At 51.2% G+C, this 41904-nt stretch carries 33 protein-coding genes; 21 read left to right on the top strand and 12 right to left on the bottom strand.

Annotated elements, in window-relative coordinates:
* The first annotated feature begins 16 nt into the window (after positions 1 to 16).
* Positions 17 to 604, top strand: a complete 588-nt coding sequence (folE, locus tag QZ327_RS05690; protein ID WP_294617914.1) for a GTP cyclohydrolase I FolE — start codon at positions 17 to 19, stop codon at positions 602 to 604.
* 6 nt (positions 605 to 610) lie between these two features.
* On the opposite strand, the gene dnaG is transcribed toward folE, so the two are convergent.
* The 8 genes from dnaG to recJ all read right to left on the bottom strand — a co-directional run bounded on the left by dnaG (position 611) and on the right by recJ (position 11935).
* Complete coding sequence (dnaG, locus tag QZ327_RS05695) at positions 611 to 2704, bottom strand: DNA primase (protein ID WP_294617854.1); 2094 nt, start codon at positions 2702 to 2704, stop codon at positions 611 to 613.
* Positions 2705 to 2850: 146 nt separating this feature from the next.
* The gene (locus QZ327_RS05700; RefSeq protein WP_294617856.1) at positions 2851 to 3624 is read right to left on the bottom strand and encodes a prephenate dehydrogenase/arogenate dehydrogenase family protein; all 774 of its coding nucleotides are present in this window, start codon (positions 3622 to 3624) and stop codon (positions 2851 to 2853) included.
* A gap of 85 nt (positions 3625 to 3709) precedes the next feature.
* Entirely contained in the window at positions 3710 to 4777 is a 1068-nt protein-coding gene (locus QZ327_RS05705; RefSeq protein WP_294617858.1) for a bifunctional 3-deoxy-7-phosphoheptulonate synthase/chorismate mutase type II, read from the bottom strand.
* Positions 4778 to 4835: 58 nt separating this feature from the next.
* Complete coding sequence (locus QZ327_RS05710; RefSeq protein WP_294617860.1) at positions 4836 to 6011, bottom strand: aminotransferase class I/II-fold pyridoxal phosphate-dependent enzyme; 1176 nt, start codon at positions 6009 to 6011, stop codon at positions 4836 to 4838.
* On the bottom strand, positions 5992 to 6840 hold the full coding sequence (locus QZ327_RS05715; RefSeq protein WP_294617862.1) for a prephenate dehydratase: 849 nt from the start codon (positions 6838 to 6840) through the stop codon (positions 5992 to 5994). The genes QZ327_RS05710 and QZ327_RS05715 overlap by 20 nt, the downstream gene beginning before the upstream one ends.
* 353 nt (positions 6841 to 7193) lie before the next feature.
* The gene (locus QZ327_RS05720; RefSeq protein WP_294617864.1) at positions 7194 to 8153 is read right to left on the bottom strand and encodes a tetratricopeptide repeat protein; all 960 of its coding nucleotides are present in this window, start codon (positions 8151 to 8153) and stop codon (positions 7194 to 7196) included.
* 56 nt (positions 8154 to 8209) lie between these two features.
* Positions 8210 to 10114 carry an ATP-dependent DNA helicase RecQ gene (locus QZ327_RS05725; protein ID WP_294617866.1) on the bottom strand — a complete coding sequence of 635 codons (1905 nt, stop codon included), beginning with the start codon at positions 10112 to 10114 and terminating at the stop codon, positions 8210 to 8212.
* A 105-nt stretch (positions 10115 to 10219) separates the two neighbouring features.
* On the bottom strand, positions 10220 to 11935 hold the full coding sequence (gene recJ, locus QZ327_RS05730; protein ID WP_294617868.1) for a single-stranded-DNA-specific exonuclease RecJ: 1716 nt from the start codon (positions 11933 to 11935) through the stop codon (positions 10220 to 10222).
* Between the two features lie 401 nt (positions 11936 to 12336).
* Between recJ and QZ327_RS05735 the strand changes: the two genes are divergently transcribed.
* Positions 12337 to 12732, top strand: a complete 396-nt coding sequence (locus QZ327_RS05735) for a hypothetical protein (protein ID WP_294617871.1) — start codon at positions 12337 to 12339, stop codon at positions 12730 to 12732.
* On the opposite strand, the gene QZ327_RS05740 is transcribed toward QZ327_RS05735, so the two are convergent.
* Entirely contained in the window at positions 12729 to 13172 is a 444-nt protein-coding gene (locus QZ327_RS05740; protein ID WP_294617872.1) for a thioesterase family protein, read from the bottom strand. The genes QZ327_RS05735 and QZ327_RS05740 overlap by 4 nt on opposite strands.
* 80 nt (positions 13173 to 13252) lie before the next feature.
* Between QZ327_RS05740 and QZ327_RS05745 the strand changes: the two genes are divergently transcribed.
* From QZ327_RS05745 to glmM, 8 genes are all read left to right on the top strand, one after another.
* Positions 13253 to 13816, top strand: coding sequence for an L-threonylcarbamoyladenylate synthase (locus tag QZ327_RS05745; RefSeq protein WP_294617874.1), 564 nt, complete (start codon positions 13253 to 13255; stop codon positions 13814 to 13816).
* 5 nt (positions 13817 to 13821) lie between these two features.
* Positions 13822 to 15612: a chloride channel protein gene (locus QZ327_RS05750; protein WP_294617876.1), complete on the top strand. Its 1791-nt coding sequence runs from the start codon at positions 13822 to 13824 to the stop codon at positions 15610 to 15612.
* Positions 15613 to 15626: 14 nt separating this feature from the next.
* The gene (gene fmt / locus QZ327_RS05755) at positions 15627 to 16595 is read left to right on the top strand and encodes a methionyl-tRNA formyltransferase (protein WP_294617878.1); all 969 of its coding nucleotides are present in this window, start codon (positions 15627 to 15629) and stop codon (positions 16593 to 16595) included.
* Positions 16596 to 16679: 84 nt separating this feature from the next.
* Complete coding sequence (gene rpe / locus QZ327_RS05760; RefSeq protein ID WP_294617880.1) at positions 16680 to 17330, top strand: ribulose-phosphate 3-epimerase; 651 nt, start codon at positions 16680 to 16682, stop codon at positions 17328 to 17330.
* Positions 17331 to 17453: 123 nt separating this feature from the next.
* On the top strand, positions 17454 to 19508 hold the full coding sequence (locus QZ327_RS05765; protein ID WP_294617915.1) for a ComEC/Rec2 family competence protein: 2055 nt from the start codon (positions 17454 to 17456) through the stop codon (positions 19506 to 19508).
* 72 nt (positions 19509 to 19580) lie between these two features.
* A complete protein-coding gene (locus QZ327_RS05770; RefSeq protein WP_294617882.1) occupies positions 19581 to 20618 on the top strand; it encodes a DHH family phosphoesterase in 1038 nt (345 codons plus the stop codon).
* Between the two features lie 103 nt (positions 20619 to 20721).
* A complete protein-coding gene (locus tag QZ327_RS05775) occupies positions 20722 to 21342 on the top strand; it encodes a DUF4827 domain-containing protein (protein ID WP_294617884.1) in 621 nt (206 codons plus the stop codon).
* Positions 21343 to 21370: 28 nt separating this feature from the next.
* A complete protein-coding gene (gene glmM / locus QZ327_RS05780) occupies positions 21371 to 22759 on the top strand; it encodes a phosphoglucosamine mutase (RefSeq protein WP_294617886.1) in 1389 nt (462 codons plus the stop codon).
* 127 nt (positions 22760 to 22886) lie between these two features.
* On the opposite strand, the gene QZ327_RS05785 is transcribed toward glmM, so the two are convergent.
* Both QZ327_RS05785 and QZ327_RS05790 read right to left on the bottom strand, forming a co-directional pair.
* On the bottom strand, positions 22887 to 23390 hold the full coding sequence (locus QZ327_RS05785) for an NUDIX domain-containing protein (protein ID WP_294617888.1): 504 nt from the start codon (positions 23388 to 23390) through the stop codon (positions 22887 to 22889).
* A 57-nt stretch (positions 23391 to 23447) separates the two neighbouring features.
* On the bottom strand, positions 23448 to 24677 hold the full coding sequence (locus QZ327_RS05790) for an S-adenosylmethionine:tRNA ribosyltransferase-isomerase (RefSeq protein ID WP_294617890.1): 1230 nt from the start codon (positions 24675 to 24677) through the stop codon (positions 23448 to 23450).
* 299 nt (positions 24678 to 24976) lie between these two features.
* On the opposite strand from QZ327_RS05790, the gene QZ327_RS05795 reads away from it, so the two are divergent.
* Positions 24977 to 26107 carry a DUF2027 domain-containing protein gene (locus QZ327_RS05795; RefSeq protein WP_294617892.1) on the top strand — a complete coding sequence of 377 codons (1131 nt, stop codon included), beginning with the start codon at positions 24977 to 24979 and terminating at the stop codon, positions 26105 to 26107.
* A 12-nt stretch (positions 26108 to 26119) separates the two neighbouring features.
* On the opposite strand, the gene hemW is transcribed toward QZ327_RS05795, so the two are convergent.
* On the bottom strand, positions 26120 to 27253 hold the full coding sequence (hemW, locus tag QZ327_RS05800) for a radical SAM family heme chaperone HemW (protein WP_294617916.1): 1134 nt from the start codon (positions 27251 to 27253) through the stop codon (positions 26120 to 26122).
* A 332-nt stretch (positions 27254 to 27585) separates the two neighbouring features.
* On the opposite strand from hemW, the gene QZ327_RS05805 reads away from it, so the two are divergent.
* The 10 genes from QZ327_RS05805 to QZ327_RS05850 all read left to right on the top strand — a co-directional run bounded on the left by QZ327_RS05805 (position 27586) and on the right by QZ327_RS05850 (position 41460).
* Positions 27586 to 29532, top strand: a complete 1947-nt coding sequence (locus QZ327_RS05805) for a glycoside hydrolase family 97 protein (RefSeq protein ID WP_294617894.1) — start codon at positions 27586 to 27588, stop codon at positions 29530 to 29532.
* A 91-nt stretch (positions 29533 to 29623) separates the two neighbouring features.
* Positions 29624 to 32719: a glycoside hydrolase family 2 TIM barrel-domain containing protein gene (locus QZ327_RS05810; RefSeq protein ID WP_294617896.1), complete on the top strand. Its 3096-nt coding sequence runs from the start codon at positions 29624 to 29626 to the stop codon at positions 32717 to 32719.
* A gap of 259 nt (positions 32720 to 32978) precedes the next feature.
* Positions 32979 to 34541, top strand: a complete 1563-nt coding sequence (locus QZ327_RS05815; protein WP_294617898.1) for an ATP-binding protein — start codon at positions 32979 to 32981, stop codon at positions 34539 to 34541.
* A 161-nt stretch (positions 34542 to 34702) separates the two neighbouring features.
* Positions 34703 to 35803, top strand: a complete 1101-nt coding sequence (locus QZ327_RS05820) for a PDDEXK nuclease domain-containing protein (protein ID WP_294617900.1) — start codon at positions 34703 to 34705, stop codon at positions 35801 to 35803.
* Positions 35804 to 36078: 275 nt separating this feature from the next.
* A complete protein-coding gene (locus tag QZ327_RS05825; protein ID WP_294617901.1) occupies positions 36079 to 36594 on the top strand; it encodes a BRO family protein in 516 nt (171 codons plus the stop codon).
* 96 nt (positions 36595 to 36690) lie between these two features.
* Positions 36691 to 37002, top strand: a complete 312-nt coding sequence (locus QZ327_RS05830; protein WP_294617903.1) for a hypothetical protein — start codon at positions 36691 to 36693, stop codon at positions 37000 to 37002.
* Positions 37003 to 37726: 724 nt separating this feature from the next.
* Positions 37727 to 38737 carry a BF3164 family lipoprotein gene (locus QZ327_RS05835; protein WP_294617904.1) on the top strand — a complete coding sequence of 337 codons (1011 nt, stop codon included), beginning with the start codon at positions 37727 to 37729 and terminating at the stop codon, positions 38735 to 38737.
* Between the two features lie 91 nt (positions 38738 to 38828).
* Positions 38829 to 39830 (top strand): 6-bladed beta-propeller, encoded by a 1002-nt coding sequence (locus tag QZ327_RS05840; protein ID WP_294617906.1) that lies wholly within the window; start codon positions 38829 to 38831, stop codon positions 39828 to 39830.
* Between the two features lie 141 nt (positions 39831 to 39971).
* Complete coding sequence (locus QZ327_RS05845) at positions 39972 to 41036, top strand: hypothetical protein (protein ID WP_294617908.1); 1065 nt, start codon at positions 39972 to 39974, stop codon at positions 41034 to 41036.
* 184 nt (positions 41037 to 41220) lie between these two features.
* Entirely contained in the window at positions 41221 to 41460 is a 240-nt protein-coding gene (locus QZ327_RS05850; RefSeq protein ID WP_294617909.1) for an NVEALA domain-containing protein, read from the top strand.
* Positions 41461 to 41904: the final 444 nt, after the last annotated feature.

A 41904-nucleotide genomic window follows, 5' to 3' on the forward strand; every position in this document is an offset into this window, starting at 1 on the left:
ATTAAAATACCCCCCCATGTTAGGTAAAGAAGAAATCGTATCTCCTTCGTTGGACGAACTGAAAGAACATTATCACCGTATATTGACTCTGCTGGGCGAGGATCCCGGACGTGAAGGATTGTTGAAAACCCCGGAACGGGTGGCGAAAGCTATGTTGACACTGACCAAAGGTTATTCCATGGACCCGCATGAGGTGCTCCGCTCCGCCAAGTTCAAGGAAGACTATAACCAGATGGTGATTGTGAAAGACATTGATTTCTTCTCCCTCTGCGAACATCATATGCTGCCGTTCTACGGAAAAGCGCATGTGGCTTATATCCCCAACGGCTACATCACCGGACTGAGCAAGATTGCCCGCGTGGTAGACATCTTCTCCCATCGCCTGCAAGTGCAGGAACGCATGACGCTGCAGATAAAAGAGTGCATTCAGGAGACGCTGAATCCACTGGGCGTGATGGTGGTGGTGGAAGCGAAACACATGTGCATGCAGATGCGCGGTGTGGAGAAGCAGAATTCGGTGACTACCACTTCCGACTTTACGGGAGCCTTCAACCAGGCAAAGACGCGCGAGGAGTTCATGAACCTTATCCGCCACAATTCCTGATGACGGTCAGGGGAGCACCACGCGGTCTCCCAACCGTTTTGCCATCAGGCTCTGCACTTCGCGCATTTCGCTGTAGCGCTTCATGAGGGCGTTGCATTTCTCCTCGTCGTTGGCAACGGCGGGGTCTTGCAGCGCAGACATCATGTGCTTCAGCTCCTCGCAGACGATGGCATATTTGAAGTTGACCATCAGTGCCGGAACCAACTCGTACAGGCGTTCTTCATCGGTCACTATCTTCTGGCTTTTCGAATGATACTTGCTCAGCTGGTAGCGGTTGCTGATAAGCTCCACGCTCAGCTTGCTGATGGCGGAATCCGGGTGCGCCAGGAAGTAGCGCTCGGCTGTAAATCCCGCATTGTTTATGTGTGCGGCAGCCTCGGCAAGTATCTGCCGGTGCAGCGGGTTGTGGAAGGACAACTCGTCTTGTTTCAGGTCGTTGGTGACGTATTCAATCACGCTTACAGGGGTTTCCTTGCCCTCTTCATCGGTCACGTTGCACATCACCCGCTCGCCGTAGCGCACAATCATCTGCAGAATCAGCCGTTCGTATTTGTAGAACTCCTGTCCCTCTTTTCCTTCCTGCGGAATGAAAGAGACGTAGCTGTCTTCCGGCGGGAAAGGTGCGTCCGTAGGATAACCGGCAGCTTCTCCGGCGCCCGTTACGCCCTCGCCCGGCATTGTATACGGGGGGGATAGCGGACTTCCGGTATCCGTCGCGTTGGTCGCCCGCTCTGCCGGCCTTGCGGCATTCCTGCGTTCCCGTTCGGCTTGTTCGCTACGTTTCTCCGCCTGCATTTCACGCCGTTTCGCCACTTCCGAGACAAGCAGCTTGTCCTCTACCCGCAGCAGTTGGGCGCACTCTTTGATGTAGACATCGCGCACGATGGCTTCGGGGATGACGGAGATGCTTTGCACCAGGTTGCCGATAAGTTCGGCGCGCTTGATAGGGTCTTTTCCGGCATCCTCCAGCAGTAGGTTGGTCTTGAAGCGGATGAAGTCCGTCTCATGCTCCTGTATGAATTGCTGGAATTCGGCGGAGTTGTGCTTGCGGGCAAAGGAGTCCGGGTCGTCTCCGTCGGGCAGGAGGCACACCTTGATGTTCATGCCCTCTTCCAGCAGCATGTCGATGCCCCGGATGGACGCTTTGATGCCGGCGGCATCGCCATCGTAGAGTATGGTCATGTTATTGGTGAAACGGTGAATCAGCCGGATTTGCCCCGGTGTCAGTGCCGTTCCCGAAGAAGCCACCACGTTTTCTATGCCGGATTGGTGCATGGAGATTACGTCCGTATAGCCTTCCACCAGAAAGCAGCGGTCTTGCTTCACGATTGCCTGCTTGGCGAAATAGATGCCGTACAGTTCGTTGCTCTTATGGTAGATGGCAGACTCGGGCGAGTTGACGTACTTCACCTTGACACCTTTGGTGGCGCTGGCAAGCACGCGGCCGCCGAAAGCCACTACCTTGCCCGACAGGGTGTGTACGGGGAAGATGACACGTCCCCAAAAGCGGTCGCGCAGCTGGTTGTCGTCTGTTTCGTAGCACAGTCCGGTCTTGACGAGAAACTCTTTCCTGTATCCTTTCTTAAGCGCTTCCTGCGCCATGGCGTTGTGGCTTTCGGTGCAATAGCCCAGTTGGAACTTCTCGATGATGTCGTCCCGGAATCCTCGGTTGCGGAAGTACGCCATGCCGATGCTGCGCCCGTCCACGTGGTTGCGCAGGATGTCCTGGAAGTAGTCGCGGGCAAACTGGTTGACGATGAAAAGGCTTTCCCGTTCGTTCTGCACCAGTTTTTCTTCGTTGGACAGTTCACGTTCCTTAATCTCGATGCCGTATTTCTTTGCAAGGTGCTTCAGCGCCTCGGGATAGGACATCTGCTCGTGCTCCATGATGAAGTGCACCGCATTGCCCCCTTTGCCGCAGGCAAAGCATTTGCACAATCCCTTGGCGGGCGATACGTAGAACGAGGGGGTCTTGTCGTCGTGAAACGGGCAAAGCCCCACGTAGTTCACTCCGCGCTTGCGCAGGGTGACGAAGTCGGATACGACATCGACGATTTGCGCCGCATCCAGAATCCGGTCTATGGTGGGTTGGTCTATCATGATTCGCGTACAAATTTACATATAAAATCTGCCCCTGCAAAAAAAAGTTTTGCAGGGGCAGGCATACGGTTTCATTTAAAATAATGCCGAACAAAATTTAAACAGGCTCTAAGTTTTAAACGGCAGAGCCGTGGGGCAGGCACGGCTTACTTGATTTTCTCCCTGATTTTAGCCAGGTATTTCTTCATCCCTTCGGCATCTTTATTGGTGATGATTTCCAACAGCTGCTTCAGCTCCAGGCGGATGTTCTCCACCTGGCCGGGCGTACGGGGGTTGAACAAAATCTCCTGAAGCAGGTAGTCGTCTTCGTTCAGCAGCCCTTTGGCGATCGCCATGTGCTTCTTGAAGGTGGTTCCCGGCGCTTCCTGATGCTTCATCACCGCTGCGAACACGAAGGTGGAGACAAACGGGATGGACAATGAGTATGCCACCGTTTCGTCATGCTCGTCGAAGGTGTATTCGAAGATGTTGAGCTTCAGGGTCTGGTACAGGTCCTTGAAGAACACCTTTCCCAAGTGGTCGCCTTCGCTGATGATGATGGCGTTCTCCGTATTTAGGTTGTTCAGGCTGGCAAAGGTGGGTCCGAACATAGGGTGCGTGGACACATAGCGGAAGCCGCTTTCGTCGTAGAACTTCTTCAACCCCGTCTTCACCGAGGCGATGTCGCTGATGATGCAGTCCTTGGGCAACACGGGCAGCACCTGCCGGAAGGCTTCCAGCGTGTATTTCACTGTGACGGCGTTGATGACCAACTCCGGTTCGAAGTTCCTGATTTCTTCCAGCGTGGTGAAACGGTAAGTGTTGTAGACGAAGCGCAACTGATGCGGGTTGACGTCGAACACCGCCGTTTCGTGTTGGAAACTTAGGATATCCGTAAAGAAAGAGCCCATCTTGCCGGCTCCGAGTATTAATATTCGCATGGTTCTTTTTTTAATGCGTTGATGTGCCGATGGTTTGGCGAGGGACGGCGGTATCCCTCATGGCATCGGCACGTTGTGAAGTACGTTACTTGTTGATAATCTCCATTTGCTGGCGCACGCTCTCCTCGTGTATCGCCTCGAACACTTTCTTGATAAATTCCGAATCCATGCCGCAGAGCGCGCCTTGCGAGCCGCGTTTCTCGAGGATTTCGTTGTAGCGTCCTGTTTGCAGGATTGTCATGGCGTGCTCTTTCTTGTACGTACCGATTTCGCGGGCTATGCGCATCCGTTTGGCAAGTTCCTGGATGAGGTTGTTGTCGCACTCGTCAATCTGTTTGCGCAGTTCGCTGAGGTTTTCGGTGCTTTGCGTCTCTTGGCGGATGACGAGCAGGTTGAGGATGTAGTCCAGCACGTCGGGTGTGACCTGCTGTGAGGCATCGCTCCATGCGCAGTCGGGGTTGCAGTGGCTTTCCACAATCAGTCCGTTGAAGCCCAGGTCCATTGCCTGCTGGCACAGCGGGGCAACCAGTTCGCGCTTTCCGCCGATGTGGCTCGGGTCGCAGAGGATGGGCAGGTTCGGGATGCGGCGGCGCAGCTCGATGGGGATGTGCCACTGCGGCAGGTTGCGGTAGAGCTTCTTGTCGTAGCTGCTGAAACCGCGGTGAATGGCTCCCAGGCGTTTCAGACCGGCGTTGTTGATGCGTTCCAGCGCGCCGATCCATAACTCCAGGTCGGGGTTTACGGGGTTCTTCACCAATACCGGGATGTCCACGCCTTTCAGTGCGTCGGCTATCTCCTGCACGGCAAACGGGTTTGCCGTGGTGCGGGCGCCTACCCAAAGTATGTCGATGCCGGCTTTCAGGCATTCGTACACGTGCTTGGCGGTTGCCACTTCGGTGGCAACGTACATGCCCGTCTCTTTTCTCACCTCTTTGAGCCATGCCAGCCCCTCTACGCCTACGCCTTCGAAGCCGCCCGGTTTGGTGCGGGGTTTCCAGATGCCTGCGCGGAATATCTTCGTTCCTTTGGCTGCCAGTTGTCCGGCTGTGTCCATCACTTGTTCTTCTGTTTCGGCGCTGCAAGGGCCGGCTATTACCAAGGGGCGTTTCTCTTCGATGCCCGGCAGTAAGATTGATTCTAATTCAAGTCCCATATTCTTTAATTGTTTTTGATTATATTCGTCTGAAAAGCGAGAAGCAAACACACAAAAGTTATTCCATTGCCTTGATGCGCTCCAGCGCTTCCGCCAGTTTTTCGTCCTTGCAGCAAAGCGAGATACGGATATACCGTTTTCCGTTGCTGCCAAAGATGAATCCCGGAGTGATGAATACGCGTGCCCTGTGCAGCACCCGTTCGGTCAGCTCTTCCACGTCGGCGCAACTGTCGGGTATCTTTCCCCAAAGGAACATGCCCACCTGGTTCTCGTCGTAGGTGCATCCCAGCCGGCGCATGATTTCGCCTGCCAGCCGGCGCCGTCCGCGGTAGTTCCTGTTGTTGGCTTCGTACCACTCTTCGCCGGATTCCAAGGCATTGGCGGCGGCAAGTTGCATGGCGCGGAACATGCCGCTGTCGATGTTGCTCTTCACCTTCAGTATCCATTGCACGAAACCGGCATTGGAAGCGAGCATGCCGATGCGCCAGCCCGGCATGTTGTGGCTCTTGCTCATGGAGTTGAACTCGATGCAGCACTCCTTCGCTCCGGGGACGCTGAGAATGCTGGCGGGGCGGTCGTTCAGGATGAAGCTGTACGGATTGTCGTTGACGATGATGATGTCCTTGCGGCGCGCCAGATCCACCAGCTTTTGGTAAAGCTCCGGGGTGGCGTTCGCTCCCGTAGGCATGTTGGGATAGTTGGTCCACATCAGCTTGACGCGGCTCATGTCCATCTGCTCCAGCTCCTCGAAGTCGGGCATCCAACCGTTCTCTTCCTTCAGGTTGTAGTTCACCACTTCGGCGCCCAGTATCTTGCTGAGCGAAGTGTAGGTGGGATAGCCGGGATTGGGAACCAGCACCTGGTCGCCGGGGTTGACGAAAGCCAGCGTGACGTGCAGGATGCCTTCCTTGGAGCCGATGAGCGGCTGTATCTCCGTGTTGGGGTCCAGATCCACGCCATACCACCGCTTGTACCAGCCGGCAAAGCTGCGGCGCAGTTCGGGAATGCCTGTGTAGGGCATATAGCCGTGCCCGTCGGGGTTTTTCGCCTCCGTGCAGAGCGTCTGTATGGCGCTGTCCGAGGGAGGCATGTCCGGGCTGCCGATGCCCAGGCTGATTACATCCTTGCCTTCGGCATTCATCTGTGCCACCTCTTTCAGTTTCTTAGAGAAGTAGTATTCGCTCACGCTTGCCAGCCGGTCGGCGGGCTTTATCTTAGATTGTTGATTTTCCATCTTCGTATTCTCCTAATATTTTAAGTTCTTTGGTCAGCGGGGTGATGGCCACGATAGATTGTTTGTACTTCAGCACGTTGTCGAAAACCACGTCCACGTAGAATTGGTATTCCCACTCGCGCCCGATGATGGGCAGCGACTGTATCTTGGTGAGGTTGATGCGGTAGAAGGAGAGTATGGAGAGCACCTGCGAGAGGCTTCCCTCGGTGTGCGGCAGGGTGAATACCATGCTTGCCTTGTTCACCTCGTTGCGGCGGTGGCGGTTCAGTTCGTCCGCCTGCCAGGCGTCTGCCACTACGAGGAAGCGGGTGAAGTTGTGTTTGTTTGTCTCGATGCCTTCCTGCAGCACCTTCATGCCGTAGCGCCGGGCGGCGGCTTTGGAGCAGATGGCGGCGTGCCCCCTCAGGTTGTCCCGCTTGATGGTTTCCGCGCTGCGGGCGGTGTCTTCTCCTTCCACCACCTTGATGCGGGGATGCTGCCCGAGGAACTCGCGGCACTGCATCAGGGCGATGGGGTGGGAGTTTACTTCGGTGATGTCGTCCCAGTCTTCGTCGGGCAGGCACACGAAGCTGTGCGAGATGCGCAGTTTGTATTCGCCTACAATCTGTGTGCCGCTCTGGCGCAGCAGTTCGTTGTTATGCAGCAGGCTTCCTGCAATCGTATTCTCTATTGCCAGCATGCCTATGGTCCGGTTGTCTTCCTTGACGGCGGCAAACACGTCTTCGAAGCTGGCGCAGCAGATGAGCTCTATCTCTTCTCCCTCGAAGTACTTGTGTGCGGCGATGTCGTGATACGAACCTAAGGTTCCTTGAATGGCTACTTTTTTCATTCTACGGTTGTTTATATTCTTTGTTTATGACGAAAAAATCCCGCTTCCATACGATGGAGCGGGACTTTATATATTGTTTGGTTCTCTCTTCAGTTCTTAAGCGTCACTGTCACTTGACACATACAAACTCCCGCTCTACTTTCCGGCTAAAGTAAAAGTAAAAAAAGAAGTAATATGCGTAAGTAAATGATTTCATACTTGCTTTTCGTTGTTTATTATGCCGCAAATGTAACACTTTTCTTTTATATGCAAATAAAAAATAGCATTTTTTTTGGCAGCCGCGCTATTGCAGGTCGGGAAATCTTGGTCGCCGCATCGCCCGGATGGCGGATGCACCGGTTTTCATCGCCTGTCTACAAACCCAATATGTTCGTTGCGGAAGCGCCCGGGTGGTTGCCGTATTGTCCGTTGAAGCCTTCTATCTCCTTCGGGTCCAGTTCCAATCCGTGCTTCATGTCTTCCGTTGCCCCTTCCTTGTCGCCGTTCAGCAACTTGGCACGGCCGCGTTCGTGGTATGCCCGGGCGAAATCGGGATTCAGTTCGATGGCTTCGTCGAACAGGGCGATGGCTTCGGGCAACTTCTTTTGGGCGATGTACAGCTGTCCCAGGTAGAGGAACGCCTGTTCGTTGAAGGGGTTCAGTTCCGTGATGCGGAGATAGTCGGCTTCCGCTTCGGCTTCCTCGCCGGTAGCCTCTTTTATCTTTCCACGGAGCAGGACGGCGCTTTCATCGTCCGGGTCTTGGGCAAGGATGGCGTCGATGTCTTCCATCGCCTCTTTATATTGCCGCATCTTCGTCAGAGTTTCGGCACGCAGCAGGCGTGCTTCGGTGAAGTCGTCTTTCAGCACGATGGCTTTGGTGAGGTGGGCGATGCACATGATGCCGTTGTCCTGCCCGTTGTCTGCCTTGCCCAGCAGGTAGTGCGCCATGGCGTTGCTCTCGTCAATGGCGGCGGCGCTTCGTGCGGCTTCCGCCATGGCGGCGTAGTCCTCTTGCATGTAGCACACGTTGGCAAGGATGAGGTAGGTAGCGGCATGTTCCGGTTCGGTCCGCACCATCTTCTCCAGCAGTTGGCGTGCCTCGTCCAGGTTGTTGCGCTGGATGTACACTTGCGCCAGATAGCCCATCGTCTCGAAGTCCTCTTGCAGCGCAAGGGCTTCGGTGAAACATTTGACGGCGTAGTCGGCGCGTCCCATGCGCTGGGCACGCATGCCGTCATATTTGAATATCTCGAAGTTCTTCCGGTTGTTTTTTTGTTTCTCCTCTTCCGGGTCTGCCGGTTTGCCGGAGAAGAAAGATGTAAAGAATCCCATGGCTATGTTGTTGTTTTTAGTTATGTATCTTGGTGTGTCGTGGCAAAAGTAGTGATTTATTTTTTCATTTGCAGCATCCCGTCTGCGGCAATAATCTTTCCTTCGTCCAACATCCGGCGCAGGGTGTCGGCCAGCAGCTCCTTGTCCGTGGGGAGCAGTTCGAGCATCCCTTCGGGCGTGCGTGGAGCAGCGGACAGTATCCTGCAGATTTTCGTGCAAAGTTCCTGCCGTTCTGCCGCTTCGGCGGCTGCCGGGTTGTTGCGCAGGTCGATGCAGGTGTCGCATTGCCCGCAATTGTGCCCGTTCTTTTCTCCGAAGTAGTCCAGCAGCATGCGGCTGCGGCACACGGAGTTGCCGGTCACATATTCCAGCATGGCGTTGATGCGCGCTTCGTAACGTGCTTTCCGGATTTCGTAGACTTCGGGAGGGATATGGATGCGCTGCGCTTCCACGCGCTCGCGCGTGTATATTATATAAGGTGTCTTTTTGTGAGGGATGTAACTGACGATGCGCAGCTTGGCAAGGTGGACCAGCAACTCGTAGATTTGCCGGCGGGTAAGCCCTGTGCGTGTGGCAAGCGAGTCTTCGTTGATGTAGGCGTAGTCGGTAAACACCCCCGTGTAGGAACGGAGTATGGTCCGGATGAGTTTGTCCGTCTCTTCGCCCATTTCGCGTAACCGGTACAGCTCGTCCCTGCGCAGGGTGAAGAGAAGGCGCGAGGCGTTGTCCTGCTCGGCGGTGTACTCCAGATAACCTGCCCGGGTCAGTATTTTCAGGGCGCTGTCCACCGGAACGGGGAAGTACTTGAACTTGCGGCAGAAGTCTTCGATGTCGAACTCGCGCACGCACTCCAGCCCGTCGCCCATCGCCATTTGGTAGTAGTATTGGAGGTGTTCGTAAACGTTTCTGATGTATTCCTTTTCGGGAAAAGTGTCCGGTATGCGCCTTTGCAGTGCCGCCTTGTCCGTCTTGGCATGCAGGATGACGGCATACGCCTTCTGCCCGTCGCGCCCGGCTCTTCCGGCTTCCTGGAAGTATGCTTCGATGGAGTCGGGCAGGTCCATGTGGATGACGATGCGCACGTCCGGCTTGTCTATTCCCATGCCGAAGGCGTTGGTAGCCACTATGACGCGGCTCTCGCCGGATTGCCAGCGGCGCTGGCGGGTGTCTTTGGTGGCATCGTCCAGTCCGGCGTGGTAGAAGTCGGCGGTGATGTCTTCGTTGTTCAGCAGTTCGGCAATCTCTTTGGTGCGGCGGCGGTTGCGCACATACACGATGGCGCTGCCGGACATGCTGCGCAGTATATGCAGCAGTTCGGCATTCTTGTTCTCCGTCCGGCGGACGATGTAGGCGAGGTTGCTCCGCTCGAAACTCATGCGGAATACGTTTTCCCGGCGGAAGTGCAGGCGTTCCTGTATGTCTTTCACCACTTCGGGGGTTGCGGTGGCGGTCAGGGCAAGGACGGGAGCATGCGGCAACAGTTCGCGTATCTCTGCGATTTTCAGGTAGGCGGGGCGGAAGTCGTATCCCCACTGCGAGATGCAGTGGCTTTCGTCTACGGTAATCATGCTGATTTTCATTTTCCGCAGCTTGGTACGAAAAATCTCCGTGTCCAGCCGTTCGGGGGAGATGTAGAGGAACTTGTAGTTGCCGAAGATGCAGTTCTCAAGGGTGACGACAATCTCCTGCCGGCTCATGCCGGAGTAGATGGCAAGCGCCTTGATGCCCCGCTTCCTCAGGTTCTGCACCTGGTCTTTCATCAGGGCTATCAGCGGGGTGATGACCAGGCACATCCCTTCCCGGGCGAGTGCCGGGACTTGGAACGTGATGGACTTGCCGCCGCCCGTAGGCATCAGTCCCAGGGTGTCCTTGCCGGCGCTGATGCTGTCGATAATCTCTTGTTGGATGCCGCGGAAAGAGGAGTAGCCCCAGTATTGCTTTAGAATGTCTTGATGGCACATGGGATGAGGGAATTGTGAATTGAGAATTTTGAATTATGAATTTTGAATTACCTTGCGACGTGATAGCGCAGCCTCATTCAAAATTCATAATTCAAAATTCTCAATTCAATTCGGCTTTATGTCTTCAATCTGCAACTGCACCTCTCCGCGTTTGTGGGTGTTCTCTTCGATGGAGTAGCAGATGTCGAACGAACGCTTGGTCTTGATGTAGCGCACGTGCGAGCTTTGCCCGAAGGCGATGCCGTTCATCACGTTGTTCGATTTGTTGTCCACCAGTTCCAGTTTGATATGCTCCTGGTCCCTGCCTACCACTTTGCTGGTTCCGTAGTCATACACGTTGTGGGTGCAGAACACGGGTTTGGTGTTGTCGGGACCGAACGGGTTGAACTTCTTCAGGTCGTTACAGAATTTGGGGGTGATATCCCGGAAGTCTATTTCGGCATTGATGTCGATTACGGCGCTGGTCTGTTCCGGCAGGATGTGCCCGGAAACGAACTCCTCGAAACGTTCGGTAAAGGCGGAGACGTTTTCCACCTTCATGGACAGCCCGGCGGCATAGGTGTGCCCGCCGAAATTCTCCAGCAAATCCCGGCAATACTCGATGGCTTTGTACACGTCGAAACCTGAAACGGAGCGTGCCGAGCCGGTTGCCATGTCGTCCGTGCGTGTCAGCACCACGGCAGGGCGGTAATACACTTCCGTCAGGCGCGAGGCAACGATGCCGATGACGCCCTTGTGCCAGTCTTCGTTGTACAACACGATGGAGCGCCGGTCGGCAAGCCCTTCCAGTCCGGCGACAATCCGGTTTGCTTCTTCGGTCATGGTCTTGTCCAGATCTTTGCGCGTCTCGTTGTATTGGTTGATTTGCCCTGCCTTTTCCAGGGCGAGCGAGAAGTCTTTCTCCGTCAGCAGGTCCACCGCTTCCTTTCCGTTCTGGATACGTCCCGAAGCGTTGATGCGCGGACCTATCTTGAACACGATGTCGCTGACGGTAATCTCCTTGTCCGCCAGCCCGCATACGTCGATGATGGCTTTCATCCCCACGCTCGGATTGCTGTTGAGCTGCTTCAGCCCGTGATAGGCGAGGATACGGTTCTCTCCCATAATCGGCACGATGTCCGAAGCCACGCTGACCGCAACCAGGTCCAGCAGGGGAATCAGGTGGTGGAACTCGATGCCGTTGCTAATGGCGAACGCCTGCATGAACTTGAATCCCACTCCGCAACCCGACAGGTGCTCGTAGGGATAGGTGTTGTCCTCGCGCTTGGCGTTCAGGATGGCTGTGGCGGGCGGCAACACTTCGTCGGGCACGTGGTGGTCGCAGATAATGAAGTCGATGCCTTTCTCCTTGGCGTATGCTATCTCGTCCACTGCCTTGATGCCGCAATCCAGTACGATAATCAGTCCCACGCCCGTTTCGGCGGCGTAGTCCACGCCCCGGGTCGAGACCCCGTAGCCCTCGTTGTAGCGGTCGGGGATGTAATAATCTATGTTCGAATAGAACTGTTGGATAAACTTATAGACCAGAGCCACGGCGGTGGTCCCGTCTACGTCATAATCTCCGTAAATCAGAATGCGCTCTTTCTTTCCCATTGCCTTGTTCAGGCGTTCTACGGCAACGTCCATGTCCTTCATGAGGAACGGGTCGTGCAAATCCGGCAGTTGCGGACGGAAAAACTTCCTGGCGGCGGTTGCCGTCGTTATTCCCCGCTCCACCAGCAATCTCCCAAGTACGGGGCTAATCCCTAATTCCTGGGCGAGTCGTTGGCTTGCTTCTGCCTGATTGGATGTAATGGGTGAATAATTCCATTTGTGAGTCATTTTATATATTATTTTTTCTTTTTCTGTGGCAAGGCGCCGGAGATACAGCTGAGAGGGGGAGAGGCTTTGATGCAGCCCGCTTGCCGTGCGCTGTTTCTCCAACAAGCTGTAAAGGTAGGAAAAACTCTTGAAACCGATACGAAATTCGATGGAAAATATTCTTAACGGTCGATACTCTTGCGTATGTATTCGCAGGGGCGTCGGCATCAGACTCCTTTCACGCGTCCGCACCCCTCTCCGTGTATGCCCGAAAAGGAGCGGACCGGCTCCGGTTTGTGGCAAAAAGACGGCGAAAACGCCTTTCTGCTTACACCTGCTCCTGCGCCTTTCTTCCGAAACAGGGGCGTCTTGCATAAAACGCGGATGGATATGCTTCTTTTTCCGATAAAGATGCACTGTTTATGCGGAAAAAGGCTCTTGCTTCCGTCGGACACCTGCCTTTCGTCCGATGGATGGCAGTGTCTGACGTGACGGACACTGATGTTTGTCGCCACAGACACTGGTGTCTATCACGACAGACACTAATGCCTGTCACGCCAGGCATTGATGTTCATCGTCACAGCTGCCGCTATCCGGCAGACGGGATGCCCGTACGGGGCATTTCCGGCACTTTTCCGCGCCGGTTGGTTTGTAAGGATTTCGCTATCGTGCTGGGTATGTGGCGGATGAGCGTTTTCCGTTTCGTTTTTTCCCGCCGGCAGCACATCGGGACGGAAACAGGCGATTCTGCGGCGCCGGAAAATACAGATTGTCAGAAAGCACGGGCGGCATGGACAAAAAGGCAGGGCAATGTTTAGGCGGGTTGTTGCTTCTTGCGCAAGTCCCGTCCTTCGTATCGGCAGATGGCATCGATCCACTCCTCGGTCAGCGGTTTGGATTCGTGCTTGGCAAGGTCGTAAGCCACCATAACGGAAGTGCAGGTGCATTTCACTTCCTGCGTTTCGGTATCTATCACCCGTTGGGCAAGGTGGAAGCTCTTCGTCCCGATTTTGGTTACGGCGGTTTGTACGGCGATGTGGTCGGGACCGTAAATCTGCGCAAGGAAATCGGCTTCGATGTGGACAACGACGATGCCGTCCTTCTGCCAGTCGACGTGCGGGCATACGGAAGCGAAATATTCGGTCTTGCCTAAATCGTAAAAGGAAAAATAAACGGTGTTGTTGACGTGTCCGAATTTGTCAACATCATTGAAACGTAATTGTATCGGCAGTGTGTGGTTAAATTTGATATCTTCCATTGTTTTCTCTTAAACTTTGTTTGTAATCGGGGCGAATTTACTACTTTTGCGTATTAATCACAGTATTTATTCAGCAAGAAATGATAGAAGACATAAAAAAAGCCTGCCAGGTGATGAAGGAAGGCGGGGTAATCCTGTATCCCACCGATACCGTTTGGGGCATCGGATGCGACGCCACCAACGAAGATGCCGTGCGGCGGGTGTATGAGATAAAGCAGCGCCAGGACAGCAAGGCGATGCTGGTGCTGGTAGACTCTTCCGTGAAGGTGGATTTTTACGTCCGTGATGTTCCGGACGTGGCGTGGGACCTGATAGACCTGGCAGACAAGCCGCTGACCGTCATCTATTCCGGCGCGCGCAATCTGGCGGCGAACCTGCTGGCGGAAGATGGCAGTGTGGGCATCCGGGTGACGGGCGAGGAGTTTTCGAAGCGCCTGTGCCAGCAGTTCCGCAAGGCGGTGGTGTCCACTTCCGCCAACATTAGCGGGCAGCCTTCGCCGAAGAATTTCGGCGAGATAAGCGAGGAGATAAAGTCGGCTGTAGACTATATTGTAGGCTACCGTCAGGAAGAGACAAGCAATCCGAAACCGTCGAGCATCATCAAGCTGGGCAAAGGCGGTGTCATTAAAATAATCCGTGAATAAGGAAGATGGCTGGCAAAGGAAAAGATTGGTTGCAACGCTTTATCATCTGGCGTGAGAAGAATATCAAGGAGAAACGCTTCATCCTGCTTTTGAGTTTTCTGGTGGGCATCTTCACGGCATTTGCCGCGTTGATATTGAAGATGCTGATACATTGGATACAGAATTTCCTTACGGAGAATTTCGATACGACGGAAGCCAACTACCAGTATCTGATATATCCGGTAGTGGGCATTTTCCTGGCAGGGCTGTTCGTGCGCTATGTCGTAAAGGACGATATCAGCCACGGAGTGACGAAAATCCTGTATGCCATATCCCGCAGGCAGGGGCGTATCAAGCGGCATAACGCGTGGTCGTCCATCATCGCCAGTTCCATAACCATCGGGTTCGGCGGTTCGGTCGGGGCGGAGGCGCCGATTGTGCTTACGGGTTCGGCAATCGGCTCCAACCTGGGCAGCCTGTTCAAGATGGAGCACCGCACGCTGATGCTGCTGGTGGGCTGTGGCGCCGCCGGTGCCGTGGCGGGCATCTTCAAGGCACCCATTGCGGGACTTGTATTTACGCTGGAGGTGCTGATGATAGACCTTACGATGTCTTCGCTGCTTCCGTTGCTGATTTCGGCGGTGACGGCGGCAACCGTATCCTACATCGTGACGGGCACGGAAGCTATGTTCAAGTTCCACCTCGACCAGGCTTTCGAGCTGGAGCGCATCCCGTATGTGATAATGCTGGGCGTTTTCTGCGGGCTGGTTTCCCTCTACTTCACCCGTGCCATGAACTCGGTGGAAGGAATGTTCGGCAAGCTGAAGGTGCCTTACAAGAAACTGCTCGTGGGCGGCTCCATGCTGAGCATTCTGATATTCCTTTTCCCGCCGCTCTACGGCGAGGGGTATGACACGATAGAGCTGCTGCTCAACGGGACGAGCAATGTGGAGTGGGACACGGTGATGAACAACTCTTTCTTCTACGGACACGGGCGGCTGCTCCTGTTGTATCTGATATTGATAATCCTGTTCAAGGTTTTCGCTTCGAGCGCCACAAACGGCGGCGGCGGTTGCGGCGGTATCTTCGCGCCTTCGCTCTATCTGGGGTGTATCGCAGGGTTTGTGTTCTCCCACTTCAGCAATGAGTTCGAGGCGACCGTCTTCCTGCCCGAAAAGAACTTCGCCCTGATGGGCATGGCGGGAGTGATGAGCGGGGTGATGCACGCGCCGCTGACGGGTGTGTTCCTGATAGCCGAGCTGACGGGCGGATACGATTTGTTCCTGCCCCTGATGATAGTCTCCGTCAGTTCCTATCTGACGATTATCGTTTTCGAGCCGCACAGCATCTACTCCATGCGTCTGGCAAAGAAGGGCGAACTGCTGACACACCATAAGGACAAGGCGGTGCTGACATTGATGAAGATGGAGAATGTGGTGGAGAAAGACTTTATTACGGTACACCCCGAAATGGACCTTGGCGGGCTGGTGAAAGCCATTTCGGCTTCACGCCGCAACATATTCCCGGTGACGGACAACGAAGGAAAGCTGATTGGCGTCGTCCTGCTGGACGATATACGCAATATCATGTTCCGGCAGGAATTGTATCACCGCTTCATGGTGGGCAGGCTGATGAGTTCCGTCCCGGCACGCCTTTACGACACGGACAGCATGGAGCAGGTGATGCGTACTTTCGATGACACGCAGGCGTGGAATCTGCCGGTGGTGGACGAAGAAGGCAAGTATCTCGGTTTTGTTTCCAAGTCAAAGATATTCAACTCGTACCGTCAGGTATTGGTACATTTCTCGGAAGATTAAAAAAAGAGAGGATTATGAAGAAAGAAGATTTGCGGATTGTATACATGGGTACTCCCGAGTTTGCGGTGGAGCCTTTGCGCTGCCTTGTAGAAGGCGGGTACAACATAGTAGGAGTAATCACGATGCCCGACAAGCCGGCAGGACGGGGACATAAGGTGCAATTCTCGCCGGTGAAACAATATGCGTTGGATCACCACCTGCCGCTTCTCCAGCCGGAGAGGCTGAAGGATGAGGCGTTTGTCGGGGAGTTGCGTGCCTGGAATGCCGATTTGCAGATTGTGGTGGCTTTCAGGATGCTGCCGGAAGTGGTATGGAACATGCCGCGGCTGGGCACTTTCAACTTGCATGCCTCGCTGCTGCCGCAGTATCGCGGCGCCGCTCCTATCAACTGGGCGGTGATTAACGGCGACACGGAGACGGGCATCACCACTTTCTTCCTGAAACATGAGATAGATACGGGAGAGGTGATTCAGCAGGTACGCATACCGATTGCCGATACGGACAATGTAGGCGTGGTGCATGACAGGCTGATGATGCTGGGCGGTCGTCTGGTGACGGAGACCGTAGACGCCATCCTTGCCGATGCGGTGCGTCCCGTCCCGCAAGAGGAAATGGCGGTGGCAGGCGAACTGCGCCCGGCTCCCAAAATCTTCAAGGAGACTTGCCGTATCGACTGGACCCTGCCCGTGAAGCGGATTTACGACTTTATCCGCGGCTTGTCTCCCTATCCGGCGGCATGGACGGAACTGGTGCAGCCCGATGGCACGGTGGTGGTGCTGAAGATTTTCGAGACGGAGAAGCTGGAGCATCCGCAGCCGTCCGCTCCCGGAACGTTGCAGACCGACGGCAAGACCTACATCCGCATAGCCGGTGCAGACGGCTGGATAGGCGTGCGCGCCTTGCAGCTTCCCGGCAAGAAGCGTTTGCAGACGGCTGAGTTGCTGCGCGGATTTAGGCTGACCGAAGAATTCAGTGTGCGGTAAATGCCGGATTCTTGCATGCGAGGTCTCTGTCATTATACTTAATACTTATAATTCGTGTAACCTGATTAATAAAATGTAACTGTTATGAAACCTATTATATCTCCTTCCATACTCTCTGCCAACTTTGCATACTTGGCAAATGATATTGAAATGATTAACGGCAGCGAAGCCGATTGGGTGCATGTCGATATCATGGACGGTGTGTTTGTTCCCAATATCTCTTTCGGTTTTCCCGTGCTGAAGTACGTGGCGCAGATTGCCCGGAAGCCTTTGGATGTGCACCTGATGATTGTGCAGCCCGAGAAGTTCATTCTGGAAGTAAAGGCGTTGGGCGCGCGCATCATGAACGTGCACTATGAGGCATGTCCGCATCTGCACCGGGTGGTGCAACAAATCCGCGAGGCGGGAATGCTGCCTGCGGTTACCATCAACCCCGCTACTCCGGTGTCTGTGCTGAAGGACATTATCAACGATGTCTACATGGTGCTGGTGATGGGAGTAAACCCGGGCTTTGGCGGGCAGAAGTTCATAGAACATACGGTCGATAAGGTGCGCGAGCTGCGCGAGCTGATAACGGCGGCAGGTTCGGAAGCCCTGATAGAGGTCGATGGCGGCGTGAACCTGGATACGGGTGCCCGCCTGGTGGCTGCCGGTGCCGACGCTTTGGTGGCGGGCAATGCCGTCTTCTCCGCTCCCGACCCGGTGGAGGCAATCCGCGCCTTGCGAAATCTGTAAGAACGGGAGCGGACGAAGTGCGGACCCCTTTAACACCTGGGAGACAATAACTCCTGTCATGACCGTATGCCGGAACCGTTAATCACAGGCTGCTTGCAACGGCATCCTTTCCTGCGGCTGCTGCTGCCGCTGGTTGGTGGGATAGTATGTGGGGAGCGTTGTCCCTATGTGTTGCCTGCCGGTCTGTGGATAGCTCTCCTTTTACTGCCGGCAGGGGCATACATCCTTAGCCGCAAGTATCATGCGCTTTGCAGGCTATACGGGATTGCTGTTTACCTGTTCCTTTTCGCAGGGGGCGGGGCATTGGTAGGCTGGCAAATGGAGCGGACGGAATTTGTGTTTCCGGATGCGGAGACCTCTTCCGTCTATCGGGTGTCTCTTGCGGCAAAACCCGAAATCAAGAGAAGCAGCATCCTGTTTCGCGTATCCCTGAAAGGAGAGGTGCGGAAAGATACCTGCCTGCACGTCTCTCCTCCGAAGTCCTTCTTGTTCTATTTCCCTAAGGATTCTGCGGCGTCTTCCCTGAAGAGAGGGGATGAACTGCTGGTCTGCACCCGTCTGTCTCCGCCTGCCGGTAACGGAAATCCGGATGAGTTCGATTATGCCCGTTATCTTCGCCGGAAGGGGATTAGCGGAACGGCGTATGTGCGTGCCGGGCATTGGCGCACGATAGGCAGTGACGGTACGCTCTCTTTTCGCCAACGGGCGTTGGACTGTAGGGAGCGGCTGGTTGCCATGTATCGCAAGATGGGGTTTCGCGGAGAGGAACTGGCGGTGCTTTCTGCGCTTACGGTGGGCGATAAAGAGGAATTGAGCGAGAGCGTCATTGAGACATATTCGGTAGCCGGAGCCGGTCATGTATTGGCGCTTTCCGGGTTGCATATAGGTTTTATTTCCGCCTTGCTGCTGTTCGTGTTGTCTCCTTTGTGGAGCAGATGGCGGTTTTTGAAGCCTTTCCTGTTTCTGTCGGTTATCTTGTTTTTGTGGGGATTCGCTTTTCTTACGGGGCTGTCCTCGTCTGTGGTGCGTGCCGTCATTATGTGCTCGTTCGGACTGTTTTCCATGCTTCTTCCAGCCGGTGGAAGGCTGACTTTGAACACGTTGGCGGCTACGGCTTTCCTGATGCTGTTGTGCAATCCCGCATGGCTGTTCGATGTGGGTTTTCAGTTGTCCTTTTCGGCTGTTGCGGCCATCCTGCTGCTACAGCCCGGGTTGTACGGGTTGTTGCCGGTGAAGAACTGCCTTTTACGTAAAGTGTGGGGGCTGGCAACCGTTTCCGTCGCAGCCCAAATCGGGACGGTGCCTTTGACCGTGCTCTATTTCTCACGCTTTTCCACGCACTTCCTTTGGACTAACTTATGGGTTATTCCGTCGGTGTCGTTGATAGTGTATGCGGCTGTCCTGCTGCTTGCCCTGACTCCTTTTCCCGCTTGGCAACAACTCTTTGCAAACCTCGTGGACGCGTTGGTCCGGATGCAGAATGCGGTGCTCCGCCGGATTGAACAGCTTCCCCTGGCTTCGGTAGACCGGATTTGGGTGGATGTATGGGATGTCTTTCTTTTTTATCTTTGCCTGTTGTTGTTCTGCCGGGTCTGGGCAAGGCGCACGGCAACGAATGCCTATATCGCCCTGTGCGGTTTGCTGCTTGGCGTTTCTTATCATTCGTATTCGTTCATGGCGGATTTTCCGCAACGTGGCATTCTCTTTTATAATGTCCGCGGCTGTCCGGCGGTGCACTGCCTGGCGGACAACTCCTGTTCGTGGCTGGTCTGCGCCGACAGCCTGCCCGACACCGCCGTGCTGGAACGCTCGCTTGCTTCCCATTGGAACCGTTTGCGCCTGGAGTCTCCTGCCGTGATTACGGGCGATTGTTCGCATCCGGGTATTTCCGTCCGTAACCACATCGTTTTCTATGCAGGAAAACGTGTATGCCTGTTGCATGACGACCGCTGGCGGGGCAAGACGTCCGATGCTCCCCTTCCAATCGACTATTTGTACGTTTCCCGGGGATATAGAGGGGGTATCAAAGAACTCGCATCACTGTTCGAAGTGGGCACGGTAGTGCTGGACGCATCCCTTTCCGGCTATTATCGGGATAGGATTATTGACGATTGTGTCCGGTCGGGTATTCCTTATCTTTCCCTTTCAGAAAAAGGTTCTGTGCGTATATTATTATAAATCATAAACTTTTTCGTACTTTTGCCCTCTTGATTTGTTATAGATGTGAAATAGTAAACCTTCAAGAAATATATGCTGACTAAAGTAATAGAACAATCCAAGATAGACCACTTTGCCAAGTGGATGGAACGGGCGGATAAAATAGTAATTGTGGCTCATGTGGCTCCCGACGGGGATGCGATAGGTTCCTCTTTGGGGCTGTGGCATTTTCTCAACACCCAAGACAAGGACGTGACGGTCATTGTGCCCAATGCCTTTCCCGACTTCCTGCGGTGGATGCCCGGCAGTAAGGACATACTCCTGTACGACCGCTACAAAGAGTTTGCCGACAAGCTGATAGCGGAAGCGGATGTCATCTGTTGCCTCGACTTCAATGCCATCAGCCGCATCGATGCCATGGCGGATGCCGTATCGGCTTCTCCCGCACGGAAAATACTGGTGGACCACCACCTGAATCCGGAAGACTTTTGCAGGATTATCATTTCCCATCCCCAGATATCTTCCACCTCCGAACTTGTGTTCCGGCTGATTTGCCGCATGGGATATTTCGGCGACATCACCAAGGAAGGGGCGGAATGTATCTATACCGGCATGATGACCGACACAGGCGGATTTACCTATAACTCCAACAACCGTGAAATCTATTTTATCATCAGCGAGCTGCTCTCGAAGGGCATCGACAAGGATGAGATTTACCGGAAAGTGTACAATACCTACTCCGAGAGCCGCCTGCGCCTTATGGGACACGTGCTGTCGCAGATGAAGGTCTATCCGGAACATCGTGCCGCCTTGATTACGCTGACCGGAAAGGAGCAAAGCCGTTTCAACTATATCCGTGGAGACAGCGAAGGCTTTGTAAACATACCGCTGAGCATCAAGAACGTGGTTTTCTCTTGTTTCCTGCGCGAAGACACCGAGAAACCGATGATAAAGATATCCTTGCGTTCGGTGGGAAGCTTCCCCTGCAACCGTCTGGCTGCCGAGTTTTTCAACGGCGGAGGGCATTTGAACGCTTCCGGCGGAGAGTTTTACGGAACGTTGGAAGAAGCCCGCAAAGTCCTGGAGCAGGCTTTGGAGAAGTACAAGCCGTTGCTTAATGCCAAAGGATAAAAAAAGTGCGGCTGCAAAGGTTAAAAGATACGAACTTTCTACTTGCAACTTTTAACTTTCAAGGAAATCAGATAATTTTGTACGAAATTACTAAATAACAGAAATGAAGAAACTTACTTTATTCTTTTTGTCTTTATTGGCATTCGGTGTGGCTTTTCAAGCCTGTGACGATAACAAGACCTATGCAGAGATGCTGGAAGAGGAAAAAGACGGTATAAATGACTTTATCAAACAAGAGGGCTTTAAAATAATTTCACAGTCGGATTTCCATGCGCAGGACTCTACGACGAAGTCGAAGGCAATGGGTGATGATGTGGACGAGTTCGTGCAGCTTGCCAGCGGCGTATATATGCAGATTGTGAAGAAAGGTGTTGAAAACGTTGCCGATACGGTGAAAAATAACGATGAAGTGCTGGTACGTTTCATGGAATACAGCATTCTTGATAAAGATACCACCTTGTCCAATTTGAATGCGGTGGAAACCGTAGACGCGTTCCGCTATACGGTTACCTCGTCTTCCATAGCAGGAACTTTCCTGCAGGGATATATGATGAACTACTACTCTTCGACGGCAGTTCCGGCAGGCTGGCTCGTGCCGCTCACTTATGTTCGCAACGGGGCTCACGTAAGACTGATTGTGCCTTCCAAGATGGGACATCAGACAGCCATGCAATATGTCTATCCTTATTTTTACGATATCCGGAAATATCAAATCTGGAAATAACCAACCAATAAATTTTAATTATTAACCTATGACTCTAATCAAATCTATCTCTGGAATCCGCGGAACAATCGGCGGTGGTGCGGGCGAGGGATTGAACCCGCTCGACATCGTGAAGTTTACTTCGGCATACGCTACCCTTATCCGCAAAACGTGTACCGTAAAAAGTAACAAAATCGTAGTAGGCCGTGACGCGCGTATCTCGGGCGAAATGGTAAAGAACGTGGTGGTAGGCACGCTCATGGGTATGGGCTGGGATGTAGTGGACATCGACTTGGCTTCCACTCCCACTACCGAACTGGCTGTTACCATGGAAGGTGCCAGCGGCGGCATTATCCTTACTGCCTCCCACAACCCCAAACAATGGAACGCTTTGAAACTTCTGAACGAAAAAGGAGAATTTCTGAATAAGGAAGAAGGCAACGAAGTGCTCCGTATCGCCGAGGCGGAAGCTTTTGACTATGCGGAAGTGGACAAGCTCGGCTCTTATCGCAAAGACCTGACCTATAATCAAAAACATATCGACAGTGTGTTGGCACTCGATTTGGTGGATGTGGAAGCTATCCGGAAAGCCGGCTTCCGTGTGGCAATCGACTGTGTAAACTCCGTGGGCGGCATCATTCTTCCGCAATTGCTGGAACAGCTTGGCGTGCAGCATGTCGAAAAGCTTTATTGCGAACCTACCGGCGACTTCCAGCACAATCCCGAACCGTTGGAAAAGAACTTGGGCGACATCATGGAACTGATGAAAGGCGGCAAGGCGGATGTGGCTTTCGTTGTAGACCCGGACGTAGACCGGTTGGCGATGATATGCGAAGACGGCAAGATGTATGGTGAAGAATATACGTTGGTCACCGTAGCCGACTATGTGCTGAAGCATACGCCGGGCAATACGGTTTCCAATTTGAGTTCTACCCGTGCATTGCGTGATGTAACCCGCAAGTACGACCGGGAATATTACGCTTCTGCCGTGGGCGAGGTGAATGTGACGACCAAGATGAAAGAGGTAGGCGCCGTTATCGGCGGCGAGGGCAACGGCGGAGTCATTTATCCTGCCAGCCACTACGGACGTGATGCTTTGGTCGGTATCGCCCTGTTCCTTAGCCATCTGGCACACGAGGGCAAGAAAGTAAGCGAACTGCGTGCCACTTATCCGGCTTATTTCATGGCTAAGAACCGCGTAGACCTGACTCCCGATACGGATGTCGATGCCATCCTTGCCAAAGTAAAGGAAATATATAAGAACGAAGAAATCAATAATATCGACGGTGTGAAGATTGACTTCCCCGACAAGTGGGTGCACCTGCGCAAGAGTAACACCGAACCGATTATCCGTGTTTATAGCGAAGCCGCTACACCGGAAGCCGCCGAAGAAATCGGTCGGCAGATTATGAAAGTGATTGAGGACTTGGCGAAATAATCGTTGCCGTTCTTATTGGAATACAAAGACACGGAGACACAGAGGATATGAAACCCTGTGTCTCCGTGTCTTTGTGTTTATTGGTTATAGAACTGTTTCCCTTCCGTTCTCTGTATCTATTCCATGATTACAGCATGCCGGTCCTCTCAATCTCCTGCTCGAAGTTGGGCGTGAACACCTCTTTCCCTATATTCTCCCTGATTTCCTCCATGCTCCAGAAGCGTCCGCCGTCCAGTTCGTCGCTGGGGCGTATCTCTCCGTCGTATACGGTTTTGTGTACAAAGACAAGTTCCTTTTCGCGGGCAGACTCGAATACGTAATTGGTAACTGTTTCCGGTGTGAAGTCGGTTATCCCCAACTCCTCGCGCACTTCTCGTTTCAGCGCCATTTCTACGCTTTCGCCTAAGTCCACGTGCCCGCCCACCGAGGTATCCCATTTGCCGGGCTGTATGTCTTTCCATTCGGGACGCTTTTGCAGATATAACTCTCCTTTGGAGTTGAATACATGCAGATGGACTACAGGATGCAGAAGTTTGCTCCCGTTATGGCATTCGCCGCGTGTGGCGGCACCTGTGATGTTTCCTTGCTCATCGACAAGGGGAAACATTTCCCGGTTGTTGTCACTGTTCATTTTATAAATCTTGTTTTGCGTTGGTAAAGTGATTTATGAAGAAAAATCAGACAGGCTTTAAGGTATCAGCAACGACGAATCTCCGTAACTCAAGAACCGGAAATCATGTGCCAGCGCATAGTCGTAAATCCTCCGCCAGTCTCCGTGCAGGAGTGCCGAGACAAGCAGCAGCAAGGTGCTTTGCGGCTGGTGGAAGTTGGTTACCACGGCTTTTACAATCCGGTATTCATATCCCGGGGCAATGATGATTTGCGTGCTGCCATGCAGGGTTTCCATGTGGTGCCGGTCGAGGTAGGCTATGATGGCTTGCAACGCTTCGGCGGCAGGCGTAGCGGCGGTTCGGGGAGACGTTTCGTAGGGTTGCCACTGTTTCACGTGCAGCTCCTCTTCGGTGGCATCGGGATTGTTCAGGAGAGTGATGCCTATGTGGTAGAGGCTCTCCAAGGTACGTACGGATGTTGTTCCCACGGCAATGGCATGCCCCTTATGCGCTATCAGTTTCTCCAAAGTGCTGCGGCTGACGGATATGTATTCCGTGTGCATCTCATGCCCCGCTATCTCTTCGCTTTTGACGGGTTTGAACGTGCCGGCTCCCACGTGCAGCGTCAGCTCTTCCGTTTCCACTCCTTTCTTGTGCAGGGCATCCAAGACGCGCGGCGTGAAGTGCAGCCCGGCGGTCGGCGCGGCGACCGAGCCTTTTATTTTGGAATAAACGGTCTGGTAAGTCTCCTTGTCGCTCTCCTGCGTCTCCCTGTTCAGGTAGGGCGGGATGGGCAGTTCGCCGAACACCTCGAGGATATCGGCAAAGGTCACTTCCGGATTGTTCCAGCGGAAATCCACCCAATGGCTTGTGCCGTGGCAGGCGCCGCGCTCTGCGGTCAGGGTCAGTGTTTTGCCTTTCACGGACATTTCCCGTTTCAGCGTGCCCTCTTTCCATTTTTTCAGATTGCCTATCATGCAGAGCCATGCGGCGTGCTCCGTTTGCTGGAAGTTGAGGGCGTAGTCGTTGGGGCGGACAGGCTCAAGGCAGAACACTTCGATAAGCGCTCCCGTCTCTTTGTGGAAGTGCAGACGTGCCTGGATTACTTTGGTATTGTTGAAAATCATCAGGCTGTCTGCCGGCAGGCAGTCGGGCAGTGAAGTGAATACGGTTTCGGAAATCTCGCCGTGCCGATACACCAACAATTTGGATTGGTCGCGTACGGGCAGCGGGAACTTGGCAATGCGCCCGTCGGGCAGCGGATAGTTGAATTCGCTGATTTTAATATGTCTGGGATCTTCTGTCATATCTTTGTTCGATTAGAGGTTGCAAAGGTACGGATATTTAGGAAGATTTGTCCTACACCGGGATGCTAAAGTTCTACATAGCCATTTTAAAGTTCCACATCAGAAACATAAACCTCAACTCTACGGAGCTAAACGTCAACTTTACGGAACTAAACCTCAACCTTATGAAGCTAAACCTTAGCTTTACGGAGTTACCCCTCAATTCTAAGAAACGGAACCGTGTATGTAATCGCCAAATAATTCCTACCTTTGCGGAAGGTAAAGGAGAGATATTATTAAAAAAAACAGTTATAGGAATTATGAAGATAGGAGATAAAGTACGCTTCCTCAGCGAAGTAGGCGGCGGTGTTGTAACGGGATTCCGGGGAAAGGATATTGTATTGGTGGAAGATGCCGACGGTTTTGACATCCCGATGCCGGTGCGCGAGTGTGTGGTGATTGAAACGGATGATTATAACATCCCTACGCCGGCAGCCAAAGCAGCCAAGAAGCGGGTAGAGGAACAGGTTGCGGCACGTACGGCTCCTGCCGCTTCGCAACCGTCCGCTTCCGCTTCGGGCATCGGACGGCAACCGGAGACGGAGCGCCCCGTCAAGCCCCGGGTGTCCGTCTACCGTCAGCCGGAGATAAAAGGCGGCGATGTGCTGAACGTCTACCTTGCATTTGTGCCGGAAGACATCAAAGCCGTGAGCACCACTCCGTTCGAGGCTTATCTGGTGAACGACAGCAACTACTATATGTACTATACGTATTCGAGCGTGGAAGGCAAGTCATGGACCGTCCGCTCGCACGGTCTGATAGAGCCGAACACCAAACTTCCGCTCGAGGAGTTTGAAAAATCGGAACTGAACGACAGGGAGCGCGTATCCGTCCAGCTGGTAGCTTTCAAGGACAACCGCTCTTTTGCCGTGAAGCCTGCCGTCAATGTGGAAATCCGCGTCGATGCGGTGAAGTTCTATAAACTGCATACTTTCCGGCAGACCGACTTCTTCGATACTCCGGCGCTTGTGTACGATGTCGTAAAGAACGACACTCCTGCCAAGCAAGTCTACGTCTCTGCCGAGGAGTTGCAGGATGCTTTGGCACAGAAGAAAACGGCGGATACTCCGCCTGCTCCCCGCACCATCGTCAAGCGGGGAGGCAAGAACGGAATCATCGAAGTGGACCTGCACATCGGCGAACTGCTGGACGATACGCGCGGCATGAGCAACAGCGAAATATTGGGCTATCAGTTGGACAAGTTCCGCGAAGTGATGGAGCAGTACAGGCATAAACGCGAGCAGCGTATCGTCTTTATCCACGGCAAGGGAGACGGCGTGCTCCGTAAGGCGCTGCTGGATGAAATGAAACGTAAATATCCGGCTTGCAAGGCACAGGACGCTTCTTTCCAGGAGTATGGCTTTGGAGCCACGATGGTTACGGTAAAATAGCGGCTTTTTTGTTCATTCTTCCACGAACATCAGGTCGCTCATGATGCCGTCCGATACGAAAATCCCTTTGCGGGTCAGGCAGAGGTGGTTGTCGCGTATTTCCAACTGCCCGTTGTGCAGGTGCGGACGTGCCATGTCCATGCAGTATTGCCACAGCTCCTTGCCGAATTTCCGTTCCACATCGTGCAGCGGCACTCCCCATTGCGTGCGGATGGAAGTCATGACGCATTCGTTGTAGCGGGTGGTCCGGTCCAGATACTCCTTTTCGAACCGGCGCCCGCCGCTTTCCACGGCAGCTATGTACTCCTCCAGCGAAGCTATGTTCCACTCGCGGGTATCCGTATTGAAAGAGTGTGCCGACGCGCCGCAGCCTAAGTAAGGGATGCCTTTCCAGTAGGACGTATTGTGTCGGGAGTACATGCCCGGACGGCAGAAATTGGATATCTCGTAGTGCTCGTATCCGGCGTTGCCGAGCGTGTCTGCCAGGGTGGAGAAGAAGCGTAGGCTGCTCTCTTCGTCCACCTCACGGATGCGGTGCGCTTGCAGCAGTTCGTAGATGCGGGTCCCCTCTTCGTACGTCAGGTGATAGGCGGAGATATGCTCCACGTCCAGGCTGACAGCCTGCTGCAGGTCGTGTTTCCATCGTTCGTCCGTTTCGCCGGGCAGGCCGTAGATAAGGTCGATGCTTATGTTGCCGAATCCGGCACGGCGGCAATGCTCTACGGCATCGGCTGCCTGCGCTGCATTATGGCGGCGGTTCAGTTGTTTCAGCATGGCATCGTCGAAAGTCTGTATCCCCATGCTGATGCGGTTGAAGGGCAACCGTTGCAGCATGGCGGTGTACGCTTCGGTCAGGTCGTCGGGATTGGCTTCGAGGGTAATCTCCCGGCAATGCTCCATTCCGTAATGTTGCCGGATGGCTTCGAACACTTCCCTGAAATCCTCTTCCGCCAGTTGCGAGGGTGTGCCGCCGCCAAAGTAAATCGTCTCGACCGCTTCTCCCCGCAGATATTCTTTCCGCATTTGCAGCTCCTTGCACAACGCACGGATGTAGCGGCTCTTCAGTTCGCTACGGGTGGTGGAGTAGAAGTCGCAATAGATGCAACGCGTCTTGCAAAAGGGGATATGGATGTAGATGCCTGCCATGCGCCTGTCGTTTTGGTTGAGGTGCAAATATACGATATTTTCTGCTATACAACATATATCCTCATTGGTTTTACTTCTACTAAAAGTGTTACTTTTACACCATAAGAACGTAACGTACGGCTTTTTCATTTACAGGAGTTAGAGGAGTTAAAGGGAGTCAGAAGGAGTTATCGCCCTTCGGGCTGAGGAGTTAAGCCGATAGTTCTGTTGATGTATAGTGACACTATTGGCTTCTGACTCCTTTCAACTCCCTTTAACTCCTCTAACTCCTGTAAATGAAAGAACCGCGGAACGCAACGAAGAATCATCATTAATTAATATTTAATATTGCCATGAAAAAAGAGTGGAAATTATTACTGCTGCTGTTGGCAGCCGCCTTGCCCCTGAAAGCGCAAGACGTGATTGTGCAAGGACCGGATGGAAATCTGCAAGTAGCGGTGACATGCACCGGGGCAGGGAAGGCGGTTTACTCGGTGTCTTATAAAGGCAGGCAGATGCTGGAAAACTCGCCGTTGGGGATGGAGACCAATGCGGGCGACTTTGTCCGGGGACTGAAGCTGACCGGCCATGAGGTAAACAAGATTGAAGACCGGTATTCGCTGGACCGCATCAAGACCTCGCAAGTGCATTATCGTGCCAACGAACTGAATTGCTTCTTCGACAATACCGAAGGCGGGAAGATGCAGGTAACCTTCCGGGTGAGCGATAACGATGTCGCTTTCCGCTACACCTTGCCCCGACAGGGCGATACGGGCAGTGTGCGCGTCATGAGCGAGCATACGGGCTTTGCCTTTCCTGCCAAGACCACCACGTTCCTCTGTCCGCAGAGCGATGCGATGATAGGCTGGAAGCGTACAAAGCCCAGCTACGAGGAGGAGTATAAGGCAGATGCGCCGATGGGCGAGCGTTCGCGCTACGGCCACGGCTATACCTTCCCCTGCTTGTTCAGGGTGGGTGAAGACGGTTGGGTATTGGTCAGCGAGACCGGTGTGGACAGCCGCTATTGCGCATCCCGTCTTGGCGATGCCCATAATGGCACGTATACCGTCCGTTTTCCCATGCCGGAAGAGAACAACGGCAACGGAACCGTAGAACCGGCTTTCGCCCTGCCCGGCAGCACGCCGTGGCGCACCATTACGGTGGGCGAAACCTTGAAGCCGGTTGTAGAGACCACCGTCCCGTGGGATGTGGTGGAACCGCGCTATGCCTCCACCTGCGACTACAAGCCGGGACGCGGCACATGGAGCTGGATTTTGTGGCAAGACGACAGTATCAACTACGACGACCAGGTGAAGTATGTGGACCTGGCGGCTGCCATGGGCTATGAGTATGTGCTGGTGGACAACTGGTGGGATAAGAACATCGGTCGCGACCGCATAAAGCAGCTCGTGGAGTATGCCCGCGGCAAAGGAGTGGAACTCTTCTTGTGGTACAGTTCCAGCGGCTATTGGAACGACATAGAACAGGGACCCGTCGGCAAGATGGACAACTCCATTGTCCGCAAGCAGGAGATGCGCTGGATGCAGAGCCTGGGAGTGAAAGGCATCAAGGTGGACTTTTTCGGCGGCGACAAGCAGGAGACCCTGCGCCTGTACGAGGATATTTTGAGCGATGCCGACGATTATGGGCTGATGGTGATATTTCACGGCTGCACCTTGCCCCGCGGATGGGAGCGGATGTATCCCAACTACGTAGGCAGCGAGGCAGTGCTGGCATCCGAAAATCTGATATTCGGGCAGCATGCTTGCGACAATGAAGCGTTCAACGCCACCTTGCATCCCTTTATCCGCAACGCGGTGGGTTGCATGGAGTTTGGCGGCGTATTCCTGAACAAGCGCCTGAACCGTGGCAACGACGGCGGCACCACCCGCCGCACGACGGATGTCTTTCAGTTGGCCACCGCCGTGCTTTTCCAGAACCCCATACAGAACTTCGCTTTGGCTCCCAACAACCTGACGGATGCTCCGGCGGTGTGCATCGACTTCATGAAGCAGGTGCCCGTCACGTGGGATGAGACCCGCTTCATCGACGGTTATCCCGGCCGCTATGTGGTCCTGGCGCGCCGTCATGGCGATGTGTGGTATGTGGCTGCCGCCAATGCCACGGCAGAACCCCTGACGCTCGAACTTCCGCTCCCGATGCTGCCTGCAGGTACAACCGTCTCTGTCTATCTTGACGACAAGAAGTTGCAGCCGCAGCGGAAAGAACAGAAAATAAAGTCCGGCGGAACCTTGAAACTTACTCTCCAGCCTATGGGTGGGGCGGTGATAGTGAAGTAGGAGAAGTGGGAGAGACGGAATTATATCGTATCTTTATCCCGAAAAACATAGAATGTGACAAACTAACCCAACTAAAAAAACAGTAGATATCATGAAAAGACAAATTGTTACCGGGCTGTTTGCGGCTTTGGCGGTTGTGGGCAATGCCCAGTCCTTTACCGAATGGCAGGACCCGGAAGTAAACGCAGTGAACCGTGCGCCGATGCACGCCAATTATTTTGCTTACGAGTCGGCAGACGCCGCCCGTGCGGGCATCAAAGAGCATTCTTCCCGCTTTATGAGCCTGAACGGCACGTGGAAGTTCTTTTGGGTGAAAGACGCCGATGCCCGTCCCGCCGATTTCTGGAAACAGGGATTTAACGATAAGGGCTGGAGCGACATGCCCGTTCCCGGCGTTTGGGAACTGAACGGCTTTGGCGACCCTATTTACGTGAACGTGGGCTATGCCTGGCGTAGCCAGTTCAAGAACAACCCGCCGCAAGTGCCCGTAGCGGACAACCATGTAGGCTCTTACCGCCGCGAGATTACAGTCCCTGCCGGCTGGAAGGGAAAGGACATCATCGCCCATTTCGGCTCGGTGACTTCCAATATGTACCTGTGGGTGAACGGCAAGTATGTAGGCTACAGCGAAGACAGCAAGCTGGAAGCCGAATTCGACCTTACCCCTTACCTGAAACCGGGGCAGAAGAACCTGATTGCTTTTCAGGTGTTCCGCTGGTGCGACGGTACGTATCTTGAAGACCAGGACTTCTTCCGCTATAGCGGGGTGGGGCGCGACTGCTACCTGTATGCCCGCGACAAGAAGCGTATCGAAGACATACGTGTCACTCCGGACCTGGATGCCGGCTACAAGAACGGCTCTTTGCGCGTAGAGGTCAGTCTGAAGGGGAACGGCAATACCGCATTGGAACTGTTGGATGCCGATGGCAAGCAAGTGGCGGCAGCCACGGTGCGCGGCAGCGGCACTGCCCTGATGAACCTTGACAATCCGCACAAATGGACGGCGGAGACCCCTTATCTTTACACACTGCGTGCCACCCTGCAAGGCAGTGGCGAGGTCATTCCGGTCAAGGTAGGTTTCCGTAAGATTGAGCTCCGCAACTCGCAACTGCTGGTAAACGGGCAACCCGTTTTGTTTAAAGGCGCCAACCGCCACGAGCTGGATCCCGATTACGGTTATGTGGTTTCGCGCGAGCGTATGATACAGGACATCCGGATTATGAAGCAGTTCAACCTGAATGCCGTGCGCACCTGCCACTATCCCGACAACAATCTTTGGTATGACCTGTGCGACCGCTACGGCATCTATGTAGTGGCGGAAGCGAATGTCGAGTCGCACGGAATGGGGTATGGAGAGTCCACCCTTGCCAAGCGTGCCGACTACAGGAAGGCACACCTGGAGCGCAACCGGCGCAATGTGCAGCGCGGTTTCAATCATCCCAGCATCATCTTCTGGTCGTTGGGCAATGAAGCCGGATACGGTCCCAACTTCGAAGAAGCCTATGACTGGGTGAAGGCCGAAGATCCCAGCCGTGCCGTGCAATACGAGCGTGCCGGCAGGAACGGAAAGACCGATATCTTCTGCCCGATGTACTACGACTATCACGGTTGCATGAAATATTGCGAGGATGCCTCTGCAGACAAGCCGCTCATCCAGTGCGAGTATGCGCATGCTATGGGCAATTCGGAAGGCGGCTTCAAGGAGTATTGGGACCTTATCCGCAAATATCCCAAGTATCAGGGCGGCTTTATCTGGGACTTCGTGGACCAGTCCGTGCGCTGGACGGGTAAGAACGGCAAGATGATTTATGCCTACGGCGGCGATTTCAACCGCTTCGATGCCAGCGATGTCAACTTCTGCGACAACGGGCTTATCAGTCCCGACCGCGTGCCCAATCCCCACATGTACGAAGTAGGGCGCATCTATCAGAACATTTGGACTGTTCCCGCCGATTTGCAGCGTGGCGAAATCAAGGTGTTCAACGAGAACTTCTTCCGCGACCTTTCCGCCTATTACCTGGAATGGGAAGTGCTGAAAGACGGCAAGGCGGTGCGTAGCGGACGCGTGGACCGGTTGGATGTGGCTCCGCAGCAGACAGCCGTCGTCCGTTTGGACCTGGGCGCTACCTGCCGTTGTGCCGAATGGTTGCTCAACGTCTCTTATAAGCTGAAGAACCGCGAAGGATTGCTTCCCGCCGGCCATATCGTGGCTAAGGAGCAGTTGACGCTGAATCCCTATCAGGCTCCTGCAATGGATTTGAAGAGTGACGAACCCGGCAATGCGGAAGTGGTGGTGCCTGCGGTGCGCGACAATGATTATAATTACCTTATCGTTTCCGGCGAGGCTTTCCGCATGGAGTTCAGCAAGCATACCGGTTATCTCACAAAATACGAAGTGAACGGGCTGGACATGATTAAGGACGGCAATGCGCTTACGCCCAACTTCTGGCGTGCACCTACGGACAATGACTTCGGCGCCAACCTGCAACGCAAATACATTGTCTGGAAAAATCCGGAAATGAAACTGGCGTCTTTCGACCGGCGTACCGAGAACGGGCAGGTGGTTGTGGAAGCCGCCTATACGCTGCCCAAGGCATCGGCGGCTTTGAAGCTGACGTATGTCATCAATCACCGTGGCGCTGTCAAGGTCACTCAGAAGTTGGTTGCCGATAAGGATGCCAAGGTGGCAAACCTCTTCCGCTTCGGCATGCAGATGCCTATGCCGCGCAGTTTTGAGACGGTTGAATATTACGGCCGCGGCCCGATAGAAAACTATATCGACCGCAACCATTGCACCGACCTGGGCATCTACCGCCAGAGCGTATCGGAGCAGTTCTATCCTTATATCCGTCCGCAGGAGAATGGTACAAAGACCGACATCCGCTGGTGGAAAGTGCTCAATGCAGCCGGCAACGGCATCGAGGTGGTTGCCGCCGCTCCTTTCTCCGCATCGGCGCTGCACTACACGATAGAGTCGCTGGACGAAGGCTGGGACAAGCGGCAAGGACACTCGCAGGAAGTGGAAGAGGCGGATCTTACCAACCTCTGCATCGATAAGGTTCAAGCCGGTCTGGGGTGTGTGAACAGTTGGGGACACATCGCCCGTCCCGAATACCAGGTGCCTTATGCCGATTATGAATTTACATTCATCCTGACGCCGGTATGCCACAGCGTCGGGATTGAATAAGGATACCGGGGCGGCAAACGCTCTCCCGTCGATGTGATTGCCGTATTGAACGGGTAAATGTGCCGGAACGCTGACAGAATGATACGGCTGTCAGGGTTTCGGCACATTTGTTTTCGGGCGGATGCCGATGGCGGGCCGTGCCCCTGGCTCCCTTGAATGAAAAAGCCGTGCCTTCCGCCTGCAATTATCAGCCCTAAAATAGCAGATTCTGTAAATTATTTGATAGCTTTGCATATAGCTTCTAAAAAACAGGAACAGAATGGAACAGATGCGTACATTGCCGATAGGCATACAGACTTTTGAGGATATCCGTGAGGGTGGTTTTCTTTATGTGGATAAGACGGCTATGGTCTATCAGATAGCCCATATCGGAAAACCTTACTTCTTAAGCCGTCCCCGCCGTTTCGGTAAGAGTCTGCTGATTTCTACTTTCGAAGCCTATTTCCGGGGCAGGAAAGAGTTGTTCAAAGGGCTTGCCATCGAAAAACTGGAGAGTGAGTGGAAGGAGTATCCGGTGTTGCATCTGGACTTGAATGCAGAAAAGTTTGATTCCGTTGCCAGCTTGGAGACTATGCTCGACCGTCACCTGAATTTATGGGAAGATACCTGGGGGAAAGACAGTCGCGAGAAAACAGCCTCCGACCGTTTTGCAGGAATTATCCGCCGTGCTTGTGAGCAGACCGGCAACCAGGTCGTAGTCCTGATAGACGAATACGACAAACCGTTGCTGCAAACCCTGCTCGACGATGCGCTCATGAATGAATACCGCCGCATGCTGAAAGCCTTTTACGGGGTACTGAAGAGCAGCGACCGCTACCTCCGCTTCGTATTCCTGACGGGCGTCACCAAGTTTGCGCAGGTCAGTGTGTTCAGCGACCTCAACCAGCTGAACGACATCAGCATGGATTATGCTTATAATGCCTTGTGCGGCATCACCCGTGAGGAGCTTGCCCGCGACTTCGTGCCGGAAATAAAGAATTTGGGCGGTTTCCTGGGACTTACGTTCGAAGAGACGGTCTGCCGCCTTGAGAAGCAGTACGACGGCTATCACTTCTGCGAGGACACCACGGTCGGCGTGTTCAACCCGTTCAGTGTGTTGAATGCGTTTCAGAAGATGAAACTTGGCAACTACTGGTTTCAGACGGGCACGCCTACCTATCTGGTCGATTTGCTGAAACAAAGCAACTACGACCTGCGTCTTTTGGTAAACGGCATCGAGACCACCAACTCCGCCTTCAGCGAATATCGTGCGGACACGAGAAATCCCCTTCCCATGATTTATCAGAGCGGTTATCTCACCATCAAGCACTATGACAAGGAGGTGGAACTCTACACGCTGATGTTTCCCAACGATGAAGTCCGTTACGGCTTCCTCAATTTCCTTGTGCCCTATTATACCGATGTCTCCGACGACGAGACGGGTTTCCATATCGCCAAGTTCACCCGCGAGCTTCGTGCGGGCGATGTCGACTCCTTCATGGAGCGTCTGAAAGTGTTCTTTGCAGGCATCCCTTATGAGCTGAGCGATGACACCGAACGTCACTACCAGGCGATTTTCTATGTGGTCTTTGCCCTTATGGGACAGTTCGTCGAGACGGAAATCCGTAGTGCCCGCGGCCGTGCCGATGCGGTGGTAAAGACGGCGGAGCATATCTTTGTCTTCGAGTTCAAACTGAACGGAAGTGCGGAGGATGCCTTGAAGCAGATTGATGAAAAGGGATATCTCGTCCCTTATCGGTTGGACGGAAGAAGCGTGGTGAAGATAGGGGTGAACTTCAGCAAGGAGACGCGCAACATAGAGCGCTATGTGGTTGGCGGATAAATTTCTTTTCGAAAAGAAAGCCATTGTAAGACTAAAATCAGTCGTTACAAAATCATTATAATGCAGTCAACAGAAGGAAAGTAACATCTGTAATAATATTGTTAGTAATAACATTATTAGTAATAAGGTTATTTCATACCTTTATACTTGAATAACATTTTATGGATAAATCTATCGGCATATTAGATAAGGATTACACTTTATGGGTCAAGGAACTTGTAAAGCGTTATCGTAGTAGTCAAATCAAGGCAGCAATAAAGGTGAATAGAGAATTGCTACGCTATTATTGGGAACTTGGCAAAGACATTGAGGAGAAGCAGGCGGATAATAAGTATGGTAGTAAGTTCTACGCTACACTAAGCCGCGACTTACGCCATGAAATGCCGAATGTGGAAGGACTATCCGAGACCTCTATTCGTTATGCAAAACGTTTTTATGCTCTTTATAACCAGCAAATTGTAAATCTTCCACAACTTGTGGAAGAATCAGAAAAGGTAAATCTTCCACAACTTGTGGAAAGGTTGTATTCTGATTTGTTCTCTATTCCTTGGGGGCATCATCGCTATATCATAGATAAATGCTCAAATGATTCGGATAAGGCCCTTTTCTATGTCCGCCAAACATTGGAAAATGGCTGGAGCAGGGATATATTGCTTAATGTGTTGGGAACAAATCTGTATGAACGCAGCGGCAAAGCTCTAACAAATTTCAAGAGTACACTCCCTGATGTGGATAGCGATTTGGCGCAGGAACTGACACGTGACCCTTATGATTTCTCTTTCACAGGTTTACATGGCAAGTATAATGAGCGTATACTGAAAGATACGTTGCTTACCAATATCACCAACTTCCTATTGGAACTTGGCACAGGGTTTGCCTATGTAGGCAAAGAGTATCGTCTGCAAATAGCTGAAAAGGAAAGGTTTATTGACCTGCTATTCTATAATCTCAAACTATCTTGCTATGTTGTGGTAGAGGTGAAAATCGGTGAGTTCGATTTTGCCGATGTTGGTCAGTTGGGCGGTTATGTTGTAGCTTGTAATCATCTTCTTCTTAAGGAGGGGCGTGATAATCCTACAATTGGATTGCTTATTTGTAAGCAGAAAAGCAACACATTGGCTCAATATGCTCTTGAATCAAGTAGCCAACCTCTCGGAATTTCCGAATATGAACTTGAAAAACTCTATCCGGAAAAGGTTGAAGGAACAATGCCGTCAATCAAAGAGATAGAAGCTAAATTAGATGGTCAAACAAACGACTAAATCTAATATCCAGCAGATATAAATAAGAGCCGCTTATCCGCTAAATCCGCGTTTAAAAGTTGAAAACAAGTTTTCAATGACGCACTCTGTAGGGGCGTGAGAAATTTCTCACGCCTATTATATGGCAATTTATTCATATTCTTGTTGTTTTTCATTTACCTTTGTCTCATTCGTTAACATAAAGAATACTATTATGAAAAGAAAATCTTATTTTATACTTTTGATTTTGACCATATTGGTATCCTTATAATTAATTGGAAAAACAACAATATACTATGGCTAAAAGACTCACAAAAAGAACGATGTCTTTATTCGAGAGCATAAAGCACATTGATGAATCCGGCAATGAATACTGGACTTCACGCACTATGTGGAAAATATTAGAATATACAGAGTACAGGCACTTCCTCCCTGTAATTGAAAAAGCAAAAATAGCGTGTCTAAATAGTAGACAAAGGGTAGAAGACCATTTCGAGGACATCCTCGAAATGGTTGGGATTGGTTCCGGTGCAGAACGTGCTGTGGATTCTGTTAAGCTTTCCAGATACGCTTGTTATCTGATAGTTCAAAACGCTGACCCCAATAAAACTATCGTAGCACAAGGACAAACCTATTTTGCTATTCAGACACGTATTGCCGAAGTTCGGCAGATGTCAGAGTATCAAGAACTATCTGACGAAGAAGAGAAACGTCTGTTTCTTCGTACAGAGATGCTGAAACACAATTCACTTTTGGCAAGTGCCGCGAAAGACGCGGGTGTTATAGATTCTAAAGACTATGCCGTATTCTAAAATTGGGGTTATCAGGGTTTATATGGTGGAATGAAAGCAAAAGACATCCGTCGATGTCTGTGATAAGACCGTTGGTAGCAGGGTTTATATGGTGGAATGAAAGCAAAAGACATCCATCAGCGTAAGGGGTTAAAGAAAAGCCAAAAGATATTAGACCACATGGGGAGTACGGAACTTGCAGCGAATCTTTTCCGTGCAACCCAAACAGAAGAAAAACTACGCAGGGAGAATATCAAGGGCAAGCAACGCGCAAATCAGACCCACTATGAAGTCGGTGCAAAAGTACGTCAAACCATCAAAGAACTCGGTGGTACCATGCCGGAGGATCTGCCCACAGTAGAAAGCATCAAAGTCGTGGAGAAGAAACAAAAACTATTGGATTCTAAGGCGAGCGATATAAAGGAATAATGATTATTCGCAAAGACAGCAGGGCTTCCCACCCTGCTATCCAAATAAATCGCATCTTTGTGACATATAGTTAAACAAGTTTGCCTATCTTGATATTGAGAAGTACTTTAATCGTTAGACAGACACGTGGATTTTTCATTTACTGGGCCTCAATCGATTCCATGCCGGTATAAGATGGAGAAAGTTTGGAAATGGTAGGATTTGTCCTGATTTTATACCATTCAACCGTCCTTTTGTAACTGCTTGATAATGAGCGTGTGCAAAATCCCCTTGATTCAGTCGTATACTGAATGTATTTCAGTCGTATACTGAGTGCGTCTTGGTCGTATACTGAGATACATTCAATATACGACCCAGACATGGCGGGTGCCGTTTTGTGAAGAATAATTGTCGTTTCTGAGCTTGCCATGCGGATTATTGATATGGATTTGATAATTTTTGATATAAATACGAAAGTCCGTTTCTGCAATATTCCGTTACCTTTGCCGGAAAAGAGGAGTTATTATTCATATTCTTATTGTTTTTCATTTACCTTTGTTTCATTCGTTAACATAAAGAATAATATTATGAAAAGAAAATTTATATTCAAATTTGCTGGACGGAATGCTTGAAATGCGGGAAGCTGCCGTAGGATCTGCCAAGAATGCGAATCCTATATTGATATTTGTTCCGATAAATCAGAAATGATGATAGTGTGAAATTGTTTGTACTTACTTGATACATTATGAAATACACCATAATTATAATATTTTTGTTTGTTGCTTGTGTCCCGACAAAGGAAACAACCGAGGTGAAAGAGTGGCTGCCTTCCGATTCATTGGCAGTGGAAATTGGTAGTCCCACGCTGATAAAAAAGGCGGGGGAAGTGTTGTTTGTAAACTATTCGTTTTCTGACGATTGCTGTATAGATGCTATTGATATAGCCAACGATTCTATCTTATATTCTTTTGCGGCCAAAGGACAAGGTGCGAATGAATTTCTTCAGATTGCGAGTATGGATGTTTATCGTTTGGATAATAAATGGTTCTTGTCGCTATTTGACAATATGAAGCGCGAATATGTAGTTTATTCCGTTGATAGTTTGAACTATTACAAAGGAAAATGCCTGCCTGTAAGGAAATTAAAATTACCAAAGGCTTCTCGTTACCTGGAAATTTATAAACTGAAGGATTTTTATATTGCTACGGGAAGAACGGCGCGTAAATATTCTATTTTAGATATAGACAACTTGCATTATATGAATACTTGTACCGATTATTTGGTCGGGAATAAAGTTGATAAAGATTCGATGACTATATCCAAGGCGAATTATGGGAGGCAGTATCCTTCAGAGGCGGGAGATAAGATATTGAACGTGGTTTATATGTCCGGAACTTTGACACAATATAAGGCTGCGGCAGATTCCCTGCAAAAAACTTGGGAATATACTTCTTCTGACTTTGAGTATAGTAAAAAAGACAATTCAGTATATCAACAGAGCCCTATGGGCTATATGGCCGCCGGTTTTATGGAAAATACGGTTTGGGGATTGTATTCCGGTGAGAAGAAGACTTCAGAAGCCAACTATGGCAGGGAGTTTCATCTATTCGATGAAGAAGGTCGGTTGCTGGAAAAATATCGCATTTTTTCTAATTTATATAATTTCTGCATTGATTCGGCAAACCACTTGATATACGGCATTGCATATAATCCGGATCCCCAAATCTTGGTTTATGACATGGATATGATTAGATAGTCGTTGGGTTTCGAATAGCTTCCTGTTGTATTTGCAGGATATGTGTCTGTCTTGATTTTACAATAAATACGGTTAATTGATATAATGGCTTATGAAAACAAGGTTGTATTTTTTGTCGGTTATATTTTGCATTTCATGTACCACTCCCAAGGGAGAAAATGAGAAATGGCAGAAGGAAAGGGAAAATATCGTTAATGTGAAAGACGATGTGAGGGAGATAGATACGGACGATATTCCGATAGGTAATGTGGCGCAACCATATATATGCGGGAAGTATTTGGTTGTTGAGGATTATAGTTCTGCAGAGAAAGCTGTTCATGTGTTTGACAAACATTCGTTTAAGTATTTGGCAAGCTTGGGCGATATAGGACAGGGACCTGCTGAAATAACCGTTGCCGGGTCGATAGGTTGGAATGAGAAAGAGCATGATTTGTATGTGACCGACAACGGACAACGTAAGATACTCAGGTATAACCTGGACAGCCTTTTAAATGACTCTCTATATGCTCCGTCTGTGAAACTGAAGTTTGGCAACTCGGCTTTCCCTGACGACTATTACTACGTCAATGACACACTGGTATACGGTTCGTTCATGAAAACGACCGCTTCTTCTTTTAATCAGAGTTGCGGAAAATGGAACATGATGACGGGAGAGCATAAATTGATAGATTATGTCCATCCTGCCGATGAAAAGAAACGGGTGGCCTTTGCCGTTTCACCTCAATATAACGTTTTGGTGGAGTGTAACCGGCGATATGATTTGATGAGCTTGTACAATCTGGAAGGAGAATTGCAATGCAATGTGTATGGCCCCAATTGGGATAAGAGCGGAGATAGAAAGGCGCATTTTAAAGATGCCGTAATCTGTGACGGTAAGATATTTGTTTCGTACATAGGAGAAGATTGGAGACGTAACAACGGGGCAAGGGTGCTCCATGTGTTTGATATTGCGGGAGATTATCTGAAGACGTTGCATGTCGGTTGCAAAATTAACCGTATCTGTTCGGATGAGGAAAATAAGCGGATTATCATGAATCTGGATAGTGAATATCAGTTTGCCTATCTTGATATTGGGAAGTACTTTAATCGTTAGACACGCGGATTTTTCATTTACAAGAACTCAACTTGGGCTTGCCATGCGGGTTATTGATATGGATTTGATAACTTTTGATATAAATACGAAAGGTCGTTTTTGCAATATTCCGTTATCTTTACCGGAAAAATAGAGGTTATAATGATAATGAAAGGTAAAATAGTTATTGTATTGGGCGTGTTGGCAGTTGCTACAACTGCCGTTCTTGTTTATGGCTGGCGGAAAAATCGTGTGGAATACTGGAACGAGGTGGCTTGCGAAGCTTTTAAAGAGGCATTGAATGAAGACTTGAAAAGCCGGAGCGGTTTGTCGGTTCCATTCAGTGGAGGAAATGGTTTGTTGTCTGTGGTGGACACAATACCTCGGAGTGTATTTGTTACAAGTAAATATGGCAAGAGGGAATATAAGATTGAGCCTTATAAACATCGCAATAATATAGCCTCGGATTCTCAGAGACGTATGTTGCATAGTGTTATACTGGAGAAACGCCCTTTGAATTCTGACACACTGAATGCCAAGTGGAAACGCCGTTTGGACGAACAAAAGGTTTCCGCTTCTACGTTGGTTCGTGTTTCCGTTACCGATTTGGACTATCATACTGCGGTGGAATATTCCCAACCTTATAATCAGGAATATTTACGGGATAGTTTGTTTGCTTGCTATGCCGGTTATAGGTGCGAGGTGGAGATTGCGGGTTTTGCCCGGTACACTTGGATTGGCAACTTGAGTATGATGGATTATCTGAAATTTTTTGTTCCCTTATTGCTTGTATTGCTTTTGTGTATTTTTGACCATTTTTTTCATGATAAAGTCAAAAAATATTTCATTAAAGAGGCTCCCGTGATAATAGAAAAAAAAGTTCCTGTCATTGTTATGGAAGAACACACACCTTGTATTTACAGATTGGAGGATGGGACGTTATTCGATTTCGATTATTCTTTATTGAAGAACGGTGAACAACATACGGAAACCTTGTATCCACAATCTAAAATATTACTGAAAGCATTTGTCGAAGCAAAGGATTATAGGCTTACTTCGGATGATATTACGGTTCTTCTATGGCCTAAAGGTGATGGAACGGCAAGTAAAGTTTATCAGTCTACTACCCGATTGAGAATTTCTTTGCAGCGTGTGTCAAATATGACTTTGGTCAACGAAGGTAGTGTCTATCGATTAAAAATCGCCCATTTCATCGAAGAAAATTAAGATTACCCCTATGTGGAGAGAAAGTCTGACAATGTCTGACAATATCTGACAAAGTCTGACAAAAGAAGAAAAATACCTTATTGTCAGACATTGTCAGACATAAAATGCTTGGCTTTATAAATTATTCGATAGCTTTGCGTCCATAGAATTAACACATAATAATCACTTTAAAACAAATGGTACTATGAAAACAAAATTAATTATTGCCTGCTTTTTATTAATCGCTACAGCATTTATTTACATTTATTCTGATACGGAAGGAACCGGATTAAGCACTTTGGCGTTGGAGAACATTGAAGCTTTGGCGGATGATGAATACGATGCTACGTATAGGTGTTTAGGATACGGTTCGGTCGATTGTCCTTTTAATGAAACCAAGGTAGAATATGTGATGGGGGGCTACAGTCTTGAAAGACCTTGGTAATTATCTGTATTTTTAATCTGTCGGGTGCTCCCCCTTGATGAAGTGTGCCTCGTTATATCTACATCGTTTTGGTAGACGAGGAGCGGGGGGGATTATACCCCTACGGATGTGAACAGCCATGAACCTATCGTGGAGTATCGAATGAAATAAAAAAGCATAAACATAAATAGGGAATGGAGAGGAGCGGACGGCTTACGTTTTGTTGGTCCTTAACGAACCGTCCGTTCCATAGCCCACCCCGGAAAGGAGGTTGCGGCAAAGTTACGAATTTGATTTGAATAAGCAATGCGATTGCTTTTCCGTTGAGAGGATAGATACGGAAACAGATAAACAAATTATTAAAATTGAAAATGAAATTTATTATGAAAAAGAATTTTATGAAAGTGGCTTTTGTCGCAGCATTTGCAGCGATTGCCGGTTACGGGATTTATGCTAATCAAAAAG

The organism is uncultured Bacteroides sp. (assembly GCF_910578895.1).
GTDB lineage: Bacteria > Bacteroidota > Bacteroidia > Bacteroidales > Bacteroidaceae > Bacteroides.

Coding starts and splice junctions, on each gene's coding strand:
- folE (WP_294617914.1), top strand. CDS start 17: ATGTTAGGTAAAGAAGAAATCGTATCTCCTTCGTTGGACGAACTGAAA.
- dnaG (WP_294617854.1), bottom strand. CDS start 2,704: ATGATAGACCAACCCACCATAGACCGGATTCTGGATGCGGCGCAAATC.
- QZ327_RS05700 (WP_294617856.1), bottom strand. CDS start 3,624: ATGCGAATATTAATACTCGGAGCCGGCAAGATGGGCTCTTTCTTTACG.
- QZ327_RS05705 (WP_294617858.1), bottom strand. CDS start 4,777: ATGGGACTTGAATTAGAATCAATCTTACTGCCGGGCATCGAAGAGAAA.
- QZ327_RS05710 (WP_294617860.1), bottom strand. CDS start 6,011: ATGGAAAATCAACAATCTAAGATAAAGCCCGCCGACCGGCTGGCAAGC.
- QZ327_RS05715 (WP_294617862.1), bottom strand. CDS start 6,840: ATGAAAAAAGTAGCCATTCAAGGAACCTTAGGTTCGTATCACGACATC.
- QZ327_RS05720 (WP_294617864.1), bottom strand. CDS start 8,153: ATGGGATTCTTTACATCTTTCTTCTCCGGCAAACCGGCAGACCCGGAA.
- QZ327_RS05725 (WP_294617866.1), bottom strand. CDS start 10,114: ATGTGCCATCAAGACATTCTAAAGCAATACTGGGGCTACTCCTCTTTC.
- recJ (WP_294617868.1), bottom strand. CDS start 11,935: ATGACTCACAAATGGAATTATTCACCCATTACATCCAATCAGGCAGAA.
- QZ327_RS05735 (WP_294617871.1), top strand. CDS start 12,337: ATGCGGAAAAAGGCTCTTGCTTCCGTCGGACACCTGCCTTTCGTCCGA.
- QZ327_RS05740 (WP_294617872.1), bottom strand. CDS start 13,172: ATGGAAGATATCAAATTTAACCACACACTGCCGATACAATTACGTTTC.
- QZ327_RS05745 (WP_294617874.1), top strand. CDS start 13,253: ATGATAGAAGACATAAAAAAAGCCTGCCAGGTGATGAAGGAAGGCGGG.
- QZ327_RS05750 (WP_294617876.1), top strand. CDS start 13,822: ATGGCTGGCAAAGGAAAAGATTGGTTGCAACGCTTTATCATCTGGCGT.
- fmt (WP_294617878.1), top strand. CDS start 15,627: ATGAAGAAAGAAGATTTGCGGATTGTATACATGGGTACTCCCGAGTTT.
- rpe (WP_294617880.1), top strand. CDS start 16,680: ATGAAACCTATTATATCTCCTTCCATACTCTCTGCCAACTTTGCATAC.
- QZ327_RS05770 (WP_294617882.1), top strand. CDS start 19,581: ATGCTGACTAAAGTAATAGAACAATCCAAGATAGACCACTTTGCCAAG.
- QZ327_RS05775 (WP_294617884.1), top strand. CDS start 20,722: ATGAAGAAACTTACTTTATTCTTTTTGTCTTTATTGGCATTCGGTGTG.
- glmM (WP_294617886.1), top strand. CDS start 21,371: ATGACTCTAATCAAATCTATCTCTGGAATCCGCGGAACAATCGGCGGT.
- QZ327_RS05785 (WP_294617888.1), bottom strand. CDS start 23,390: ATGAACAGTGACAACAACCGGGAAATGTTTCCCCTTGTCGATGAGCAA.
- QZ327_RS05790 (WP_294617890.1), bottom strand. CDS start 24,677: ATGACAGAAGATCCCAGACATATTAAAATCAGCGAATTCAACTATCCG.
- QZ327_RS05795 (WP_294617892.1), top strand. CDS start 24,977: ATGAAGATAGGAGATAAAGTACGCTTCCTCAGCGAAGTAGGCGGCGGT.
- hemW (WP_294617916.1), bottom strand. CDS start 27,253: ATGGCAGGCATCTACATCCATATCCCCTTTTGCAAGACGCGTTGCATC.
- QZ327_RS05805 (WP_294617894.1), top strand. CDS start 27,586: ATGAAAAAAGAGTGGAAATTATTACTGCTGCTGTTGGCAGCCGCCTTG.
- QZ327_RS05810 (WP_294617896.1), top strand. CDS start 29,624: ATGAAAAGACAAATTGTTACCGGGCTGTTTGCGGCTTTGGCGGTTGTG.
- QZ327_RS05815 (WP_294617898.1), top strand. CDS start 32,979: ATGGAACAGATGCGTACATTGCCGATAGGCATACAGACTTTTGAGGAT.
- QZ327_RS05820 (WP_294617900.1), top strand. CDS start 34,703: ATGGATAAATCTATCGGCATATTAGATAAGGATTACACTTTATGGGTC.
- QZ327_RS05825 (WP_294617901.1), top strand. CDS start 36,079: ATGGCTAAAAGACTCACAAAAAGAACGATGTCTTTATTCGAGAGCATA.
- QZ327_RS05830 (WP_294617903.1), top strand. CDS start 36,691: ATGAAAGCAAAAGACATCCATCAGCGTAAGGGGTTAAAGAAAAGCCAA.
- QZ327_RS05835 (WP_294617904.1), top strand. CDS start 37,727: ATGAAATACACCATAATTATAATATTTTTGTTTGTTGCTTGTGTCCCG.
- QZ327_RS05840 (WP_294617906.1), top strand. CDS start 38,829: ATGAAAACAAGGTTGTATTTTTTGTCGGTTATATTTTGCATTTCATGT.
- QZ327_RS05845 (WP_294617908.1), top strand. CDS start 39,972: ATGATAATGAAAGGTAAAATAGTTATTGTATTGGGCGTGTTGGCAGTT.
- QZ327_RS05850 (WP_294617909.1), top strand. CDS start 41,221: ATGAAAACAAAATTAATTATTGCCTGCTTTTTATTAATCGCTACAGCA.